The organism is Streptomyces sp. RPT161, from assembly GCF_027533845.1.
In the GTDB taxonomy this organism is placed as follows: domain Bacteria; phylum Actinomycetota; class Actinomycetes; order Streptomycetales; family Streptomycetaceae; genus Streptantibioticus_A; species Streptantibioticus_A silvisoli_A.
The window spans coordinates 1-57,671 of the sequence record NZ_JAPZVN010000030.1 but is presented as its reverse complement, the minus strand read 5'-3'; the positions used below and the strand labels follow the sequence as shown (position 1 = coordinate 57,671).

44 protein-coding genes are annotated in these 57,671 nt (G+C 70.8%); 20 read left to right on the top strand and 24 right to left on the bottom strand.

Features of this window, described 5'->3' with window-relative positions; translation table 11 throughout:
* Positions 1–38 precede the first annotated feature (38 nt).
* From glmS to O5O46_RS32745, 6 genes are all read right to left on the bottom strand, one after another.
* Positions 39–1,853, bottom strand: a complete 1,815-nt coding sequence (gene glmS, locus O5O46_RS32770; RefSeq protein WP_269859296.1) for a glutamine--fructose-6-phosphate transaminase (isomerizing) — start codon at positions 1,851–1,853, stop codon at positions 39–41.
* Positions 1,854–1,925: 72 nt separating this feature from the next.
* A complete protein-coding gene (locus O5O46_RS32765; RefSeq protein WP_269859295.1) occupies positions 1,926–2,201 on the bottom strand; it encodes a hypothetical protein in 276 nt (91 codons plus the stop codon).
* Between the two features lie 128 nt (positions 2,202–2,329).
* Positions 2,330–3,496 carry an acyl-CoA dehydrogenase family protein gene (locus tag O5O46_RS32760; RefSeq protein WP_269859294.1) on the bottom strand — a complete coding sequence of 389 codons (1,167 nt, stop codon included), beginning with the start codon at positions 3,494–3,496 and terminating at the stop codon, positions 2,330–2,332.
* 5 nt (positions 3,497–3,501) lie between these two features.
* Positions 3,502–4,467, bottom strand: coding sequence for a hydroxymethylglutaryl-CoA lyase (locus O5O46_RS32755; protein ID WP_443072685.1), 966 nt, complete (start codon positions 4,465–4,467; stop codon positions 3,502–3,504).
* Positions 4,464–6,482: an acetyl/propionyl/methylcrotonyl-CoA carboxylase subunit alpha gene (locus O5O46_RS32750; RefSeq protein WP_269859293.1), complete on the bottom strand. Its 2,019-nt coding sequence runs from the start codon at positions 6,480–6,482 to the stop codon at positions 4,464–4,466. Before O5O46_RS32750 ends, O5O46_RS32755 begins: the two co-directional genes overlap by 4 nt.
* A gap of 13 nt (positions 6,483–6,495) precedes the next feature.
* Positions 6,496–8,133 carry a carboxyl transferase domain-containing protein gene (locus O5O46_RS32745; RefSeq protein WP_269859292.1) on the bottom strand — a complete coding sequence of 546 codons (1,638 nt, stop codon included), beginning with the start codon at positions 8,131–8,133 and terminating at the stop codon, positions 6,496–6,498.
* A gap of 95 nt (positions 8,134–8,228) precedes the next feature.
* Here O5O46_RS32745 and O5O46_RS32740 point away from each other — a divergent pair, with 95 nt between their 5' ends.
* From O5O46_RS32740 to tesB, 3 genes are all read left to right on the top strand, one after another.
* Complete coding sequence (locus O5O46_RS32740) at positions 8,229–8,828, top strand: SACE_7040 family transcriptional regulator (protein WP_269859291.1); 600 nt, start codon at positions 8,229–8,231, stop codon at positions 8,826–8,828.
* A gap of 81 nt (positions 8,829–8,909) precedes the next feature.
* Entirely contained in the window at positions 8,910–10,067 is a 1,158-nt protein-coding gene (locus O5O46_RS32735; protein ID WP_269859290.1) for an acyl-CoA dehydrogenase family protein, read from the top strand.
* A 10-nt stretch (positions 10,068–10,077) separates the two neighbouring features.
* Positions 10,078–10,986, top strand: coding sequence for an acyl-CoA thioesterase II (tesB, locus tag O5O46_RS32730; protein ID WP_269859289.1), 909 nt, complete (start codon positions 10,078–10,080; stop codon positions 10,984–10,986).
* On the opposite strand, the gene O5O46_RS32725 is transcribed toward tesB, so the two are convergent.
* Positions 10,953–11,750: a phosphatase gene (locus tag O5O46_RS32725; protein WP_269859288.1), complete on the bottom strand. Its 798-nt coding sequence runs from the start codon at positions 11,748–11,750 to the stop codon at positions 10,953–10,955. The genes tesB and O5O46_RS32725 overlap by 34 nt on opposite strands.
* Before the next feature lie 101 nt (positions 11,751–11,851).
* Positions 11,852–13,408 (bottom strand): PucR family transcriptional regulator, encoded by a 1,557-nt coding sequence (locus O5O46_RS32720; protein WP_269859287.1) that lies wholly within the window; start codon positions 13,406–13,408, stop codon positions 11,852–11,854.
* A gap of 114 nt (positions 13,409–13,522) precedes the next feature.
* On the opposite strand from O5O46_RS32720, the gene O5O46_RS32715 reads away from it, so the two are divergent.
* From O5O46_RS32715 to O5O46_RS32700, 4 genes are all read left to right on the top strand, one after another.
* On the top strand, positions 13,523–14,971 hold the full coding sequence (locus O5O46_RS32715) for a sodium:solute symporter (protein WP_269859286.1): 1,449 nt from the start codon (positions 13,523–13,525) through the stop codon (positions 14,969–14,971).
* Between the two features lie 112 nt (positions 14,972–15,083).
* Complete coding sequence (speB, locus tag O5O46_RS32710; RefSeq protein WP_269859285.1) at positions 15,084–16,043, top strand: agmatinase; 960 nt, start codon at positions 15,084–15,086, stop codon at positions 16,041–16,043.
* Entirely contained in the window at positions 16,040–17,653 is a 1,614-nt protein-coding gene (locus O5O46_RS32705; RefSeq protein ID WP_269859284.1) for a thiamine pyrophosphate-binding protein, read from the top strand. Before speB ends, O5O46_RS32705 begins: the two co-directional genes overlap by 4 nt.
* Before the next feature lie 129 nt (positions 17,654–17,782).
* The gene (locus O5O46_RS32700) at positions 17,783–21,661 is read left to right on the top strand and encodes an ABC transporter ATP-binding protein (protein ID WP_269859283.1); all 3,879 of its coding nucleotides are present in this window, start codon (positions 17,783–17,785) and stop codon (positions 21,659–21,661) included.
* Positions 21,662–21,681: 20 nt separating this feature from the next.
* Here the strand turns inward: O5O46_RS32700 and O5O46_RS32695 are convergent, their stop codons facing one another.
* The 4 genes from O5O46_RS32695 to O5O46_RS32680 all read right to left on the bottom strand — a co-directional run bounded on the left by O5O46_RS32695 (position 21,682) and on the right by O5O46_RS32680 (position 25,455).
* Positions 21,682–22,311, bottom strand: coding sequence for a hypothetical protein (locus tag O5O46_RS32695; RefSeq protein WP_269859282.1), 630 nt, complete (start codon positions 22,309–22,311; stop codon positions 21,682–21,684).
* A gap of 183 nt (positions 22,312–22,494) precedes the next feature.
* A complete protein-coding gene (locus O5O46_RS32690) occupies positions 22,495–23,295 on the bottom strand; it encodes a sugar phosphate isomerase/epimerase family protein (protein ID WP_269859281.1) in 801 nt (266 codons plus the stop codon).
* A gap of 45 nt (positions 23,296–23,340) precedes the next feature.
* The gene (locus O5O46_RS32685; RefSeq protein ID WP_269859280.1) at positions 23,341–24,273 is read right to left on the bottom strand and encodes a bifunctional helix-turn-helix transcriptional regulator/GNAT family N-acetyltransferase; all 933 of its coding nucleotides are present in this window, start codon (positions 24,271–24,273) and stop codon (positions 23,341–23,343) included.
* A gap of 117 nt (positions 24,274–24,390) precedes the next feature.
* Positions 24,391–25,455, bottom strand: a complete 1,065-nt coding sequence (locus O5O46_RS32680; protein WP_269859279.1) for a LacI family DNA-binding transcriptional regulator — start codon at positions 25,453–25,455, stop codon at positions 24,391–24,393.
* A 175-nt stretch (positions 25,456–25,630) separates the two neighbouring features.
* On the opposite strand from O5O46_RS32680, the gene O5O46_RS32675 reads away from it, so the two are divergent.
* Genes O5O46_RS32675 through O5O46_RS32665 form a run of 3 tightly spaced genes read left to right on the top strand, consistent with a single transcriptional unit; the run spans position 25,631 to position 28,802 of the window.
* Positions 25,631–26,782, top strand: a complete 1,152-nt coding sequence (locus O5O46_RS32675) for a Gfo/Idh/MocA family protein (protein WP_269859278.1) — start codon at positions 25,631–25,633, stop codon at positions 26,780–26,782.
* The gene (locus O5O46_RS32670; protein WP_269859277.1) at positions 26,779–27,933 is read left to right on the top strand and encodes a dihydrodipicolinate synthase family protein; all 1,155 of its coding nucleotides are present in this window, start codon (positions 26,779–26,781) and stop codon (positions 27,931–27,933) included. The genes O5O46_RS32675 and O5O46_RS32670 overlap by 4 nt, the downstream gene beginning before the upstream one ends.
* Complete coding sequence (locus tag O5O46_RS32665; RefSeq protein ID WP_269859276.1) at positions 27,930–28,802, top strand: sugar phosphate isomerase/epimerase family protein; 873 nt, start codon at positions 27,930–27,932, stop codon at positions 28,800–28,802. The genes O5O46_RS32670 and O5O46_RS32665 overlap by 4 nt, the downstream gene beginning before the upstream one ends.
* Before the next feature lie 184 nt (positions 28,803–28,986).
* Here O5O46_RS32665 and O5O46_RS32660 read toward each other — a convergent pair whose 3' ends face one another.
* The 3 genes from O5O46_RS32660 to rbsK form a co-directional block, all read right to left on the bottom strand.
* Positions 28,987–29,592 carry a class F sortase gene (locus O5O46_RS32660; RefSeq protein ID WP_269859275.1) on the bottom strand — a complete coding sequence of 202 codons (606 nt, stop codon included), beginning with the start codon at positions 29,590–29,592 and terminating at the stop codon, positions 28,987–28,989.
* Between the two features lie 103 nt (positions 29,593–29,695).
* Positions 29,696–30,514 carry a hypothetical protein gene (locus O5O46_RS32655; RefSeq protein WP_269859274.1) on the bottom strand — a complete coding sequence of 273 codons (819 nt, stop codon included), beginning with the start codon at positions 30,512–30,514 and terminating at the stop codon, positions 29,696–29,698.
* A 198-nt stretch (positions 30,515–30,712) separates the two neighbouring features.
* Positions 30,713–31,627, bottom strand: coding sequence for a ribokinase (rbsK, locus tag O5O46_RS32650; protein ID WP_269859273.1), 915 nt, complete (start codon positions 31,625–31,627; stop codon positions 30,713–30,715).
* A 95-nt stretch (positions 31,628–31,722) separates the two neighbouring features.
* Between rbsK and recD2 the strand changes: the two genes are divergently transcribed.
* From recD2 to O5O46_RS32635, 3 genes are all read left to right on the top strand, one after another.
* A complete protein-coding gene (gene recD2, locus O5O46_RS32645) occupies positions 31,723–33,969 on the top strand; it encodes an SF1B family DNA helicase RecD2 (RefSeq protein ID WP_269859272.1) in 2,247 nt (748 codons plus the stop codon).
* A gap of 193 nt (positions 33,970–34,162) precedes the next feature.
* Entirely contained in the window at positions 34,163–35,452 is a 1,290-nt protein-coding gene (locus O5O46_RS32640) for a citrate synthase (protein WP_269859271.1), read from the top strand.
* 641 nt (positions 35,453–36,093) lie between these two features.
* Entirely contained in the window at positions 36,094–36,861 is a 768-nt protein-coding gene (locus O5O46_RS32635; protein ID WP_269859270.1) for an SDR family NAD(P)-dependent oxidoreductase, read from the top strand.
* Positions 36,862–36,939: 78 nt separating this feature from the next.
* Here the strand turns inward: O5O46_RS32635 and O5O46_RS32630 are convergent, their stop codons facing one another.
* On the bottom strand, positions 36,940–37,173 hold the full coding sequence (locus O5O46_RS32630; RefSeq protein ID WP_269859269.1) for a heavy-metal-associated domain-containing protein: 234 nt from the start codon (positions 37,171–37,173) through the stop codon (positions 36,940–36,942).
* Between the two features lie 368 nt (positions 37,174–37,541).
* Here O5O46_RS32630 and O5O46_RS32625 point away from each other — a divergent pair, with 368 nt between their 5' ends.
* On the top strand, positions 37,542–38,282 hold the full coding sequence (locus tag O5O46_RS32625) for a DedA family protein (protein ID WP_269859268.1): 741 nt from the start codon (positions 37,542–37,544) through the stop codon (positions 38,280–38,282).
* A gap of 26 nt (positions 38,283–38,308) precedes the next feature.
* Here the strand turns inward: O5O46_RS32625 and O5O46_RS32620 are convergent, their stop codons facing one another.
* The 5 genes from O5O46_RS32620 to O5O46_RS32600 form a co-directional block, all read right to left on the bottom strand.
* A complete protein-coding gene (locus tag O5O46_RS32620) occupies positions 38,309–38,908 on the bottom strand; it encodes a TetR/AcrR family transcriptional regulator (protein ID WP_269859267.1) in 600 nt (199 codons plus the stop codon).
* Between the two features lie 135 nt (positions 38,909–39,043).
* Positions 39,044–39,250 (bottom strand): MarR family transcriptional regulator, encoded by a 207-nt coding sequence (locus O5O46_RS32615; protein ID WP_269859266.1) that lies wholly within the window; start codon positions 39,248–39,250, stop codon positions 39,044–39,046.
* Between the two features lie 182 nt (positions 39,251–39,432).
* Entirely contained in the window at positions 39,433–40,020 is a 588-nt protein-coding gene (locus tag O5O46_RS32610; RefSeq protein ID WP_269859265.1) for a DUF4865 family protein, read from the bottom strand.
* Between the two features lie 25 nt (positions 40,021–40,045).
* A complete protein-coding gene (locus O5O46_RS32605; RefSeq protein ID WP_269859264.1) occupies positions 40,046–40,609 on the bottom strand; it encodes a TetR/AcrR family transcriptional regulator in 564 nt (187 codons plus the stop codon).
* Positions 40,610–40,698: 89 nt separating this feature from the next.
* The gene (locus O5O46_RS32600) at positions 40,699–41,169 is read right to left on the bottom strand and encodes a MarR family winged helix-turn-helix transcriptional regulator (RefSeq protein WP_269859263.1); all 471 of its coding nucleotides are present in this window, start codon (positions 41,167–41,169) and stop codon (positions 40,699–40,701) included.
* Between the two features lie 551 nt (positions 41,170–41,720).
* Here O5O46_RS32600 and O5O46_RS32595 point away from each other — a divergent pair.
* Both O5O46_RS32595 and O5O46_RS32590 read left to right on the top strand, forming a co-directional pair.
* On the top strand, positions 41,721–42,488 hold the full coding sequence (locus tag O5O46_RS32595; RefSeq protein ID WP_269859262.1) for a thioesterase II family protein: 768 nt from the start codon (positions 41,721–41,723) through the stop codon (positions 42,486–42,488).
* A 185-nt stretch (positions 42,489–42,673) separates the two neighbouring features.
* Positions 42,674–45,523 carry a helix-turn-helix transcriptional regulator gene (locus tag O5O46_RS32590; RefSeq protein ID WP_269859261.1) on the top strand — a complete coding sequence of 950 codons (2,850 nt, stop codon included), beginning with the start codon at positions 42,674–42,676 and terminating at the stop codon, positions 45,521–45,523.
* Positions 45,524–45,596: 73 nt separating this feature from the next.
* On the opposite strand, the gene O5O46_RS32585 is transcribed toward O5O46_RS32590, so the two are convergent.
* Positions 45,597–46,229: a response regulator gene (locus O5O46_RS32585; RefSeq protein WP_269859260.1), complete on the bottom strand. Its 633-nt coding sequence runs from the start codon at positions 46,227–46,229 to the stop codon at positions 45,597–45,599.
* Between the two features lie 4 nt (positions 46,230–46,233).
* Positions 46,234–47,487 (bottom strand): sensor histidine kinase, encoded by a 1,254-nt coding sequence (locus O5O46_RS32580; protein WP_269859259.1) that lies wholly within the window; start codon positions 47,485–47,487, stop codon positions 46,234–46,236.
* Between the two features lie 155 nt (positions 47,488–47,642).
* Here O5O46_RS32580 and O5O46_RS32575 point away from each other — a divergent pair, with 155 nt between their 5' ends.
* From O5O46_RS32575 to O5O46_RS32565, 3 genes are all read left to right on the top strand, one after another.
* Complete coding sequence (locus O5O46_RS32575; protein ID WP_269859258.1) at positions 47,643–48,191, top strand: hypothetical protein; 549 nt, start codon at positions 47,643–47,645, stop codon at positions 48,189–48,191.
* 129 nt (positions 48,192–48,320) lie between these two features.
* Positions 48,321–48,812, top strand: coding sequence for a PH domain-containing protein (locus O5O46_RS32570; RefSeq protein ID WP_269859257.1), 492 nt, complete (start codon positions 48,321–48,323; stop codon positions 48,810–48,812).
* A complete protein-coding gene (locus O5O46_RS32565; protein WP_269859256.1) occupies positions 48,809–50,371 on the top strand; it encodes a PH domain-containing protein in 1,563 nt (520 codons plus the stop codon). The genes O5O46_RS32570 and O5O46_RS32565 overlap by 4 nt, the downstream gene beginning before the upstream one ends.
* A 102-nt stretch (positions 50,372–50,473) precedes the next feature.
* Here O5O46_RS32565 and O5O46_RS32560 read toward each other — a convergent pair whose 3' ends face one another.
* Positions 50,474–51,595 carry a nucleotide disphospho-sugar-binding domain-containing protein gene (locus O5O46_RS32560; protein ID WP_269859255.1) on the bottom strand — a complete coding sequence of 374 codons (1,122 nt, stop codon included), beginning with the start codon at positions 51,593–51,595 and terminating at the stop codon, positions 50,474–50,476.
* A 223-nt stretch (positions 51,596–51,818) separates the two neighbouring features.
* Here O5O46_RS32560 and O5O46_RS32555 point away from each other — a divergent pair.
* On the top strand, positions 51,819–57,671 hold a 5,853-nt coding region (locus tag O5O46_RS32555), incomplete at its 3' end, for a type I polyketide synthase (protein ID WP_443072683.1).

The window sequence follows — 57,671 nt, the reverse complement described above, 5'->3', positions numbered from 1 at the left end:
AGGGTCCCGGGAGGCCTGCCCCCGGGACCGTCAGTGCGCTACTCGACCGTCACCGACTTCGCCAGGTTGCGCGGCTTGTCGATGTCGCGGCCCAAGGCCAACGCCGCGTGGTACGCGAGGAGTTGCAGCGGGATGCCCAGCAGGATCGGGTCCAACTCGGGCTCGTTGCGCGGTACCACGATCGTGTGGTCCGCGACCTCCTGCTCCTGGTGGCCCACCGCGAAGATGCGGCCGCTGCGGGCCTTGATCTCCTCCAGCGTGGCGCGGTTCTTCTCCAGCAGCTCGTCGTCCGGCACGATCGCCACCGAGGGCACCTCGGGCTCGATCAGCGCCAGCGGACCGTGCTTCAACTCCGAGGCGGGGTAGGCCTCGGCGTGCACGTAGGAGACCTCCTTGAGCTTCAGCGAGGCCTCACGGGCCACCGGGTAACCGCGCACCCGGCCGACGAACATCATGCTCTTGGCGCCCGCGTAACCGGCGGCAAGCTTCTTGATCTCCTCCTCGCCGCGCAGGATCTCCGCGATCTGCTCGGGCAGCCTGCGCAGCCCCGCGATGATCCGACGACCGTCGGCGACCGACAGGTCCCGCACCCGGCCCAGGTGCAGCGCCAGCAGCGCGAAGGCCACCGCGGTGTTGGTGAAGCACTTGGTGGACACCACGCACACCTCGGGCCCGGCGTGCACGTACACCCCGCCGTCCGTTTCCCTGGCGATGGCGCTGCCGACCACGTTGACCACGCCGAGCACCCGGGCGCCCTTGCGCTTCAGCTCCTGTACGGCGGCGAGCGTGTCATAGGTCTCGCCGGACTGGCTGACCGCGATGTACAGCGTGTCGGGGTCCACCACCGCGTTGCGGTACCGGAACTCGCTGGCCGGCTCGGCGTCCGCCGGGATCCTGGCCAGTTCCTCGATCATCTGGGCGCCGATCTGGCCCGCGTGGTACGCCGAACCGCAACCGAGGATCTTCACCCGGCGCACCCCGCGCGCCTCGCGGGCGTCGATGCCCAGGCCACCGAGGTGCACGGTGGCGAACCGGTCGTCGATCCGGCCGCGCAGCACCCGGTCCACGGCGTCCGCCTGCTCGCAGATCTCCTTGTGCATGTAGGTGTCGTGGCCGTCCATGTCATAGCTCTCGGCCTCCCACTCGATGGTGGTCGGCGAGGCGGCGGTACGGCTGCCCTCGGTGGTGTAGGTGCGGTACTCACCGGCCTTGATGGTGGCCATCTCGCCGTCGTCCAGGGTGATCACCTGGCGGGTGTGCCGCACCAGGGCGGCCACGTCGGAGGCGACGAACATCTCGTTCTCACCGATGCCCAGCACCACCGGCGAGCCGTTGCGGGCGACCACTATGCGGTCGGCGAAGTCGGCGTGCAGCACCGCGATGCCGTAGGTGCCCTCCACCCGCGACAGCGCTTCCTGGACCCTGGCCTCCAGCGTCTCGGCGGTGGAGCGGCCGATCAGATGGGACAGCACCTCGGAGTCGGTCTCGGAGGCGAACTCCACGCCGTCCGCGATGAGTTTGGCGCGCAGTTCGGCGGCGTTGTCGATGATGCCGTTGTGGACGACGGCGACCTTGCCCGCTGCGTCCAGGTGAGGATGTGCGTTGTCGTCGCTCGGCGCACCATGCGTGGCCCAACGGGTGTGGGCGATACCGGTAGTTCCGCTGAATCGCTTGGGTACCCGGGACTCCAGTTCGCGTACCCGGCCCTTGGCCTTGACGGTCTTCAGCGCCCCCGACTTGCCGCTGATCGCGACGCCCGCCGAGTCATAGCCGCGGTACTCCAGCCGCTGTAGTCCCTCCAGCAACAGCGGAGCAGCGTCACGTTTCCCGATATATCCAACGATCCCGCACATGGATGTGGGCCCTCCCTGGTGGTGCCTGGTGCTTGTGGTGCTTGAGTGGCTTGTGTGGCGCTGCCGGTGCCGTCAGCCGTAGACGATGCGGCGCAGCTGGCGAAGCGAGAACTCGGGCGGGGCCACCGCGCGGTGCGGCAGTTCCTCGGTGACCTGTTCGAAGATCTCGGCGTTTGACAGGCCCTTGGCCTGGAGTTCCCGGTGGCGCCGGCGTACGTAGTCCTCAGCCGACTCGTCGAAGTACGCCAGGACGTCGAGTACCACCCGGACGGCCTCGCCGCGCTGCAGCGTAGTGGTCCGTACCAGGTGGTCTACGAGTTCATCGTGAGAAGTCCGGCGTTCGAGCACCGGATGATCCTGCGGGAGAGAGGCCCCGCAGTGCAACATTCCTGCCCGATATCGGGCAGGGGTCACTCGATATCGGGGTCAGCTGCAAAGTATCCGGGAGGTTTGTCCCGGTTTGGGGGATTGGTTCGTCAGGCGATCAGCCCCAGTTCGCGAGCGATCAGCATGCGCTGCACCTCGCTGGTGCCCTCGCCGATCTCCAGGATCTTGGAGTCCCGCCAGAACCGCGCCACCGGGTACTCGTTCATGAAGCCGTATCCGCCGTGGATCTGGGTGGCCTCACGGGCGTTGGTCACCGCGATCTCCGAGGAGTACAGCTTGGCCAGCGCCGCCTCCTTCTTGAACGGCTCGCCGTGCAGCAGCCGGGACGCGGCGTCCCGCCAGGCCAGCCGGGCGGTGTGGGTGCGCATCTCCATGTCGGCCAGCTTGAACTGGATCGCCTGGTTCGCGCCGATCGGCTTGCCGAAGGCCTGCCGGGTCTTGGCGTAGGACACCGACTCGTCGACACAGCCCTGGGCGAGGCCGGTGGCCAGCGCCGAGATCGCGATCCGGCCCTCGTCCAGGATCCGCAGGAACTGGGCGTAGCCCCGGCCGATCTCGCCCAGCAGGTTGGCCGCCGGGACCCGGCAGTCGGCGAAGGACAACTCACGGGTGTCCGAGGCGTTCCAGCCGACCTTGGAGTACGGGGCCGCGACCGTGAAGCCCGCAGTGCCGGACGGCACGATGATCGAGGAGATCTCCGGCCGCCCGTCCTCCCGCCGGCCGGTGACCGCGGTGACCGTCACCAGTCCTGTGATGTCCGTACCGGAGTTGGTGATGAAGCACTTGGTGCCGTTGATCACCCACTCGTTGGTGGCCTCGTCCAGCCGCGCGGTGGTACGCGTACCGCCCGCGTCGGAGCCGCACTCCGGCTCCGTGAGCCCGAACGCGCCGAGCATCTCGCCGGAGCAGAGCCGGGGCAGCCACTCGCGCTTCTGCTCCTCGGTGCCGAACCGGAAGATGGGCATTGCCCCCAGCGACACCCCGGCCTCCAGGGTGATCGCGACGGAGGAGTCGACCCGGGCCAACTCCTCAAGCGCCAGGCACAGCGCGAAGTAGTCGCCGCCCATGCCGCCGTACTCCTCGGGGAACGGCAGCCCGAACAGCCCCATGCGCCCCATCTCGCGCACGATCTCGTACGGGAACTCATGGTGTTCGTAGAACTCCCCGATCTTCGGGGCGATGACGTCATGGGCGAACTCCTCGACGGTGCGCCGGAGTTCCTCGTATTCGGCGGGTAGCCGGTGGTCGATCGTCATGGAGTTCACTCCTTGTGGGAGAGGGCACGAACGGTACGGGACGGGCTTGGTCGGCCCAGGTGTGCCGCCATCCAGACGCTGGTAGCGGTGAGGCGGCCGAGGTCCACCCCGGTGTCGATGCCGAGACCCTTCAGCATCCAGACCAGGTCCTCGGTTGCGAGGTTTCCGGTGGCGCTCTTGGCGTAGGGGCAGCCGCCGAGTCCTCCGGCCGAGGCGTCCACGGTGGAGACGCCCGACTGGAGCGCGGCCAGGGTGTTGGCGAGCGCCTGGCCGTAGGTGTCGTGGAAGTGCACCGCGAGCCGGTCGGCGGTCAGCCCGGCCTCGCGCAGCGCGGCGAGCAGTGCGGTGACATGGCCGGGGGTGGCCACCCCGATGGTGTCGCCCAGGCTGAGTTCATGGCAGCCCAGGTCGAACAACCGCCGCGCCACCCCGACCACCTGGTGGACCGGGACCGGCCCCTCCCAGGGGTCGCCGAAGCACATCGACAGATAGCCGCGCACCCGCGCACCCGCGTCCCTGGCCCGGGACACCACCGGCTCGAACATGGCCAGTGACTCGTCGACGCTTCGGTTGAGGTTGGCCTTGGCGAACGACTCGGTGGCGCTGCCGAACACCGCGATCTCATCGACGCCCAGCGCCAACGCCCGCTCCAGACCACGCTCGTTGGGTACCAGCGCCGGAAGCCGGGCGTCCACGCCGGACAGCATCGGCATCAGCTGTTCCGCGTCGGCGAGTTGGGGAACCCACTTGGGGTGGACGAAGCTGGTCGCCTCGATGGTGCTCAGCCCCGCGTCCGCCAGGCGGCGGATGAACTCCGCCTTCACCTCGGTGGGCACGACGGCCTTCTCGTTCTGCAGCCCGTCGCGCGGCCCCACCTCATGGATCCGGACCTGGTCCGGCATGTCCTCGGCGGCGAAGGGCATGGGCAGCCCGGAGGGCTCGGATGCGGCGGGCAGTCCGCTGCTCGTCATGACTCCTCCTGCGGAACGGCGGTCGGGGTGACGACGGCCAGCACCTGGTCCATGGCGACCGTGCTGCCCGGGGTGACGTCGATCTCGGTGACGGTGCCGTCGTGCGGGGCGGTGATGACGTGCTCCATCTTCATCGCCTCGACCACCAACAGGCTCTGCCCGGCGGCGACCTTGTCCCCGGCGGTGACCTTGACCACGGTGACCGTGCCGGGCATGGGCGCGGTCAGGGTGTCGGTGCCCGACGCGCCGCCGGTGCCGCGCAGCGCCGCCTCGACCGGGTCGTGGTCGGTGACGTGCCAGGCGTCGCCGTCCCTGCCCAGCCAGCCGTCGGCGTGGCGGAAGACATGGGTCACGCCGTCCCAGTGCAGTAGCGCCCGGTCCCGGTCGAGGCGAAGGGCCGCGTCGACCGGCTCGCCGTCGCCGACCCGTACCCGGCCGGGGCGCACGCGCACCGCCACCGGCTCGTGCCCCGGAACCCGCAGGTGGTGCACGGTCCACGCGGGCTCGCCGCCCAGCCGCCAGCCGCTGGGCACCGAGAACGGGTCCGTCCACGCCGGGCCGTCCGGCGCGGTCAACGCCGCCTGCCGCAGCAGCGCCGCCGCCGCGTACACCTCGTCCGGGATCACCGACGCCACCAGTGAGGACGCGTCACGGTCGATCAGACCTGTGTCCAGCTCCCCCGAGATGACGGACGGATGCCCCAACAGCCGCCGTAGGAAGGCCGTGTTGGTGTCCACCCCGAGCACCACGGAGTCGGCGAGTGCGGCGCGCAGTCGGCGCAGCGCCGTCGGGCGGTCCGGGCCGTGTGCGATCACCTTGGCCACCATGGGGTCGTACGCGGTGCCCACCTCGGTGCCCAGGGCCAGCCCCGAGTCGACGCGGACGCCTTCGCCGCCCGGCTCGCGCAGCGCCAGCACCGACCCGGCCGAGGGCAGGAAGTCCACCCTCGCCTGGCCTGCGGGCCCCTCGGTGACCCGGGCGGTCTCGGCGCAGATCCGGGCCTCCACGGCATGTCCGGTCAGGGCGATGTCGGACTGCCCGAACGGCAGCGGGTCCCCGGCGGCGACGCGCAACTGCCACTCGACCAGGTCGAGTCCGGTCACCAACTCCGTTACCGGATGCTCCACCTGGAGCCGGGTGTTCATCTCCATGAAGCAGTAGGCGGCCGGATCGGCGCCGGGCACGATGAACTCCACCGTGCCCGCGCCCCGGTAGCCACAGGAGCGGGCCGCCTGTACGGCGGCCTCACCCATGGCCGCGCGGGTCGCCTCGTCCAGCAGTACGGACGGTGCCTCCTCGATGACCTTCTGGTGGCGGCGCTGGAGCGAGCACTCGCGCTCGCCGAGGTGCACCACCTGGCCATGGCCGTCGGCCAGTACCTGGATCTCGATGTGCCTCGGGCGGTCGATCCACCGCTCCACCAGCAGGGTGTCATCGCCGAAGGAGCCCAGCGCCTCCCGGCGGGCGGCGGCGATCTCCTCGGCCAGCAGCGCCTCGTCGCGGACCAGGCGCATGCCCTTGCCGCCTCCGCCCGCCGAGGGCTTGAGCAGCACCGGGACGCCGATCTTCTGTGCGGCCTCGATGAGTTGGGCGTCGGTGAGCCCGCTGCCGTCACTGCCGGGGACGACCGGCACGCCCGCCGCCCTTACCGTCTCCTTGGCGCGGATCTTGTCGCCCATCAACTCGATGGCGCCGGCGGGCGGGCCGATGAAGACCAGCCCGGCGACCTCGCAGGCCCGGGCGAAGGCGGCGTTCTCAGCGAGGAAGCCGTAGCCGGGATGGACCGCCTGCGCGCCGGTGCGCTCCGCCGCCTCCAGCAGCCGCTCGATGGACAGATAGCTCTGGCTGGCCGCGGGCGGCCCGATCCGCACCGCCTGGTCGGCCTCCCGCACATGGCGTGCCTCGGCGTCGGCGTCGCTGTGGACCGCGACGGAGCGGATGCCGAGCCGCCGCAGGGTTCGGATCACCCGGACGGCGATCTCGCCCCGGTTCGCCACAAGGACCGTCTCGAACATCTGGTGATCCCCCCTACATCCGGAAGACGCCGTAGCCGGGAGACGCCGGATCTCGTTGTGGAATGGGCGAGTTGGCGCAGGCCGTCAGGGCGAGGCCGAGGACCGTGCGGGTCTCCAGCGGGTCGATCACCCCGTCGTCCCAGAGCCGGGCGGTGGCGTAGTAGGCGTTGCCCTGGGTCTCGTACTGGGCGCGGATCGGGGCCTTGAACCGCTCCTCCTCCTCGACCGGCCACTGCTCGCCCGCCGCCTCCAACTGGTCCCGCTTGACGGTGGCGAGCACGGAGGCGGCCTGCTCGCCGCCCATCACGGAGATCTTCGCGTTGGGCCACATCCACAGGAAGCGGGGGGAGTAGGCCCGGCCGCACATCGAGTAGTTGCCCGCGCCGTACGAGCCGCCGATCACCACGGTCAGCTTCGGCACCCGGGTGCAGGCCACTGCGGTGACCATCTTGGCGCCGTGCTTGGCGATGCCGCCCGCCTCGTACTGCCTGCCGACCATGAAGCCGGAGATGTTCTGCAGGAACAGCAGCGGGATGCCGCGCTGGTCGCACAACTCGATGAAGTGCGCGCCCTTGAGCGCCGATTCGGCGAACAGGATGCCGTTGTTGGCGACGATGCCCACCGGGTGGCCGTGCAGCCTGGCGAAGCCGGTGACCAGGGTCGTGCCGTACTCCGCCTTGAACTCGGCGAACCGGCTGCCGTCCACCAGCCGGGCGATGACCTCGCGCACGTCATAGGGGGTGCGCGAGTCGACCGGCACCGCGCCGTACAGCCCGGCGGGGTCGACCGCCGGTTCCTCGACCGGCGTCACCGACCACGGCAGCGGTCCGCGCTGCGGCAGGGTGCCGACGATGTTCCGCACGATGCGCAGTGCGTGGGCGTCGTCCTCCGCCAGGTGGTCGGTCACTCCGGAGACCTTGGAGTGCACCTCTCCGCCGCCCAGTTCCTCGGCGGTGACCACCTCGCCGGTGGCCGCCTTCACCAGTGGCGGGCCGCCGAGGAAGATCGTGCCCTGGTTGCGGACGATCACCGCCTCGTCGCTCATCGCCGGTACGTAGGCGCCGCCCGCGGTGCACGAGCCCAGCACTGCCGCGATCTGCGGGATGCCGCGCGCCGACATCGTCGCCTGGTTGTAGAAGATCCGGCCGAAGTGCTCGCGGTCCGGGAAGACCTCGTCCTGCCGCGGTAGGAAGGCGCCGCCGGAGTCCACCAGGTAGACGCACGGCAGCCGGTTGTCCAGCGCCACTTCCTGGGCGCGCAGATGCTTCTTGACCGTGATCGGGTAGTACGTGCCGCCCTTGACCGTGGCGTCGTTGGCGACCACCACGACCTCGCGGCCCGCCACCCGGCCGATCCCGGCGATCACCCCGGCCGCGGGCGCCTGCCCGTCGTACATCCCGTCCGCCGCCAGCGGGGCCAGCTCAAGGAAGGGTGAGCCCGGGTCCAGCAGCCCGTCCACCCGGTCCCGCGGCAGCAGCTTGCCGCGCGCGGTGTGCCGGGCGCGGGACTTCTCGCCGCCGCCGAGCCGCGCTGCGGCCAGCTTCTCGCGCAGCCCTGCCGACAGTTCGGCGTGCGCGGCGGCGTTGGCCGCGAAGGCCTCGGATGCCGGGTCGACCGCGCTGCGCAGCGCGGGTGGTGCCGTGTCACGCATTGCCTTGAGCCCCCTTGCCCACGGCGCGGATGTTAGTGGTCGTTAACCTGACCTCAGGTTAACGCTCGCTAACGCGTCTGTCTACAATTAATTCCATGCAGTCGACGAGGGCCGGGGCGACCCGGCGTGAGCAGATCCTGAAAGAAGCCGCACAGCTCTTTGCCGAGCGCGGTTTCCACGGCGTCGGCGTCGACGAGATCGGTGCCGCGGTCGGGATCAGCGGCCCTGGCCTGTACCGGCACTTCGCGGGCAAGGACGCGATGCTGGCCGAGCTGCTGGTCGGCATCAGCGGCCGACTGCTCGCCGAGGGCAAGCGCCGGGTGGCCGAGGCGGCGGACCCCGCGCGGGCGCTGGACGCGCTGGTGCGCGGGCACGTCGAGTTCGCCCTGGACGACCGGCCGCTGATCGTGCTGCACGACCGCGAGCTGGACCGGCTGCGGGACTCCGACCGCAAGCTGGTGCGCCAACTGCAGCGGCAGTACGTCGAGTTGTGGGTCGAGGTGGCGCGCCAGCGGCATCCGGACGCCACCGAGGTCGAGGCGCGGGCCGCTGTGCACGCGGTCTTCGGCCTGCTCAACTCCACGCCCCACCTGGGGCTGAGCGGTGAACTGCCGGGCCGGCAGGCCACCGGGTCGCTGCTGCGCCGCCTCGCGCTGGGCGCCTTCGCCGCACTGGACGGCTCGGCCCGCGAATAGTCCGGCCTGGACAGATTCCAAACCGGGAAGTAACTTGCTGAGCGCTTGCTTAGGCTGAAACTCGCCCATGGGGAGGCGCAAGTGCGTCGCACGGTTTTCCACGAGGAGCACGAGGCGTTCCGTTCCACGATCCGTGACTTCATCGCCGCCGAGGTCGCGCCGGTCTACCACGAGTGGGAAGCGGCCGGGCACGCACCGCGCGACTTCTACTACAAGCTCGGTGAGCTGGGCGTCTTCGGTATAGAGGTGCCCGAGGAGTACGGCGGCGCGGGCGAGCGCAGCTTCAAGTTCAACGCCGTCATCAGCGAGGAACTGGCCCGCGCCGGAGTGAGCTTCGGCGGCAGCAGCGTGCACACCGCGCTGTGCCTGCCGTACCTGCTCAAGTACGCCAACGAGGAGCAGAAGAAGCGCTGGCTGCCGGGGTTCGTCAGCGGTGAGATCATGACCGCCATCGCCATGACCGAGCCCGGCACCGGCTCCGACCTGGCCGGGATGAAGACCACCGCCAAGCTGTCCGAGGACGGCACGCACTACGTGCTCAACGGTGCCAAGACCTTCATCACCGGCGGTGTGCTCGCCGACCGCGTCCTGGTCTGCTGCCGCACCTCGCCGCCGGACCCGCAGGACCGGCGCGGTGGGATCTCCATCCTCGTGGTGGACACCAGGAGCGAGGGGTACGCCGTCGGCCGCAAGCTGGACAAGCTGGGCCTGAAGACCTCGGACACCGCCGAACTCTCCTTCAGCGACGTCAAGGTGCCGGTGGAGGACCTGCTGGGCGAGGAGGGCAAGGCGTTCGGCTACCTCACCCACAACCTCCCGCAGGAGCGGCTCGGCATCGCCGTCAGCGCCTACGCGCAGGCCTCCGCCGCCGTACGGTTCGCGACCGAGTACGTCAGGGAGCGCACCGTCTTCGGCAGGACGGTCGCCGAGTTCCAGAACACCAAGTTCGTGCTCGCCGACTGCAAGGCAGAGGTGGACGCCGCGCAGGCGGTGGTCGACCGGGCGCTGGAGGCCCATGACGCGGGGGAGTTGACCCCCGCCGACGCCGCCTCCGCCAAGCTGTTCTGCACCGAGGTCGCCGCCCGCGTCATCGACAAGTGCCTCCAACTGCACGGCGGTTACGGCTACATGATGGAGTACCCGATCGCCCGGCTGTACGCCGACACCCGCGTCACCCGCATCTACGGCGGCACCAGCGAGGTCATGCGGTCCATCATCGCCAAGTCGCTCGGGCTGTGACCACGGCGCCATGAACGAACCACTGCGATCCCTGCTCGAACTGCTCGACCTGGAGCCGATCGAACGGGACATCTTCCGGGGGGCCAGCCGCCCCGCCCTCGTGCCCAGGGTCTTCGGCGGCCAGGTCGCCGCCCAGGCACTGGTCGCGGCGGGCCGCACCGTGCCCGCGGAACGGCACGCGCACTCGCTGCACGCCTACTTCCTGCGCCCCGGCGACCCGGGCGCGCCGATCGTCTACGACGTCGACCGGATCCGCGACGGGCGCTCCTTCACCACCCGGCGGGTGGTGGCGATACAGCACGGCCAGCCGATCTTCCACCTGTCGGCGTCATTCCAGACCTACGAGGAAGGGCTCGAACACCAGGAACCCATGCCGTCCGCGCCGGATCCCGAGTCGCTGCCGACCGCCGAGGAACTGCTGCCCGGGCACGCCGACCGGTTCCCCGACCCCACCGTGGTGGACCGGCTGCTGGAGGCCCGCGCCGCGGTCGACCTGCGGTACGCGGAGGATCCGCCGTTCCTCACCGCCGGGCAGCGCCGTGAGCCGCGCTCACAGGTTTGGTTCCGTACCCGCGGCAAACTGGACGACGATCCGCTGCTGCACGTCTGCCTGGCCACCTATGTGTCGGACATGACGCTGCTCGACTCCATCCTGCTGGCGCACGGCCGCGGCGGCTGGGCGGTCGGCGACGTGGTGGGCGCCAGCCTGGACCACGCCATGTGGTTCCACCGGCCGTTCCGCGCCGACGAATGGCTGCTGTACGACCAGCAGAGCCCGTCGGCGTCGGGAGGCCGCGGCCTGGGCACGGCACGGATCTACACCCAGGACGGGCGGCTGGCCGTCTCGGTGATCCAGGAGGGCCTGGTACGGGTGCCGCGCGCCGGCTACTCGGCGAGCCCCGCGGCGGACAGCAGATAGGCGGTCATCGGCTCGTAGTGCTGCGGTGCCACATGGTCGTCCAGCGGCACGGTGACCAGCAGCGACCCCTCCGCCTCGCCGAGGAACAGCGCCGGGTCGTTGCAGTCCGCGTAGCCGGTCGCGTCGATGCCGCGCTGGCCCGCGCACCCCGCCCAGCCGTGGTCGGCCACCACCAGCTGCGGCAGCGGACGTCCCTCGCGCTCCATGGCGTCCAGGATCGCCGACATGGGGTCGGGGGAGTGGGTGTGCACCAGCGCGGCGGTCCGCAGCACCATGGCGACGCCGCCCATCTGCAGCACCCTGCCGTCGTCCGCGCGCAGGTCCCCGGGAATCTCCACGATCTCGCACCCCACGGCCCGCAGCGCGGCGGCCGTCGCAAGGTGGACGCCCAGTAGCCCACCCGGGTGTCCGGTGGCGAGCAGCACCCGCTGCTTGCCGGCCGCGGCCTTGCGCAGCACGACTGCCATCCGGTCCAGCGCGTCGACGGTCAGCTCAGGGTCGATGGTGTCCTGCCCCGACCGGTGCGCCGGGTCGGCGACCACACCGCAGCGCTCGGTCATCACCTTCAGCACGGCGTCCTCGTCGGTCCAGCGGTCGCCGAGGTCCAGTCCCAGCCAGTAGTACCGGTTACCGGACGCCAACTCGCGGTAGTGCTCAAGGTTGTTCTCGCGACTGGTGGCGACGTTCCCGGCGATCCGGGTCCGTATGAGGTGGTCGATCAGGGCCTGGCGGGACGGGGTGCGAACTGTCGGCATACGACCCATTGTCTCGTGCCCGGGAACGGACGTACGACGAGCGGCCAATCGCAACGAAGGCGTGACCCTACCGAGTGGTTTATGGCAGTGGCCGCACAGAAGCGCGGCGCTCACACATAGCGCAGGGCGAACCACAGGTCGGCGCGCACCTCGGCGTCGTCCAGATCGGCGTCCAGCAGCGCCGCGGCCCGGGCGATGCGCTGCCGCACGGTGTTGCGGTGCACGCCGAGCGCCACGGCGGCGCGGTCCCAGCTGCCGTGCAGTGAGATCCAGGCGCGCAGGGTGTCGACCAGCGCCGGAGAGCCGACCAGCGGCGCCAGCCGCGCCACCGCGTAGGCGCGCGCCTCCCCTTCCGCCACCAGCGAGGCGAAACCGGACCGCGCCGACCGGTGCCGCTCCAGTGCCGTCCGGTGTGCGACGGCCCGCCGCAACGCCGCCGAGGCCTGTGCGTCCGCCGTGGGCAGTGAACCCGCCGGTACCGGCTCGCTCACCCCCAGCGTCCAGCCGGGCCGCGCGGTGACCCCGCGCCCCTCGGGCAGCAGTGCCCGCAGCGTGCCGCCGGCCGCGTCCACCAGCGCGGTACCCAGGGCCGCCGCCAGCTCTCCGACGGCCCGCTCATCGGTGTCGGCGCCCCGGCGCCGGGCGTGCACCACCGTCCAGCGTCCCGCACCGTCCGCCGCCTCGGTGAGCGGCGCGACGGCCTCGTCCGGGGAGGCGCCCAGCAGCAGCCGGACCAGGGCCGCGGTGCGCCGCTCGTCGCCCGCGCCCCGGTAGGACCCGGTCAGCAATGAGAGCAGCACCGCGGCCATCGCCGCGATGGTCTGCTCGCGGAACTCCCGCCGCTCGGCGGCCAGCGCCAGCACCGGGCTGCCCTCGCCGGGGCCGCCTCCGGCCAGCGCGTAGGCGGCCAGCCGGGTGCCGCCGACCGCGTCCGTGGCGGACGCGGGGGCGCCCGGCCGGTCCGGTCGCACCACGGCGGCCAGTGCGTTGAGCGCGGCCCGCGCCTCGGGGCTCACCGGCGGCCCGGCCGCGTACAACTCGGCGCCCCGAGGATCGAGCAGCACGGCCCGCGCGTCCAGGTGGTGGGCGAGCTGGCGCAGTACGGCCGGTACCGGGTCCGGGCGTGCGGCGGCGGAAGCCAGCCCCTGCTGCGCCTCCGTGATCCGGCGCAGCTCCCGGTGCCGGGCCTCGGCCATCGCCTGCCACACGGCGCGCGCGACGGCCGTGAACGGCGTGCGTGGCGGCACTTCGAGCAGCGGCAGCCCGTGCCGTTCGCAGGCGGCCACCAGGGCGGGCGGCGTGGTGTCGTGCACCGGCGCCAGACCGAAGCCGAGGGCGGCGGCGCCCGCCTCCACGGTCCGCGCCACGTAGCGCTCCAGATACTCCCCGCCGGAACCGCCGCCTGCGACCGCGCTCCCCGTGCCGGAACCGCCGCTTCCGTCGGCTTCCCCAGCACCGGCCGCGCCCCCCGCGAAGTGCACCCCCGCGGTCAACAGCAGCTCGCCGCCGAGCAGATACGGCACCGGATCGGCCATCTCGCTGGTGTGCACCCAGTACACCAGGACCTCGTCCGGGGGCGGCCCGGCCACCTGCCGCAGCCCGAGGTCGGCGCGGAGCAGCAGCGATGACAGGGGGACCGCCGTGGTGGGAGGCGTCAGCTCCGGCATGGATGTTCCATCCACTTCAGTGGTTTCTTATGGATGAAACGTACACTTCAAGGCCATTCGGCGGCCACCTAGGGTCAACGCACGAATCGCTACCCCCGAAGTGGAGGCGTGCGCATGGCCCTGGATTACGTGGTGATCGCCGTATATCTGCTGGCCATGCTCGGCATGGGCTGGTGGGGCATGCGCCGGGCCCGGTCCAAGAGCGACTTCCTGGTGGCGGGCCGACGGCTCGGCCCGGTGATGTACTCCGGCACCATGGCGGCGATCGTGCTGGGCGGCGCCTCCACCATCGGCGGAGTCGGCCTCGGCTACCAGTACGGCCTGTCCGGCGCGTGGATGGTGTTCACCATCGGGCTCGGCCTGCTGGTGCTGAGCGTCCTGTTCTCCGCGCGCATCGCCCGGCTGCGCGTCTACACGGTCTCCCAGATGCTGGACCTGCGGTACGGCGGCTCGGCAGGGGTCATCTCGGGTGTCGTGATGTGGGCGTACACCCTGATGCTCGCCGTCACCTCGACCATCGCCTACGCGACCATCTTCGACGTGCTGTTCGGCATCGACCGTACGCTGGCGATCGTGCTGGGCGGCGCGATCGTGGTCGCGTACTCCACACTCGGCGGCATGTGGTCGATCACCCTCACCGACATGGTGCAGTTCGTGGTCAAGACGATCGGGGTGCTGCTGCTCCTGCTGCCGATCGCGGTCGTCAAGGCGGGCGGCTTCGCGCGGATGCGGGCGGAGCTGCCGCACGAGTACTTCGCCCCGCTGGGCATCGGCGGGCAGACCGTCTTCACCTATGTGCTGATCTACACGTTCGGCATGCTGATCGGGCAGGACATCTGGCAGCGGGTGTTCACCGCGCGCAGCGACCGGGTGGCCAGGGCGGGCGGCACCGTCGCCGGTACATACTGTCTTCTGTACGCCCTCGCGGGGGCCGTCATCGGCACCGCGGCCAAGGTCCTGTACCCCAGGTTGACCAGCGCCGACGACGCCTTCGCGACGATCGTCAAGGACACCCTGCCGGTGGGCGTACGGGGACTGGTGCTGGCGGCGGCTCTGTCCGCCGTCATGTCCACGTCCTCCGGCGCGCTGATCGCCTGCGCCACGGTGGCCAACAACGACATCTGGGCACGGCTGCACGGCCGTTCGGCGCGCGCCGGAGGCGAGCACGACGAGGTGCGCGGCAACCGGCTGTTCATCCTCGTGATGGGGCTGGCCGTGATCGGGATCGCGACCGCGCTCAACGACGTGGTGGAGGCGCTGACCGTCGCCTACAACCTCCTCGTCGGCGGCCTGCTGGTGCCGATCCTCGGCGGCCTGCTGTGGCGGCGCGGCACCGGCGCGGGCGCGCTGGCCTCGGTCGCGGTGGGCGGCGTGACGGTGATCGGCCTGATGGCGTGGAAGGGCGTCCTCGCCAACGAGCCGGTCTACTGCGGGCTGTTGGCCTCGCTGGCCGCGTACGTGATCGTCAGCCTGGCCTCCAAGCCGACGGACGCGGACACGCTGGCCGTCTGGCGGGAACGGCTGACTGGGGCAAGCCCCCAGGAGGCGGTACAGCTTCATTAACCGGGGGCTTCATCCCCAAACCCCCACCGGGGCTTCGCCCCGGACCCCTCGGGCACCGCCCCACACCCCCTGGGCCGGCCCAAAACCGTTGAGGAAGAAGGAAGTTCACCCCATGACCACCACCGAGCCGCGCGGTCCCGTCGACTCCTCGCGCGTACCCCGTTACGCGGGCCCCGCCACCTTCGCCCGGCTGCCCCGGCTGGACGAGGTCGGCACCGCAGACGTGGCCGTCGTGGGCGTCCCGTTCGACGCCGGCGTCTCCTACCGGCCCGGCGCCCGCTTCGGCGGCAACGCGATCCGCGAGGCCTCCCGCCTGCTGCGCCCGTACAACCCGGCACAGGACGCCTCGCCTTTCGCCCTCGCCCAGGTCGCCGACGCCGGTGACATCGCGGCCAACCCGTTCAACATCAACGAGGCCGTGGACACCATCGAGGCCGCCGCCGACGACCTGCTGGGCACCGGCGCCCGGCTGATGACGCTGGGCGGCGACCACACCATCGCGCTGCCGCTGCTGCGCGCCGTGGCCCGCAAGCACGGGCCGGTCGCGCTGCTGCACTTCGACGCGCACCTGGACACCTGGGACACCTACTTCGGCGCCGAGTACACCCACGGCACCCCGTTCCGCCGGGCCGTCGAGGAGGGCATCCTCGACACCTCCGCCCTCTCGCACGTGGGCACCCGCGGCCCGCTTTACGGCAAGCAGGACCTGGACGACGACGAGAAGATGGGCTTCGGCATCGTCACCTCGGCCGACGTCATGCGGCGCGGCGTGGACGAGGTCGCCCAGCAGCTGCGCGAGCGCATCGGCGACCGCCCGCTGTACATCTCCATCGACATCGACGTCCTGGACCCGGCGCACGCCCCCGGCACCGGCACTCCCGAGGCGGGTGGGCTGACCTCGCGTGAGCTGCTGGAGATCCTGCGCGCACTGGCCGGCTGCCACCTGGTCTCCGCCGACGTGGTGGAGGTCGCCCCGGCCTACGACCACGCCGAGATCACCTCGGTGGCGGCCTCGCACACCGCGTACGAGCTGACCACGATCATGTCCCGGCAGATCGCGGCCGCTCGATGACCGTGCGCAACGGCGGCGACCTGGTCGTCGAGTCGCTCACCGCGCTCGGCGCCACGACCGTGTTCGGGCTGCCCGGACAGCACGCGCTGGGCGCCTTCGACGCCCTGCGCAGGTCCCAACTGGCGTACGTCGGGCTGCGGGTGGAGAACAACGCGGGCTTCGCCGCCGACGCCTTCGCCCGCGTCACCGGCACCGCCGCGCCGTTGCTGGTCTCCACCGGGCCCGGCGCCCTGATGACGCTGGCCGCGCTCCAGGAGTCGGCGGCCGCGTCGGCGCCCGTCGTGGCCATCGGCAGCCAGGTGCCGGTGGCCGGGCTCGGCGGCGGGCGCCATGGCTACCTGCACGAACTGGCCGACCAGAAGGCGTCGTTCCGCGACGTGGTGAAGTCCGTGCATCCGGTGCGCACCGCCTCGCAGATACCGTCGGCCATCGCCGCCGCCTGGGAGTCCGCGCTCACCGCGCCGTTCGGCCCGGTGTGGGTGGAGATCCCGCAGGACGTGCTGCTCGGCGCGGTGGACGTGCCGCCGGTCACGGCGCTGGAGGCGGCGCCTCGTCCGCTGCGCCCGCGACCTGAGCTGATCGCGGAGGCGGCGGCCCGGCTGTCGGCCGCCGAGCGGCCGGCGATCGTCGCGGGTGGCGGAGTCATCCGCTCCGGCGGTACGGCCGAACTCCTGGTGCTGGCCGAGAAGTTGGCCGCCCCGGTGGCCACCACCTTCGGCGGCAAGGGCGCGTTCCCCTGGGAACATCCGCTGTCCCTCCAGTCCTGGCTGGAGGACCGGCACACCACCGAGTTCCTGGCCGACGCCGACGTCCTGCTGGTGGTCGGCTCGGGCCTGGGCGAGCTGTCCTCGAACTACCACACGTTCCGGCCGCGCGGCCGGGTGATCCAGATCGAGGCGGACCTGGGCAAGCTGGAGTCCAACCATCCGGGACTGGGCATCCACTCCGACGCGGCGCTCGCACTGCGCGCGCTCGGCGAAGCCGTCGAGCGGCGCGACGATCCGGCCGCGCCGAAGGCCGCGGCCGAGCTGCTGGCGCGGGTCCGCGACCGGCTGGCCACCCAGGACCTGGACACCGAACAGGGCGTCGTGGCCGCGGTACGCCAGGCCCTGCCGCAGGACTCGCCCAGCTTCTGGGACATGACCATCCTCGCCTACTGGGCGTGGTCCGCCTGGCCGGGCCCGATGCACTCCGCCCAGGGCGCGGGCGGCCTCGGCTACGGCTTTCCGGCGGCCCTGGGCGCCGCCGCGGCGGACCGCGGCAGGCCCGTACTGGCCGTCTCCGGCGACGGCGGCGCCATGTACTCGATCGCCGAGCTGGCCACCGCCCGGCAGTACGACCTGCCGGTGACCTGGCTGATCGTGGACGACGGCGGTTATGGCATCCTGCGCGAGTACATGACCGACGCCTTCGGCGCGGCCACGGCCACCGAACTGTCCCGGCCCGACTTCGTCGCCCTCGCCGAGTCCTTCGGCGTCCCCGCGGTACGCACCACCACGGAACGCCTGGCGGCCGACCTCGGCGCGGCGCTGGCCACCCCCGGTCCGTCCGTGGTCGTCCTCCCGGCGGTACTGCGGATGTTCGCGCCGACGCATCTGGCACAGGACTGACCGCGGCGGACCAGGTCCGCCGTCCTACCCACGTCGGACCTTCGCCCGAGCATTTGTTGCCGCAGGATGAAATCCGCACGCCACGACGTTTGCAGTGACCGGTGGCGAAGCGGACTACGGAGGTTCCGGGTGGCGGCGAGGCGGCGCGGTGAGCGGGGTTGGTTGCGGCGGATATCCGCCGATTGCTGGCGGTACAGGCGCAACGTTCTGCTGGCGCTGGGGGCGTCGCTCGCCGGAATGGCCGTCATGGCGCTGGTTCCGCTGCTGCCCCGGCTGATCATCGACGACGTGATCGTCCGGCACACGCGCTCCATGGGGCCGTGGGCGGGCCTGATGGTGCTGTCCGCGGTCGCGGTCTACGTCTTCACCTTCATGCGCCGGTTCTACGGTGGACGGCTCGCCCTGGACGTCCAGCACGACCTGCGGACCGCCATGTTCCGGACGCTCTCCCGGCTGGACGGGGCCCGGCAGGACGAACTGGACACCGGGCAGGTCGTCGGACGGGCCACCAGCGACCTGCAGTTGATACAGGGGATGCTGTTCATGTTGCCGATGATGATCGGCAACGTGCTGTTGTTCGTGATGTCCCTGGTCGTGATGGCGGTGCTGTCCCCGCTGCTGACTGTCATCGCGCTCGCCGTCGCCCCGGCGCTGTGGTTCCTCGCCGACCGCAGCCGTACCCGGCTGTTCCCCGCCACCTGGTACGCGCAGGGGCAGGCCGCCGCGGTGGCGGGCGTCGTCGACGGGGCGGTCACCGGCGTCCGCGTGGTCAAGGGCTTCGGACAGGAGGAGCAGGAGGAGCGGAAGCTGCGCGGCGTCAGCCGCGCGCTGTTCGCCGCCCGGCTGCGCACCGTACGGCTCAACGCCCGCTACAACCCGGCGCTCCAGGCGGTGCCCGCGCTGGGGCAGGTCGCGATGCTCGCGCTGGGCGGCTGGATGGCGGTCAACCACCAGATCAGCCTGGGCACGTTCGTCGCCTTCTCCACCTACCTCGCCCAACTCACCGGCCCGGTACGGATGCTGACCGTCATGCTCACCGTCGGCCAGCAGGCCCGCGCGGGCGTGGAACGGGTTTACCAGCTGATCGACACAGAACCGCGCATCAAGGAGGCGCCGGGCGCGCACGCACTTCCCGCCGACGCGGACGCCAGTGTCGAGTTCGACAACGTGACCTTCGGCTACGATCCGGAGCGGCCGGTGCTGAAGGACTTCTCGCTGCGCATCGAGCCCGGTGAGACGGTCGCCGTGGTCGGCGCGTCCGGATCCGGCAAGTCCACCGTCTCGCTGCTGTTGCCGCGCTTCTACGACGTGACCGGCGGCGCGGTACGGGTGGGCGGCACCGATGTGCGGGAGCTGACCTTCGACTCGCTGCGCGCGGCCATCGGCCTGGTACCGGAGGACAGCTTCCTGTTCTCCGACTCGATCCGCGCCAACATCCTCTACGGCCACCCGGACGCCACCGAGGAGCAGTTGCTCGCCGCGACCCGTGCCGCCCAGGCGCACGAGTTCATCTCCGCACTGCCGGACGGCTACGACACCGTGGTCGGCGAGCAGGGGCTGACCCTCTCCGGCGGCCAGCGCCAGCGTGTCGCCCTGGCCCGCGCGGTGGTAACCGATCCGCGGCTGCTGCTGCTGGACGACGCCACGTCGGCCGTGGACGCCCGCGTGGAGGCGGAGATCCACGACGCCCTGCACGAGGTGATGCGCGGCCGCACCACGCTGCTGATCGCCCACCGGCGCTCCACCCTGGGGCTGGCCGACCGCATCGCGGTGCTGGACCACGGCCGGCTGGTCGACGTGGGCACGCATGAGGAGCTCCAGGAGCGCTGTGCGCTGTACCGCAGGCTGCTGACCGACCCCGACGAACTGGCGGCCGACGTCCGCACGCCCGACCCCGCGGGGGCGTCCGGGGCGCCGGAGGCGATGGACGGCCGGTCGGGTTTCACCGACGGTGAGGCGGCGGCCACCGGCCTGGCGCCCGCCCAGGCGGCCACCGGCCTGGCGCCCACCCAGGCGGCGCTCGCCGACGGCGCCCGCCGCGCCGTACGGCACGTGGTGGACGGCATCACCCCGGAGCTGTGGCGCAGGCCCAAGGACGACCAGAACCCGGCGGGAGGCACCCAGCCCACCGCGGTGGCCGCGGGACCCGGCATGGCGGGCGCGCTCGCCGGAATGCCCGCCACTCCCGAACTCCTGGAGCGGGTCGCGGCGTTGCCGCCCGCCAACGACACCCCCGACATCGACGAGCAGCGGGCCCGTCAGGCCGATCACGCCTTCGGGCTGCGCGCCCTGCTGCGTGGCTTCCGAATACCGCTGCTGGCCAGCCTGGCGCTGGTCGCCCTCGACGCGCTGGCCGGGCTGCTGCTGCCCATCCTGATCAGGCACGGCATCGACCAGGGTGTGGAGCGGCTCGCGCTGGGCGCCGTATGGGCCGCCTCCGGCCTCGCCCTCGTCATCGTCCTGGCGCAGTGGGCGGCGCAGATCGGCGAGACGCAGCTGACCGGCCGTACCGGCGAACGTGTCCTGTACTCGCTGCGGATCAAGATCTTCGCCCATCTGCAGCGGCTCGGACTCGACTACTACGAACGCGAGTTGACCGGTCGCGTGATGACCCGGATGACCACCGACGTCGACGCCCTCTCGACCTTCCTGCAGACCGGCCTGGTCACCGCGGTCGTCAGCCTGCTGACCTTCTTCGGCATACTCGTCGCCCTGCTCGCCCTCGACGTGCAACTGGCGCTCGTGGTCTTCGCCACGCTGCCCCCGCTGATCGCGGCGACGATCGTGTTCCGCCGCAAGTCGGTGAAGGCGTACGGCCTCGCCCGCGACAAGGTGGCCGTCGTCAACGCCGACCTACAAGAGCATGTGGCCGGGCTGCGGATCGTGCAGGCGTTCCGCGGCGAGCGGGCGGGCGCCCGGCGGTTCGCCGAACGCAGCGCGGAGTACCGGCAGGCGCGGGTGCGCGGTCAGTGGTACATCTCCGTCTACTTCCCGTTCGTGCAGCTGCTGTCCAGCGTGGCCGCCGCTCTGGTGCTGATCGTCGGCGCCTCCCGGGTCGACGACCACACGCTGACCGCCGGTGCGCTGGTCGCCTACCTGCTCTATATCGACCTGTTCTTCTCGCCCGTCCAGCAGCTGTCACAGGTCTTCGACGGCTACCAGCAGGCGTCGGTGTCGCTGGGGCGGATCCGCGAGCTGCTGCGGGAGCCGACCGCGACACCGCTCGCGGAGCGTCCGCGTCCGGTGCCCGAGGACGGGCTGCGCGGTGAAGTGGCCTTCGAGGAGGTGCACTTCGCCTATGGCGACGCGGAACCGGCCCTGTCCGGTGTGGAGTTGCGGATTCCGGCCGGTCAGACCGTGGCCTTCGTCGGCGAGACGGGCGCGGGAAAGTCGACACTGGTCAAACTCGTCGCCCGGTTCTACGACCCGACCAGCGGCACGGTACGGGTGGACGGTACCGATCTGCGCGAACTCGACCTGACCGGGTACCGGCGGCGGTTGGGCGTGGTTCCCCAGGAACCGTACCTGTTCGCCGGAACGGTACGGGACGCCATCGCCTATGGGCGGCCGGACGCGAGCGACGCCGAAGTGGAGGCGGCGGCACGGGCCGTCGGTGCGCACGACATGATCGCCGGGTTCACGGACGGCTATCTGCACCGGGTGGGCGAACGCGGTCGCAACCTCTCGGCCGGCCAGCGGCAACTACTGGCGCTGGCGCGGGCCGAACTCGTCGACCCCGACGTGCTGTTGCTCGACGAGGCGACCGCCGCCCTCGACCTGGCCACCGAGGCACTGGTCAACGCCGCCGCCGACCGACTGGCGGTACGGCGCACCACGCTGGTGGTGGCCCACCGGCTCACCACCGCCGCGCGTGCCGACCGGGTGGTGGTGCTGGACCACGGCCGGGTGGTCGAGGACGGCACCCATGCCGAACTGCTCGCCCAGGACGGCACGTACGCACAGCTGTGGCGCACCTTCGCGGGCACCGACGAACACGCGGTGGTGTAACGGGGGTCGCGCGCTGGGGCTCACAACTTCCGCGCGCAGCCCACCTTGTGGTGCTGTACGCCCACGTACAGCGAGGTGGCGGGCGGGCAGTCCGCGCGGGCGCTGACGATGGCGATCACCTTGTACCCGGGCGGATGCTTGCCCGTGCCGCTACAGGCGGTCTCCTCGGCCTCGTCGGGCCCCTCGGTGTACACGCAGTCGCCGACGATCGTGTTCGGGCCGCCGCCCATTCCGGGGTCGCCCGGGTGCGGCGGGCGCAGGTCGCGCAGACAGGCGTAGCCCTGTGCGTCGGGGGAGGCCGAGGCCTGGGCGGCGCTGGTGCCGCTGACGCTGAGGACGAAGTCGGTGGTGTCGGGACAGTCCGGGTTCGCCGCGGAGCCCGTGGCCCTGCGCACGGTCACCTTCGCCACCGCTGCCGGGTCGCCGCAGGAGACCTGGTGGAAGGAGCCCCCGGTGCCGACCCGGTCGTGCGCCGCACAGGTCCCGATGGCCAGGAAGGCCGTGGCGCTCGGTGAGCTGGAGGGGCTGCCGGACGGCGGGGTGTACGCATCGGCGCCGGTGAATCCCTGGCTGGGCGCACAACCGGCCAGCAGCAGTGCGAGCGGTAGCACCGGGCCGTAACGGCTGATCCGGTGCGGTGAATTCCGCATGGTTACCCCCACTCGCACGACTTCCCAGATATCGTCGCATCGACTCCTTTGCTGACGGGGTATCAGCAGGGTGGTCCACACCCGAACGTGTACGGGGTCACTGCCGTCGGGCTGACGCGAAGCAGCCTCTCTGCGCGGCACGAGCTCCCAAACCCGGAAGCGGCGACTTCGCCAACGCCCCGGTCAGGCCGACTCGTTCAGCAGCCGCCACAGATGGTGTCGAGCCCCGTCGAGCAGCCCCGGCAGCTCCGGCACCGCCGGGAACCAGCGCTTCTCATACTCCCAGCACAGCCAGCCGTCCCAGCCCTCCCGGCTGAGCACCTCCACGCACTCGGTCAACGGCAGCACACCCTGGCCGAGTGGCAGCGGTGTCCGATCCCCGGCCGAGGCGATGTCCTTTACCTGTACGTACCCCAGATGCGGCGCGAGCGCCGGATAGGAGGCGGAGGGCTGCTCGCCGCCCAGCCAGGTGTGCATCACGTCCCACAGCGCACCCACCGCACGGTGACCGACCAGCCCCAGGATCCGCCCCACATCGGCCGCGGTGCGGTGCGAGTCATGCGTCTCCACCAGGATCCGCACCTGCCGGTCCAGCGCGTACGGGGCTACGGCCGCCAGCCGCCGGGCCGCGACGGCGTCGGCGCCGGCCGGGGCGGACTCGCCCGCGCCGGGGAAGACCCGCACGTACGGTGCGCCGAGGTCGGCGGCGAGCGCCACATGGTCCCGCAGCTTGGTCAGCACCGGCTCGTCCTCGCCCGGCGCCGCCACCTTCACATAGGAGCCGATGCCCAGCACCTCCACCCCGGCGTCGATGAACTCCTGTCTGACTTCAGAGCGTTGGCTGGGGGCGAGCCCGGTGTGCACCGGCTCCTCGGTCGGGTGCGCGCGCAGTTCCACGCCGTGGAAGCGGTGGTCGGCGGCCAGCCGGGCCACCTGGGCCACCGGCATCCCTGGCACACCGAGGGTCGAGAATGCGATCTTCACCGGTCGGACCCTAGTGCGCGGTCACGGCCGTGTCACGGACGCGCGTCAGAGCACCAGCCGCCAGTCCTCGCCGACCAGGTCCTGGCCGAAGCTGCGGTGCGGCTTCTCGGCGACGAGTTCGAACCCCGCCCGCTGGTAGATCTTCCGCGCCGCGTGCAGTACGTCGTTGGTCCACAGCACCAGCTCCCGGTATCCGGCCTTCCGCGCGAACTCCACACACTCGCCCACCAGTCGGTCACCGATGCCGTGTCCGCGCGCGCTCGGCTCGACCAGCAGCAGCCGCAACCGGGCGGTCTGTGGCGCGCTGTCCTGGACGCAGAAGACGCACCCGACCGGCTCGCCCTCGAACTGGGCGATCCACGCGGCCTCCCGTGACGGATCGTGCTCCGCCGCGAAGTCCGCGACGATCCGGGCCACCAGCGCCTCGTACTCCCCGTTCCAGCCGAACTCCTCCGCGTAGACGGCCGCGTTGCGCTGGACCACCCAGCCCAGGTCCCCCGGCGCGGGGCGGCGCAGCGCGATGACGCCCAGCCGAGGATGCGTGAGGATGTCCGTCACGGCGCGCAACGCCTCGCCCAGCCGGTGCCGCTGGCTGTCGCCCAACCGGCCGACCAGGTCGGTCACCGCCTGCTGCGACCGCTCCTCCAGCAGCGCCGCCGCGGTGCGCCCGGTGTCGGTCAGCCGGGCCACCTGCACCCTGCGGTCCGCGGCGAGCGGCGCCCGCGTGACCAGTCCGGCCTTCTCCAACCGGGTGAGCACCCGGCTCAGATGCGCCGCCTCCGCCCGTACGGTGTGCCGCAGCCGGGGCACCGGCAGGTCGGCCGCGTGGTTCAGCTCGTACAGCACCCGCGCCTCGGTAAGCGAGTACGGCGTGCCCAGGCGGCCCTCGTAGTCGAGCGCGCCGATCAGACTGGTGTAGAAGCGGTTGAAGGCGCGTACCGCTTCTATCGTCGGGGCAAGTTGCGCGGTGTCGCTCATGCGGCTCCCCTCGGCGGGACTCAATGCTCGCGTAATCCTTGTCACCGACAAGGTTAGGTTCCGCTCCGCGGAACATCACCGGGTACGGGCACGTCGAGCCGCCGGTTCACCAGCCGTTCAGGACGCGGGCGGCGGGGCCGTGGACGCGCGGGTGACAAGTCGCGCGGTCACCACCGAGACACCGCCGGGCGGCGCGCTCTCCCGGCCCATCACCAGTCGCCCGGCCCGTGCCCCCGCCTCGTGCAGGGGGAGCCGCACGGTGGTCAGGGCGGGCGCCGCGTCAACGCTGAACGGCAGATCGTCGAAGCCCGCGACGGACACGTCCTGCGGGACGCGCAGACCCCGTTCGCGCAGTGCCGCGCAGACCCCGAGCGCCGCGGTGTCGTTGGCCGCGACGATGGCCGTCAACTCCGGTTCGGCGTCCAGGAGTTCGCGCGCCCCACGGTAACCGGCGGCACGGCCGAAGTCGCCGCCCACCGTGAGCCGCTCCGCGTCGGCGGCCAGGCCGTGGTCGGCCAGCGCGGCGCGGTGGCCCTCCAGCCGGTGCCGGGTGGTGCTGCGGTTCTCCGGGCCGGTGATGTAGCCGATGTGACGATGGCCGAGTTCGAGCAGATGCCCGGTGAGCCGCCGCGCGCCGCCCCGGTTGTCGAAGGCCAGGGTCGCGGCGTCACCGTCCAGCGGCAGCGGCGGCCGCCCGCACAGCACGACCCGGGTGCCGTCGGACGCCAGCCGGGCGAGCTTGGCGGTGACGGCCTGGGTGTGCTCGGTACCCTCCGCGGCGCCGCCGGTGACGATCACTCCGGCCGCCCGCTGCCGTTGCAGCAGCGTCAGATAGGTCAGTTCCGCCTCCGGGCAGCCCCCGGTGTTGCAGACGACGGCGAGCTTGCCGCCGCAGGTGCCCGTGCCGCCCCGCGACCCATGCGCTATCTCGGCCTGCGCGGCGCCCGCCATGATGCCGAAGAACGGGTCCGCGATGTCGTTGACCAGCACTCCGACCAGGTCGGAGGTGGCCGCGGCAAGCCCCCTGGCCTGTCCGTTGACCACGTACTCCAACTCCTCGACGGCACGCAGCACCCGGGCGCGGGTACTACCCGCCACGGGATAGTTGCCGTTGAGTACACGGGAGACGGTGGCTGAGGAGACCCCCGCCCGCGCCGCCACATCGGCCAAGGTCACGGTCATCGACGTTCCGCCTCCACCTGCGCCTCGGGAGGGCATGCCGCCCTTCGGCGCCATGGTCTCACCGCCCGCGACGGCGCACGGCCCGGCCCCTTGAAGGGGGTTGAGGCGGAACGGTAGGTTCGGCGCGCAGTAAGCGCTTGCTATGTGTGGGCTCCTGCTGGAGAGGACTTTCCCCGTGACGCGCAGGACAGTGCGGATCGCCATGAACGGTGTCACCGGACGCATGGGCTACCGCCAGCATCTCGTCCGCTCCATCCTGGCGATCCGTGAACAGGGCGGTCTGGAACTCGAAGGCGGCACCATACTGTGGCCGGAACCCGTCCTGGTCGGCCGCCGTGCGCACGCGCTGCGGGCCATCGCCGACCGGCACGGGCTGGAGCACTGGACCACGGACCTGGACACGGTGCTCGCCGACCCGTCGATCGAGATCTACTTCGACGCCCAGGTCACCGCCGCCCGCGCCACCGCTCTGCGCCGGGCCGTCGCCGCCGGCAAGCACCTGTACTGCGAGAAGCCGACCGCCGCCAGCCTCCAAGGCGCCCTGGACATCGCCCGCTTGGCACGAGACGCCGGGGTCAGGACCGGGGTCGTCCAGGACAAACTCTTCCTGCCCGGACTGCGCAAGCTCAAGCGGCTGGTCGACGGGGGCTTCTTCGGCCGGATCCTGTCGGTGCGCGGCGAGTTCGGCTACTGGGTGTTCGAGGGCGACTGGCAGCCCGCCCAGCGCCCGTCCTGGAACTACCGCGCCGAGGACGGCGGCGGAATCACCATGGACATGTTTCCGCACTGGGAGTACGTGCTGCATGAACTCTTCGGCCGTGTCACCACCGTTCAGGCACTGGCCGCGACCCACCTGCCGCAGCGCTGGGACGAGGACGGCAAGCCGTACGCCGCGACCGCCGACGACGCGGCGTACGGCGTCTTCCAACTGGCCGGCGGAGCGGTCGCGCAGATCAACTCCTCGTGGGCGGTGCGCGTCCACCGTGACGAACTCGTGGAGTTCCAGGTCGACGGTGAACACGGCTCCGCCGTAGCCGGCCTGCGCAACTGCCGGGTACAGCACCGCGCGGCCACCCCCAAGCCGGTGTGGAACCCCGACCTCCCCAGCACCGAGCCGTTCCGCCAGCAGTGGCACGAGGTCCCGGACAACGGCGAGTTCGACAACGCCTTCAAGGCGCAGTGGGAGCTGTTCCTGCGCCATGTGGTGCTTGACGAGCCATGGCGCTGGGACCTGCTCGCGGGCGCCCGTGGCGTCCAGCTCGCCGAACTCGGCCTGCGCTCCTCCGCCGAAGGCCGCCGCCTCGACGTGCCGGAGCTGTCCCTGTGATCAGGCTTCCGGACGAACACGGCCAGTTGCGCCCGCACGAACCCGGACGTGCTCCGTCCGCCGTGTATCCGCCCGGCCCCGCACCACGCGGCCGTACCGTCTTCGCCGCCGCACACGTCGTGGCCGACCCCTACCGCACCGCCGCGGACGCGCCCGCCGCCATCGACTGGGACGCCACCTTGGCCTTCCGCCGCCATCTGTGGCGCCACGGCCTGGCGGTGGCCGAGGCCATGGACACCGCACAGCGCGGCATGGGCCTGGACTGGCCGGCGGCGGCCGAGCTGATCCGCCGCTCCGCCGCCGAGGCACGCTCCATGGGCGGCCGGATCGCCGCGGGCGTCGGTACCGACCAACTCGCCACCCCCGTCACCTCGTTGGCGGCCGTGACAGCCGCCTATACCGAACAACTCGCAACCGCCGAGGAGTGCGGCGCGCAGCCGGTTGTGATGGCCTCCCGGGCGCTCGCCGCGCTGGCCCGCGGCCCCGAGGACTATCTGGAGACCTATGGGCGACTGCTGGGCCAGTGCGCGGAACCCGTGATCCTGCACTGGCTCGGCCCGATGTTCGACCCGCAGCTGACCGGATACTGGGGCGGCACCGACCTCGACGCGGCCACTGAGACCCTCCTGGCGCTGATCGCGGCACACCCCGGCAAGGTCGACGGCGTCAAGGTCTCCCTTCTCGACGCACACCGCGAGATCGAGCTGCGCCGCCGCCTACCGGACGGTGTGCGCTGCTACACCGGCGACGACTTCCACTACCCCGAACTGATCGAGGGCGACCAACTCGGCGTCAGCCACGCCCTGTTGGGTATCTTCGACCCGCTGGCACCGGTCGCGGCGGAGGCCGTACGTGCCCTCGACGAGAACGGCCCCCAACGGTTCCGGTCGCTGCTCGATCCGACCGTCGAGCTGTCCCGGCACCTGTTCGGCGCTCCCACCCGCTACTACAAGACGGGCGTGGTCTTCCTCGCCTGGCTCAGCGGCCACCAGTCGCACTTCACCATGGTCGGCGCACAGCAGTGCGCCCGCTCCCTGCCGCATCTGGCACGCGCCTACGAACTCGCCGACCGCCTCGGCCTGTTCCCCGATCCGGACCTCGCGGCCTTCCGTGTCACCTCCTTCCTCGCCGTACATGGAGTCTCCCAGTGACCACTGACAATCGGGTCGGTGCGCACCACCCGGCGGGTGCGGGGGACCTCGTCCGGCTGAGCATCAACCAGCAGACGGTCCGGCAGCTGTCCATCCCGCAACTGGTACGGGGCTGCCGCGCGTTGGGCATCCCCGGGGTCGGACTGTGGCGCTCCCCGGTCCAGGCGTTCGGCGTGGAACGTGCCGCCCAAGTAGTGCGGGACGCGGGCCTGACGGTCACCTCGCTGTGCCGGGGTGGCTTCTTCACGGCCTCGGATCCGGGGGAGTGGAATGCCGCGCTCGCCGACAACCGGGCGGCGGTCGACGAGGCGGCCACCTTGGGCAGCAGCACCCTGGTCCTGGTCAGCGGGGGCCTTCCGGCGGGCGCCAAGGACCTGGCCGCGGCCCGGGAACGGGTCGCCGAGGCCATCGACCGGCTCGCCCCGTACGCGGCGGAACGCGGGGTACGGCTGGCGATCGAGCCGCTGCACCCGATGTTCGCGTCCGACCGCTGTGTGGTCTCCACGCTCTCGCAGGCGCTGGACCTCGCGGAGCGCTTCCCCGCGGAGCAGGTGGGGGTGGTCGTGGACACGTACCACCTGTGGTGGGACGAGCGGGTGCCCGAACAACTCGTGCGGGCGGGACGCTCCGGACGCATCGCGGCCTTCCAACTCGCCGACTGGGTCACCCCGTTGCCCGAGGGGGCCCTGCTCGGCCGTGGCCAGCTAGGTGACGGCTGCGTCGATCTGCGCGGCTTCCGCGAGCGGGTGGACGCGGCGGGCTACGGCGGCCCGGTGGAGGTCGAGGTCTTCAACCCGCAGCTGTGGCAGCGCCCCGGCACGGAGGTGCTGGAGGAGGTCGCCGGACGTTATCGCGAGCATGTTCGGTAAGCGCGCGGGATTTCCCGGCGCCTCAAGGCCCCGCCGGAAAATGTTCGTCTCCGGGTGCAACCATCCGGCTACGTGCGGTGTCCTATACGTCGTCAGGTTCCCGAGGGGGGCTTCGGGGAGCCTGCGAGGGGGGAACACGAAGGGGTCCGGCCTCGGCCGGACCCCTTCGGTCATCAGCTGTGGGTCAGCCGGTGCGCAGCGCCGCGTAGACGATGAGGTTGTCCTCCGGGTGGCCGCTGGCGTCCAGCGCACCGTCACAGGTGACCAGTCGGAGCACCGGCTTCGGGTTGGGGCCGTAGACCTTGTCGGTGGGGAACGCGTTCTTGGCCACGCGTTCGGTGGCGGTCACCGTGAAGTGCCGGGTCTCGCCGTCGGCGGTACGGACCGCGATGTCCGCGCCCTTTTTGACCTTCTTCAGGTCGTGGAACACCGCCTTCCCGTACCGGGTGTCGTTGTGGCCGATGATCACCGCGGCGCCCTGCTCGCCGGGAACCGCGCTGCCGGTGTACCAACCGGCCGTCATGCCCTTGTCGGGCGGTGGGACCTCCACCGTCCGGTCCTTGTTCAGGCCCAGCCGCATCAGCGTGCTGTCCACCCCGATCGAGGGGACGGCCACCCGCGTCGGGGCGTTGGCGGGCGCGCTGCCCGCCGCGCTGGACGAAGGCACCGACGACACCGCGCCGGACCCGGATGAACAGGCGGCCAACGCCGCGAACAACAGGGCGGTGAGCAGCGCCAGCACGGCCGGTACGGGCAGCGAGCCGCAGCGCCCGGGTGCGGTACGGGACATGGTGAACTCCACTCGGGAAAGGGCGAGTTGACCGGTGTGCGGCCGGGGCGCCGCCAGTGGTCGGCGGCGGCCCGGTCCCGCGGTCCCCGGTCCGGCGCCGGGCTCAGCCCTCGTTGCTCTGCCGACGACGGACGACGACGTATCCGGCACCGCCGAGCGCGGCGGCAGCGGCCACCGAACCGGCGACCATGGCCGGGCTGGCGGCCGTGTCCGCCTTCATCTCCTCACCCGCGGCCACGCCGCCCTTCGGCAACTGCTTGGCGCCGCCCTGCTGCGCCGACTTGCCGTTGCTGGCGCCGTGGCCGGTGTTCTTCTCGGCCGCGTCGTTCTTCTTGGCGTCGCCGCCCTCCAGCCAGGAGGTCACGGTGCCGTCCTTGTGCAAGGTGACGTGCAGACCGTTGTGGTTGCCGTTCGGGCGGGCGGTGGTGAGGGTGCCGACGGTCTGGCCGTTGGCGGTGATCACAGCGGTGTAGCCGCCCTTGCCGTCCTTGGTCACCTTGGCCTTGCTGCCGTCCTTCAGGGTGTAGTAGCGCACCCAGGAGGCGTCCTTGCCCTGGTCCTCCTCCTCGACGGAGGTGACCGTGCCGTCCGCGTTCAAGGTGACCTTCATGCCGTTGTAGGTGCCGGTCGGCTTGGCGGTGGTCAGCGTGGCGGTGCCCTTGCCGCCCGCAAAGGTGATCTTCGCGACGTAGGCGCCCTTGGCGCCGGTGACGGTCACCGTGCTGCCGTCGATGAGGGTGTACTTGCGCAGTTCGGGGCTGGTGTCCTGCTTGCCGCCCGCCTCCTGGGCGGAGGCGTCGTTGGGCTTCTGTGACGCGGAGTCCGCGGCGAAGGCACCGGCGGCCGGTACGAGGACCGCGCCGGCCACCGCCGCGGTGGCGACGACGGCCCGCAGGGAGGTGCGAGAGGTGCGAAGGGACATGGGTATCTCCGTATGCGGATCAACTGCACGGTTCTGTATTTCGGGCGACGTGCGCCGACACCGCTCACGCTACGAAGAATCCGCAGGTCAGAACCTCGGGAGAATGGCCAGAGCCCAGTCGGTCAAAAGGACGAGGAAACCCGCCGCCCCCGTCATCCCGTGGAGTTACCCGCCCCTACCGTCGGCCGGGGTTCCAGCTCACAGGGCCGCCACCTCCGCCGCCGTGGGGTAGGACTCCTGCGCACCGGGCCGCGTGACGGCCGCGGCGCCGACACGCACCGCGAACCGCACCGCCTCCGTCAACTCGTCCCCGGCTCCCAACCGCCATGCCAGCGCGCTGGTGAAGGCGTCACCCGCGCCCGTGGTGTCCACCGCCCGCACCCGCTGGCTCGGGATGCGCACGGCGCTGCCGTCACCGGGCGCGGCCAGGGCGCCCGCCGCGCCCAGTGTCACCACCACCGAGCGCGGTCCACGGCCCAGCAGCGCCTTGGCCCAGGCCTCCGGGGTGCCCTCGGCCGCCGCCGGGTCGTCACGCAGCAGGAACCTGGCCTCGTGCTCGTTGACGACCAGCAGGTCGCAGGCGGCCAGCACATCGGCGGGCAGCGGGGCGGGCGGAGACGGGTTGAGCACCACCTTGGTGCCGGCCCGCTTGGCCGTCAGGACCGCCTCGGCCACGGTCTCCAGCGGGATTTCCAGCTGGAGCGACACCACCCGCGCGGCGGCCAGCATGTCTCCGGCCGCGCGCACGTCATCGGGCGTGAGCCGGGCGTTGGCGCCGGGGGAGACCACGATGCTGTTGTCGCCGGATGGGTCCACGATGATCAGCGCGACACCGGTGGGCGCCCCGCCGACCAGCACACCGCGGGTGTCCACCCCGCAGGCGCGTTGGGTGTCCAGCAGCAGACGGCCGTGCGCGTCGTCACCGACCCGCGCGAGCAGGCCGGTGGCGGCGCCCAGCCGGGCCGCGGCGACGGCCTGGTTGGCGCCCTTACCGCCCGGGTGGGTGGCCAGGTCGGAGCCGAGTACAGTCTCCCCGGCCGTCGGCCGCCGCTCCACGGCGACCACCAGATCGGCGTTGGCCGACCCGACGACCAGCAGATCGAAGCCGTGCATTCTCGTGCTCCTCACGTTGTCCACAGGTCGGCCGGGGTGTCAGCGGCCGACGGTAACGTCGTATCAGTTCGTAGCCGCGGAGGGAGGGCGGGGCGATGGGGGCTGGACAGAATGCCGCCGCAGGAGGGTTCCGGCTGAGCGTTCTCGAGGGCGTGCTGGAGCGGATCACGTACGCGAACGAGGACAACGGCTACACCGTCGCCCGGGTCGACACCGGCCGTGGCGCGGGGGACCTGCTGACCGTCGTCGGCGCGCTGCTGGGCGCGCAGCCGGGCGAGGCACTGCGGATGGAGGGCCGCTGGGACTCCCACCCGCAGTACGGCAAGCAGTTCACGGTGGAGAACTACACCACCGTGCTGCCCGCCACGGTCCAGGGCATCCGCCGCTACCTCGGCTCGGGCCTGATCAAGGGCGTCGGCCCGCGGATCGCCGACCGCATCGTCGAGCACTTCGGTACCGACACCCTGGATGTGATCGAGCAGGAGCCGAAGCGCCTGATCGAGGTTCCGGGGCTGGGGCCGAAGCGCACCAGGATGATCGCCGCGGCTTGGGAGGAGCAGAAGGCGATCAAGGAGGTGATGGTCTTCCTCCAGGGCGTCGGCGTCTCCACCTCGATCGCGGTGCGCATCTACAAGCAGTACGGCGACGCCTCGATCTCCGTGGTCAAGAACCAGCCCTACCGGCTGGCCGCCGACGTGTGGGGCATCGGCTTCCTGACCGCCGACAAGATCGCGCAGGCCGTGGGTATCCCGCACGACAGCCCGGACCGGGCCAAGGCCGGGTTGCAGTACGCACTGTCGCAGGCCACCGACAACGGCAACTGCTTCCTGCCCGAGGAACGGCTGATCGCCGACGCGGTGAAGCTGCTCCAGGTGGACACCGGGCTGGTCATCGACTGCCTGGGGGAGCTGGTGGCGGAGGAGGGCGTGGTGCGCGAGCGGGTGCCCGACCCGGAGGGCGGGGACCCGGTCTCCGCGGTCTATCTGGTGCCGTTCCACCGTGCCGAGATCTCCCTCGCCGGTCAGCTGCTCCGGCTGCTGCGCGGCCCGGAGGACCGGATGCCCGCCTTCCGCGACGTGGCCTGGGACAAGGCCCTGGCCTGGCTCAAGGACCGCACGGGCGCCGATCTGGCCCCCGAGCAGGAGCAGGCGGTACGGCTGGCGCTCACCGAGAAGGTGGCGGTGCTGACCGGCGGCCCCGGCTGCGGCAAGTCGTTCACGGTGAAGTCGGTGGTGACCCTGGCCCGCGCCAAGCAGGCCAAGGTGGTGCTCGCCGCGCCCACCGGCCGTGCCGCCAAGCGGCTTGCCGAGCTGACCGGCGCCGAGGCGTCCACGGTGCACCGCCTGCTGGAGCTGAAACCCGGCGGCGACGCGGCCTATGACCGGGACCGGCCGCTGGACGCCGACCTGGTGGTGGTCGACGAGGCCTCCATGCTGGATCTGATCCTGGCGAACAAGCTGGTCAAGGCGGTGCCGCCGGGCGCCCATCTGCTGTTCGTGGGCGATGTGGACCAGTTGCCGAGCGTCGGCGCGGGCGAGGTGCTGCGGGACCTGCTGGCGCACGGCAGCCCGATCCCCGCGGTCCGGCTGACCCGGATCTTCCGGCAGGCCCAGCAGTCCGGCGTGGTCTCCAACGCGCACCGGATCAATTCCGGTGCGCCGCCGATCACCCAGGGGCTCACGGACTTCTTCCTCTTCGCCGAGGACGACACCGAGGAGGCCGGGCGGCTCACCGTGGACGTGGCGGCCCGCCGCATTCCGGCGAAGTTCGGTCTCGACCCGCGCCGGGACGTCCAGGTGCTCGCGCCCATGCACCGCGGACCGGCGGGCGCAGGGGTGCTCAACGGCCTGCTGCAGCAGGCGATCACCCCCGCCCGCCCCGATCTGCCGGAGCGCCGGTTCGGCGGCCGGGTCTTCCGCGTGGGCGACAAGGTCACCCAGATCAGAAACAACTACGAGAAAGGGGCGAACGGCGTCTTCAACGGCACGGTCGGCGTGGTGACCGCGCTCAACGCCGAGGAGCAGCGGCTGACGGTGCGCACCGATGAGGACGAGGAGATCGACTACGACTTCGATGAGTTGGACGAGTTGGCGCACGCCTATGCCGTGACCATCCACCGCTCCCAGGGCAGCGAGTACCCGGCCGTGGTGATCCCTGTCACCACTGGTGCGTGGATGATGCTGCAGCGCAATCTGCTCTACACGGCTGTTACCAGGGCAAAACGCCTCGTGGTGCTGGTCGGATCGCGCAGGGCGATAGCACAGGCGGTGCGCGCCGTTTCCGCAGGCCGTCGTTGCACGGCTCTTGATCACCGGTTGATGGGCGCTCTCCACGGGGCCTGAACGGGCAGCAGGACACCCTGGCGCCGCGGGGTGATCCTGGGTGTTGAAGGGGTTCCAAGAGGAGGAAGATAGGCACTGCGTGCCACCTTTTGGCGTCTGACTGACCCCGGGTGCACGTATGTATGGCAAATGGGGGAAGGTAGTAGCAGTCAGGGCACCTCGAAGAAGAGGCACAACGTCGGTGAGGGATGACGTGAGCGACAACTCTGTAGTACTGCGGTACGGGGACGGCGAGTACAGCTACCCGGTGGTCGAGAGCACCGTTGGCGACAAGGGCTTCGACATCGGCAAGCTGCGGGCCCAGACCGGGCTGGTCACCCTGGACAGCGGTTACGGGAACACCGCGGCTTACAAGTCCGCGATTACGTTCCTCGACGGTGAGCAGGGGATCCTGCGCTACCGCGGCTACCCCATCGAGCAGATTGCCGAGCGTGGCACGTTCCTGGAGACCGCGTACCTGCTGATCAACGGTGAGCTGCCGACCGTTGACGAGCTCAGCTCCTTCAAGAGCGAGATCACCCAGCACACCCTGCTGCACGAGGACGTCAAACGGTTCTACGACGGCTTCCCGCGGGACGCGCACCCGATGGCGATGCTCTCCTCCGTGGTGAGCGCGCTGTCGACGTTCTACCAGGACAGCCACAACCCGTTCGATGAGAAGCAGCGCAATCTGTCCACGATCCGGCTGCTCGCCAAGCTGCCGACGATCGCGGCCTACGCCTACAAGAAGTCGGTCGGCCAGCCTTTCGTCTACCCGCGTAACGACCTTGGCTACGTAGAGAACTTCCTGCGGATGACCTTCGCCGTTCCGGCGCAGGAGTACGACCTGGACCCGGTCGTCGTCAACGCGCTGGACAAGCTGCTGATCCTGCACGCGGACCACGAGCAGAACTGCTCGACCTCCACGGTCCGGCTGGTCGGCTCCTCGCAGGCGAACATGTTCGCCTCGATCTCCGCGGGCATCAACGCTCTGTGGGGTCCGCTGCACGGCGGTGCCAACCAGGCGGTGCTGGAGATGCTGGAGAGCATCCAGGCGACCGGCGGCGACGTCGACGGCTTCATCCGCAAGGTGAAGAACAAGGAAGACGGCGTCAAGCTGATGGGCTTCGGCCACCGGGTCTACAAGAACTTCGACCCGCGGGCCAGGATCATCAAGGCGGCGGCGCACGACGTCCTGTCCGCCCTCGGCAAGTCCGACGAGCTGCTGGACATCGCCCTCAAGCTTGAGGAACACGCGCTGAGCGACGACTACTTCGTCAGCCGCAAGCTGTACCCGAACGTGGACTTCTACACCGGTCTGATCTACCGGGCGATGGGCTTCCCGACCGAGATGTTCACCGTCCTCTTCGCGCTCGGCCGCCTTCCCGGCTGGGTCGCCCAGTGGCACGAGATGATCAAGGAGCCGGGCTCCCGCATCGGCCGCCCCCGCCAGATCTACACCGGCGTCGAGATCCGCGACTACGTCCCGGTCGAGGCCCGCTAGTCCGCTTCCCGCGGGGGGAGCTACCCCCTCCGCGTACCGCCCCTTCCAATGAGGACGCCCCGCCACACCTCTGTGCGCGGGGCATGCCGCCTGTGACGGCACGCATCGGCCATCCCGTCTGTGCGAGGTGAGCGAGCCGCGGCGACATGAGCGGCTGGCGGCGAGAACGAAACACGGTCAGAGCAGCGCCCCGCGCCGGATCCCCCCACGGGTCCGGCGCGGGGCGCCCTGGATCCCGGATTCGGATCCCCCCACGGGTCCGTACCGGGCGTTCGGATGAGCGCCACGCTCCGTGCGCCATGCCGGGACGAAACAGTCCGAGAGGGCCGCTCAAGCTCTCCGGGCTTCGCCCCGGCGCACGCGGGCCTTCCGTCCCCCAAGACGGCTGACCCCACTATCGTCACCGAGTCCGCCGGGAGCCCGGTGATCGACCGGTTAGACCAACGACCCCCCTCCATGGTTACGTTGCCATGAGTGTGATCTAGGTCTCCCTTGATCGCTGCCGTAGTCGCGGGCAAATAGGCACGGGCTACGTCAGATGCACGAGACTCGTCGACACCGCCCCCTGCGCCGAACCGTGATTGACCATCGCGTAGCGTTAAACGCCCAGTCAGCAGCGGGTGTTGGGGCGGGCGAGCGAAATGGTGCGGAACGAGACGGACGGTGCGGCGGACATGGCGCCGAGGACCGTTGTGATCACCGGTGGTGGCACGGGCATCGGGCGTGCGGTTGCCGCCCGGTTCGCCGCGGCCGGTGATGACGTGGTGATCGTCGGACGGCGCCGTGAGGTGCTGCGCTCCGCCGCGGACGAACTCTCCGCCGAACACGGCCACAAGGTCACCCCGATCGTCTGCGACCTGGCCGACCCGGACGATGTGGAGGCGGCGCTCAGCCGGCTCCCGGACCGCATCGACGTGCTGGTCAACAACGCGGGCAGCCGTGAGGCCGCGGCGGGTGCCGGGCCGCACGCGGTACTGGCCCGCTGGCGCGGCGACTTCGAGCGCAACGTGCTGACCGCCGTGCTGCTCACCGAGTCGGTGCGCGACCGGCTCACCCCGGAACACGGCCGGGTGATCACGGTGACCTCGCTTGCCGCGCTGCGCGGCGGCGGCTCCTACGGCGCGTCGAAGGCCGCGCTGCACGCCTGGAACCACTCGCTGGCCGCCCAGCTCGGCCCGCAGGGCGTGACGTGCAACATCGTGGCGCCGGGTACGGTCGCGGGCACCGAGTTCTTCGGTGCGCGACTCAATGACGCGGAGCTGACCCGCCGGGCGGGGCGCACCCTGGTCGGCCGGGTCGGTCGGCCCGGCGATGTGGCCGCCGCGGTGGTGTTCCTCGCCTCACCGGACGCCGGATTCATCACCGGCGAGATCCTCCAGTGCAACGGCGGGGAGCTGCTGGGACGTTGACGCCGCCGGTCAGCGGCGCGACAGGGGCCGGGTGGGGGCCGTACACCGGCTCCCGACCAGGCCCCTGCGCGTACCCGGTCAGGCGCGGCCGGTGAGTTCGTATCCCGCCTCGTCCACCGCGGCGCGTACGGTGTCGTCGTCCAGCGGCGCGGTGGCGGTCACCGAGACCTGTCCCGCCTTGGCATCTGCCTCGACGGCGGTGACGCCGGGCAGTGCGGAGAGTTCTTCCGTGATCGCCTTCTCGCAGTGGCCGCAGCTCATGCCGGAAACGGCGTAGACAACGGTGGCGGTGTCGGAGTTGATGGCGGCCATGGGTCCTCCGGGGGGATGCGTGTGCGGTGTCGCCGGGGAGGCGGACGCCGCCTCCCGCACCATGGAACCATATACCCCCGGAGGGTATTCCGGCGGCGGGTGGAGGTCGGGCCGGTGTGTCCCCGGTGCTGGGCGCGCCAACACGCAGGGGTCCCCCTGCGGGTGGACGTTGCGGCACCTGCTCCTACACCGTACAGAGCACGTGCCGTCGTTCTGGCGGATGGATTCCCCTGTGGACCTGCCGGATTAGCCGGAACGCGATTGCCTGGCCGGTACGCCACCTGGCACCGTCGTCATGGATCTGGGCTACATCCCGGGGCGGGACTCTTCAAGGAACCGGGCCGCAACCCGGAATGAGGGACGGCGGGATGAGCGTTTCATCGATCGTGTCGGCACTGGACTCGCTGGACTTCACGTCCGCGCTGTCACAGCACATGGCGGGCAACATGCTGTGGGCTTATGTCCTGTTGGCACTGACCACCATCCCACCGTTGGTGCCCAACTCCGCCCTGCTGGTGACCGGCGGCATCCTCGCGGCCAGCGGGCGGCTGAACATATCCCTCGTCCTGCTGGTGGTCGCCGGTTCCGCACTCGCCGGTGACCTGGCCATCCACCGCACCGGCCGGGCGGTCAGCGGCCGGGTCCGGGCGCGACTGTACCGGCGCCGCCACCGCGGGCAGCTGCTGGAGTGGGCGGTCGGCCGGATACAGCGGTACGGGATCCCGTTCGTCATCGGCTGCCGCTTCCTGCCGAGCGGCCGGGTGATCGGCGGACTGGCGGCCGGAATCGTGCGGTACCCCGCGCGCCGCTTCCTGATCGGCGCGTCGATCGCGGAGGCGCTGTGGGCCACGTACTCGGTGGGCATCGGCTATCTCGGCGGCGAGGCCACAGGGAACTCGCTCTACGCGATGGGGCTCGGCCTGGGTGTCTCGCTGGTCGTCGCGACGCTGGGCGGCCTGGTGCAGCTAGCCGCCCGGCGCCGCCACGCCGAGGCGGTGCACGCCGAGGCGGTGCCGCCTGCCGACCCGATCGCCACCGACCGGGTCGGCCAGGCGCCCGCGCGCACCCCGGCCCTGGAGGGAGCGGCGCCGGACGTCGTCAGCGGATGACCGACCCGCTGACCGGACGAGGCCGTTCAGCCCGCGGGCGCTTGCTCGCCGCCCATCCGGGACGAGATCGTCCGTAGTGCTTCGGCCAGGTCGTAGGCGGAGGGCGCGCTCTCGGGATCGATCATCCACTGCACCATCACGCCGTTCAGCAGCGCGTAGTAGAACGAGCCGACGGTATGCGACTCCTTCTCGCCGAGCGCGCTCTCGTCAACTCCCAGGAACAGCGCCGCCATACCGGAACGAGCCTGCCGCAGCCCCTCAGTGAGGAACGCCCGCACCTCGGGCAGTCGGTCGATCTGGGTGAAACTCTCGAAACTCGCGGCCCAGACCGGCCGTTGCTCGCCAAGCGAGTCGATCATCCGGGTCCAGATCGCGACGAAACGCTCGACCGGGGTCGTGTCGGGTGCGATCTCGGCCGCCAGCGCGGTGCGCAGTTCCTCGCCCCACTCCTCGACCGTCTGCATCAGCGCCGCGTTCAGCAGCGCCTCCTTGGAGCCGTAGTGGTAGCCGATGGAGGCCAGGTTGGTGCCCGATGCCGCCACGATGTCACGCGCCGTGGTGCGTGCGTAGCCCTTCTCCCGGAGGCAGCGCTTGGCGCCCTCCAGCAGATCCTCGCGATGTCCCATGGCCGAATCGTAGCCCTGATTCTGACAACTGTCCTATACGAACGTGTAGGACGGTCGTATAGTAGTTGCCGGGACACAACACGGCGGCGGCGCCAGGGTCCTGGCGCCGCCGTGCCATGTGGTCCTACAACGCGATCACCAGTCCCGTTTCGCACGTGACCGGTTGCCCGGTCGTCTGGAGGTCCACAGGCGAATGGTGTCCGCATACCAGAAGGGCTTACCGCCCTCCACGACATCCGGTGGCGGCAGCAGGCCGTGCTTGCGATACGAACGCACGGTGTCGGTACGCACCCGGATATGCGCGGCGATGTCCGCGTACGACCACAGGGTTCGGTCCGGCATCTCTCGCACCTCCCACAGGGGCAGAGCCACAACGGATAGTGGCTGCTGTGCAGTCACTCTGTGCCGGACAACGACACCGGCCGTAGTCCGGCAGGCCCTGTGGAACATCTGTGACGGAGAACCGGCGTAATAGTGACAATCGTGTCGAGAGCGAGAAATGCCGTCAGGGCCGCTCGCCGGCGCTACCAGTGACGGCCGGTGGGCAGCTCGGCCAAGTGCGGTGAGCTGAGGTGCAGTACCTCGTAACCCGTCTCGCCCTCCGGCCGCTCGGCCAGGCGCTCCCAGAGCGTGAAGCGCACCAACTCCCAGTGCCGGGGGTCGATGGCGAGCGCCGAGGAGTGCACCGCGGGGGCGGAACCGTGCTCCCGCAACATGTCGAGTTCACGACTGACGAAGGAGGTGGGGTCGATGCCCGACGGTACGGGCTGGGTACGGCGAGTCGCGGCGCGCGGGGTGCTGGCGAACGCGGGGCCGCGCTCGTAGCCGACGCCGGTCCAGTGCTCCACCGGTGGGCGCCCGAAGTCGTCGACGATGCCGTGGAACCCGCCGCCACCCCACAGGAACCGGTTCATGCCGTCGATGGAGTGCCACAGGTAGAAGGGCGCGTACTGGTTGACTGGCGAGCCTTTCTCCCGCTCGCGGATCAGATACGCCTTCAACCCCAGGCCGGGAAAGGCGTCAAGGGCCGAGCCCCGGGTTCTGACGCGGCGCCTGATGATCTCCATGTCGTAGTCGGCGGGCAGGGTGATCTGGTACTGCATGGCGTACATGGCGGAGTGAACTCCCTTGGGCTGCCTAGTGGTCGGCTGACGCGAGGAGCGCCAGTACGCCGGTGACGGCGTGCTCGAACGGTTCGGTCGAGTCTGCGGCGCGGGCGAGTACGTAACCGCCTTGCAGCGTCGCCGCGATGGCGGCTGCGGTGGCCACCGGGTCCAGCTCCGCGCCGAGTTCACCGCGGGACTGGCCTTCGGCGATCACCTCGGCGAGGCGCTGCCGAAGCCAGCCGAACAACTCGTCCAGTGGCGCGCGTAGTTCAGGGCTGGCGATGATGTCCGGGTCCATCGTCAGACGCCCGATCGGGCAGCCGCGCAACACATCGCGCTCGCGGCGCAGATACGCGGTGATCCGCTCCAGGGCGGTACCGGGAGCGGACAGCAGGGCGTCCGCCGCCGTCCGCATCTGCTCCACGGATCGCCGCACGGCGGCCAGCGCGAGGTCGGCCTTGCCGCTGAAGTGGTGGTACATGCTGCCCTGGCCCGCCCCGGCGCGCTGGAGGATCGCCTTCGGGCTGGTCCCCACGTAGCCGCGTTCCCAGAGCAGTTCGCGGGTGCCTTCGATCAAACGGTCAGCCGTGTCCATGCGGTCAGTGTACGTACTAGTAGTTACAATTTCCAGGTACTCAGGCCCCCTCGGGCACCGCGAGGGCGAGAGCCCTGAAGGCCGGGAGGCTAAGGAACGGCGGCGCCGGCGACGGGATCGACGGTCTCCACGGCGCGTACCAGTGGGGCCAGTTCGGGCTCCTGGGCCGCCTCGTCGAGCGCCTCGCGCAGGGCGGCGTCGTTGGTCGGTCGGGCGGCGTCGAGCAGCGCCCGTCCTGCCTCGGTGACCTCGGTGTAGATGCCGCGCCGATCGTCGGCGCACAGATAGCGGGTGAGCAGGCCCTGGTCCTCCAGCTTGTTCACCACACGGGTGGTGGCGCTCTGACTGAGCACCACGGCGTTGGCCAACTGCTGCATCCGCATGTGGTAGCCCTGCTGGCGGCTGAGTACCCGGAGCACGGAGTACTCCGTCACACCGAGGCCGTGCGCGGACTGCAGGGCACGCTCGACGCGGCTCGCGATACGGGAATGCAGGGCAGCCAGCGCGCACCAGCCCTGAGCCAGAGCCTCTGTCGACTCCGACTGGTCCGTCCGGGACAATCGCGCCCTCCTCGCAGCGTACGTCCCGCCCAGTGTAGAGCTGTCGGCCGGAGGCCGGCGGCTCCTGCAAAGCGCCCCTCGGACCTGCCAGGCCCCCGAGGGGAGGCCGGCCGCGCCTGCCCGCCGGTTCGCGACCGCGCCCCCGCGGTGCGGCCATCCGCTCATCCCGCGCTCCTGTACGCCCCTCTGCGCGCCCCCCGCGCTCCCAACGCGCCCCGACTCGGCGCCAAGAACCCGTCACGAGTTCGTATGGGACCGCAGAGGCAACTGGTTTCCCGCATCCCCCTACCGGCCCGTCGAACACCCCCAACCACCAGGCAGAACGGGGGACTTTCGATCTGTCGCCTCAGGCACCATCCGGGTGGTAGGTCCAAAGGTAGGGGTACCCCCTAGATCACCCGTTCTGCTAGACATGGAACCGGGCCGAGGAGTTCATGTCGAAGTGCCGGACAGGCAACGGCGCCCTCGCAGCAGCATGTCGCGCAGGCACTCCGCAGGGACCATCGCGTTCGGCCACAGGTCGGGGAACCACAGGAAAGAGTTTCGGTGCAGTGGGTGAACTCCAGGACGCCAGCCGTTGGATACGCCGTTTCCACCCTGCCGAGGAAAGCGGAGTGCGTCTCGTATGCCTGCCGCATGCCGGCGGGTCAGCGCCCTTCTACTTCCCGATGTCGCGTGCGCTCTCTCCCGCGGTAGACGTCCTTTCATTGCAGTACCCAGGTCGCCAGGACCGCCGCGCGGACCGCGCCATCGAGAACATCGGTGAGTACGCCGACGCCATCGCCGCTGAACTGAAACCGTGGTTGGACCGTCCGACGGCCCTCTTCGGCCACAGCATGGGTGCCGTTCTCGCCTTCGAGGTGACCCGGCGTCTTGAGCGCGATCTGGATTTCGTTCCGCTGGTCGTTTTCGCCTCTGGCCGACGGGCCCCCTCCCGGTACCGTGACGAGAGCGTGCACCTGCGGGACGACGACGGTATCGTCAAGGAAATGCGGGTGCTGAGCGGCACCAACCCGGAGATCCTCGGGAACGAGGAGATCCTGCGGATGGTGTTGCCCGCGATCCGCAGCGACTACACGGCCATCGAGAAGTACCGGGCCGAGCCCGGTGCCGCGGTGCGGGCTCCCATCACCGTACTGACCGGTGACAACGACCCGCGGACCAGCCTGGAGGAGGCGCAGGCCTGGCGCGAGCACACCAGCGGTGCGTTCGACATCCACGTTTTCCCGGGCGGCCACTTCTTCTTGGCCAACCATCAGCAGCAGATCGTCAAGATCGTGTCCGCGGCGCTCAACAACCGCAGTACCGCGGTCTCTTAGTACAACCCCTGAGGGAGAGCCGAGGAGACCCGCCTGACCACGGGGCTCCCCAACCATTCGAATCGGCGGTGCGCCCACCACCCCAGGGCGCACCAGGATTCGTTGCCAAACCAAAGATCTGACGACCTGTTCCCGGCCTTCCACGGCCTGCGAACCCTTAATGGTTCCGATTTACGCGCATTGCCGTGACGTTAACTCCGTGCGGTCCGGCGCAATGCGAATCGGGGGAAATTGTGTCACTATCCGCCAAGTTGGTAGAGCGCGAGAGCCACATGGCCGCGCTGCATGAACTGCTGCAGAGCGCGACGAAGGGCCGAGGCCGTGTGGCCCTGATCAGCGGTGCCGTAGCGAGTGGGAAAACGGAACTGCTGGAAAGCTTTACCGAGCAGGCGATCGAGGAAGCCGCGCTACTCCTTGACGCCACCGGATCGCGAGCCGAGCGCTCACTGCCGTTCGGGATCCTGAGAAAGATTTTCGACCACCCCTCGATATCGCCGCAGGTGCGTTCCGACGCGATACGGCTGTTGGACGAGGCATCTGTTGAGGCGGCGCCGCACGCCCGGATGCGGGCGATGCCCTTCGCCTCCTGGGCGCTGCTGCAACTCGCCAGGGAGCAAACGGTCGTCATCGCCATCGACGATGTGCACTGCGCCGACGACCACTCCCTGCAATTCCTGCTCTACCTGGCCCGACGGGTGCGCCAGGCGCGGATCCTGATCGTGCTGACCGAGTCCACCAGGCTGCGGCAGGAGCAACTGGCCTTCCACGCCGAACTGCTGCGCCAGCCGCACTGCACCCGGGTGCAGGTGGGCATGCTGTCCCCCAAGGGCACCGCGAGCGTGCTGGCCGGTCACTTCGCACCGTCCATGGCGTCCCGGCTCGCCGCCGAGTGCCACGACATCACCGGCGGCAACCCGCTGCTGCTGCGCGCACTGCTGGAAGACTGCCAGGGCGCCGAGCGCGGCGAGCCGTTCCAGCGTGTCGCACCGGCCGAGACGTTCTCGCAGGCGGTGCGCGACTGCCTGCACCGAGGCGAGCCCGAGATGCTGACCGTGGCCCGCGGCGTGGCCGTACTGGGCGACGCAAGCTCAACCGCGCTGCTCAGCCGGGTGCTTGAGATCCACGCCGAGTCGGCGGAACACGGCATCCAGGACCTCAGCCGCTGCGCCGTGCTGGACGGCGGTACCTTCCGCGACACCTCGGCGCGCGACGCCGTACTGGCCGCCACCCCGGCCGACACCCTGTCGAGCCTGCACCTGCGCGCCGCGCACCTGCTGCACAAGGACGGCGCCAGCGCCCTCGACGTGGCCCGGCACCTGCTCGCCGCGCGTCAGGACGTGGCGCCGGAGATGGTGCCGGTGCTCCAGGAGGCGGCCGAGTACGCCCTGGTCGACGACGACACCGAGTTCGCGCTGCGCTGCCTCGAACTCGCCCACAGCGCCTGCCAGGTCGGCGCCACCCGGGCCGAGATCAAGGCCAAGCTGGTCAGCGTGGTCTGGCGCAGCTGCCCGGCGGCGGCCGAGAAGCACCTTCCGCAACTGACCGCGGAACTGGAGCCGGGAAGGCTGCCGCGCCGCTATCTGGCGATGTCGATGTCGTACCTGGCGTGGTCCGGACGGCTGGACGACGCGGTCGAGTCGGTCCGCGAACTCCAGTCCCGTACCGAGCGGTCGCGCACCGAGCAGGAGCCGGGCCACGACGAGGCGGCCCTGGAGGCCGCCCGCCGCTGGCTGGCCATGATCAGCCCGCCGTTGCAGTCGGTCTTCCCGGACTCAGGGATCAGCCGGGCGACGACACAGGGCGGGGCCTGCGGCACCGTGGGCGACGCCCACACCCAGGCGGCCTCCGCCATCTCCGCCTCGCTCGCGGACGGACGCGGTGACACCGCCGTGGCCGAGGCCCAGCGGGTACTCCAGCGGTACCGGCTCAGCGACAGCACCCTGCAGCCGCTGGTCTTCGCGCTGCTGGCGCTGCTCTACGCGGACCGCGCCGACCTGGCCCTGGCCTGGTGCGAGCGGCTGCTGAGCGAGTGCTCGGCCCGCCGCGCGCCGGCCTGGCACGCGCTGCTGTCCGCGGTACGGGCGGAGATCGCGCTGCGCCAGGGCGATCTGCCGGGTGCCGCGCACCACGCCCGTTCCGCGATGTCGCTGATCTCCCTGCAGAGTTGGGGAGCGCTCATCGCCCTGCCGCTGAGCACCCTGATCCAGGCCGAGACCGCGATGGGGCGGCACGACGAGGCGATGGCACTGCTCGAACAGCCGGTGCCCGCCGCCCTGTTCCGCACCCTGCCGGGGCTGCACTACCTACGCGCCCGTGGCCGCAGCCACCTGGCGACCGGCCGCTACCACGCCGCCCTGGAGGACTTCCTGGCCTGCGGACGGCTGATGGAGGAGTGGGGGGTCGACTCCGCCGAGTTGGTGCCGTGGCGGATCGACGCCGCCGAGGCCTGGCTCGCCCTGGACGAGGCAGGCCAGGCCAGGTCGCTGGCCGAGCGGCAGCCGCTGCGCGGAGGTTCGGGCACCAGCCGCACCCGCGGTGCGCAACTGCTGGTGCTGGCCCGCACCGCTGACCTCAAGCGTCGACTGCACCTGCTCAAGGAAGCGGTCGAGATCCTGGAGAACGGTGACGACCGGCTGCAACTCGCGGCCGCATTGGGCGAGTTGGGCAACGGCTACCGTGCGCTGGGCGAGTTCAACCGGGCGCGGCTGCTGGTGCGCAAGGCGTGGCACGTGGCCAAGGCGTGCGGTGCCGAGCCGTTGTGCCAGCAGTTGATGCCAGGTGACGCGGACGGCGAGGTCGCCGTCGCCGGTCAGGCGGACGTGTCACGTGAGGCGGAGGCGCTCACCGAGGCCGAGTCCCGGGTCGCGGTACTGGCCGCGCACGGACACACCAACCGGGAGATCGCCACCAAGCTGTATGTGACGGTGAGCACCGTGGAGCAGCATCTGACCCGGATATACCGCAAGTTGAAGGTCAAGCGCCGCCGCGACCTGCCGTCGAAGCTCGCCGAAAGCAGCCTGGCGGGCATCGCCTAGTGGTTCGGGGGGTGGGGGCTCGCCCCCACCCCAGGCCCCTTTCCGACGCGATGGCGAGCACGCACCACGGCGGTCAGGACAGCAGGCCCCGCTCCAGTGCGGTGATGACGGCGGCCGTGCGGTCCGAGACGTCCAACTTGCGGTACGCGCGCAGCAGATGCGTCTTCACCGTCGCCTCGCCGATGAACAGCTTCCTGCCGATCTCCGCGTTGGTCAGGCCCTGGCTGACCAACCGCAGCACCTCGATCTCACGGTCGGACAGCGGCGGGGTGTCCACCGCCCGCGCCCGGAACAGCTTGGTCGCCAGCGACGGCGTCAGCACCGTCTCACCGCGCGCCGCCGCCTGTACCGCGTTGATCAGCTCCATCCGGGAGCTGCCCTTGAGCAGATATCCGGCCGCGCCCGCCTCCACGGCCCGCAGGATGTCGGCGTCGCTCTCGTACGTGGTGACGATGACGACCTTGCTGCGCGGTGAGGCGCGCAGGATGTGCCCGGTGGCGTCCACCCCGTCCATCCCGCCCATGCGTAGGTCGAGCAGCACGATGTCGGGCGTCAGACGGCCCGCGAGGGTCACCGCCTCCTCACCGGATCCGGCCTGCCCGACGACGGTGACGCCTTCGGCGGACTCCAGCATGGCGCACAGGCCCTCCCGTACCACCGGGTGGTCGTCGGCCAGCAGCACCCTGATCGCGTTGTGGTCCGTCACGTCCTCATCCCTCGCTGGTTGGCTCAGCGGGCACCGAGACCTCGATGGTGGTGCCCTGTCCCGGGCGGCTGCTGACGGTCGCCACCCCGTTGATCTCGCGCGCCCTGGCCTGCATGCCGCGCAGCCCGAACCCGCCGCCGTCGCGGGCCACCGGCTGGTCCTGGAAGCCCGCGCCGTCGTCCCGCACCAGCAGGCGGACACTGGCCTCCTCGAACACCAGGAGAACGTCCACGTTCCGTGCCTGCCTGGCGTGCTTGCGCACGTTCGCGAAGGCCTCCTGGACCGACCGCAGCAGGACCACGCTCACCGCCATCGGCAGCGGCCGGTCCGTGCCCCGCACGGAGCAGCGCACCGCGAGGCCGGTCTCCGCCTCCAACCCCTCCGCCTGCCGCCGTACCGCCTGCACCAGAGAGCTCTCCCGCAGCGCTGGAGGGGTGAGCGCGGCGACGAAGTCACGCGCCTCGGCCAGGCTGTCCTTGGCCACCCTCCCGGCCAGGCCCAGGTGCTGGAGGGCCAGCTGCGGGGCGTAGGTCACCTCCGACTCGGCGGCCTGCACCAGGCTGATGATGCTGGTCAGGCCCTGTGCCAGGGTGTCGTGGATCTCCCGGGCCAACCGCTCGCGCTCGGCGGAGATCCCGGCCTCGTGGGACAGCCGGGCCAACTGCTCACGGCTGCGCCGCAGCTCGTCGATCAGCTCGGCGCGCTCCCTGCTCTGCCGCACCACCCGGGTGATCCACAGCCCCAGCAGTACGGACAGCGCTATGCCGAGCAGCGAGATGGGCAGCACGGTGCCCATGTCCCCGCCGGTCAGCCAGACGACCGTCACCGGCATGAGGCTGGCCAGCAGCACCACCGCGATCGCCGACGAGGTGGGCAGCGCCATCATCAGCATCGGCACGATGGCGAACAGGGCGAAGGACCCCGAGATGTCGAACGCGGTGGCCACCGCGAACAGCACGAACAGGCCCAGCCCGAACACGATGTTGCGTCGGGTGACGGTCCGGTGGACGGTGTTGTGCAGCATCAGACCGCGGCCCAGCGCCGCGTACCACGGGACCGCCAGTGTCAACGCGCCGATGGCGATGGCGCGGCGCGTCTGTTCGCCGTGGGTGGTGAACAGCAGCACGGTGGTGACGGCGTAGCTGATGGCGAAGTACCCGTCCCACAGGCCGAACCAGCGGTTCCCCGCCTCGGGGGCCTGGTCCGTGGTCTGCTCCACCGCGTTCACCTGGGAGTTCACCGGGGTGTGAGTGCGCACAGCACAAGTCCTACCACCCTTGGGTGTCCGCTTGTCCACCGGTCGGTGGACAGCGGGTCCAACCGTTCAGTCGTCCCGCTGGGACGGGGTGCGCCCATAGCGTGGAGTGCAGTGGCGCAGGGAATGGCGCCAGACCAGGGAAGGCCAGTAGTCACATGAGCCCGTTTCTGACCGCGCTCATCGCCAGCGCGACGATCCTCACCATCATCCTGGCGACCGACCTCGGCCGTCGGCGCGTCACCAACATGCGGATGGCGCGGTCACTGCTCGCGGTCGCCATCGTCATCGCACTGTTCGTGCACTCGCTGCCGACCGGCGGCAACGACATCTCGCTGCAACTCGTCGGCATCGGCGTGGGTGCCATCTGCGGACTGATCGCGGGAGCCCTGCTGCCCGCCGAACGGGATTCGGCCAGCGGCCAGATCTACACCAGGGGTGGCATCGGATACGCTCTGCTGTGGATCGTGCTGTCCAGCACGCGCGTCCTGTTCGCCTACGGGACCGAGCACTGGTTCAGCCAGGGAATCGTCAAGTTCAGCATCGACTACAAGCTCAGCGGGCAGGACGTCTACGCGAACGCCTTCGTCTTCATGTCGCTGGCGATGGTGCTGGCCCGTACCGCGGTGCTGCTGACCCGGCGCCGCAAGCTACTGGCCCAGGGCAACGCCGCCGTCTCGCAGGCCGAAGCCGTTCGCATCCCCTAACTGCCCAGCGCTGCACGTCGGTTACCGCATCCCCGGGGCCACCCCGGGGCCCCAGCCGGACCAGGGGGCGGACCAGGCCGACATCGCAAGGGAACTTAGTAGGAGCTCAAGTGGAAGCAGTGGAACGCAATGGATGATGTGAGGCTCCGTCCGCCTCGGAACCGCGTCGAGCGCCGCGCCGTCGCCTGGTGGACCACGCAGTCGTCGATCTTCGCGCTGCCGCTGCCGATCGTGTTCGCGGTGCTCTACCTGTTCATCCCGCCCGCCAGGACCTGGTTCGGCTGGTGCCTGGCGATCACCTTGGTCCCCGGGCTCGCCTACATGCTGGTGATGCCCGCCTGGCGCTACCGCGTCCACCGCTGGGAGACCACCAACGACGCGGTGTACGCCGCGTCCGGGTGGCTGTGGCAGCGGTGGCGCGTGGTGCCGCTGTCCCGGATCCAGACGGTGGACACGCTGCGCGGCCCGCTCCAGCAGATGTTCCGGCTCTCCGGGATCACCGTGACCACCGCCTCGGCCTCTGGCGCCGTCAAGATCAAGGGACTTGACCACCGGGTCGCCGCCGATGTGGTGGAGCACCTCACCAAGTACACCCAGGCCACTCCCGGAGACGCGACATGAGCGCCGGCGCCCCCGCCCGGCCCCGCACGGACGCCGCGACCCCCGGGTGGGAACGGCTCAACGCCCGGCTGATCCTGGTGCACGCCAGCCTGCTGTGCGCGCCGCTCGCCTCCTGGGCGGGCACCCTGGTGGCCACCGGCGGCAATCTCAACCTCCAGGCCCTGATCACCCTGGGCTCGCTGCTCATCACCTTCCTGGTGGTGACCGGCATCGGCATGATGCGGTACTTGACCACCCGGTACCGCATCACCGAGGACCGCGTGGAACTGCGCTCCGGACTGCTGTTCCGCAGCCACCGGGCGATACGGCTGGACCGCATCCGCAGTGTCGACCTGACCGCCAACCCGGTCCACCGCGTCTTCGGGCTCACCTCGCTGCGGATCGGCACCGGTGAACAGACCTACTCCGCGGGCCGCAAGCTCACCCTGGACGGCGTCAGCAAGGCCCAGGCCGCCGAACTGCGGCAACGGCTGCTCAGCCGCAGGGACGCCGCGCAGGTCGCGGCGTCCGAGGACGACGGCCCGATCGCCGACCTGGACTGGTCCTGGATCCGCTACGCGCCGCTGACCATCTGGGGCGTCGGCGGCGTGCTGGCCGCGGTCGGCACCGCGTACCGCACGCTCCACGAGATGAAGATCGACCCGCTGCAACTCGGGTTCGTCAAGTCCATCGAGGCCCACTACGGATCCGTACCCCTGTGGTTCGGCATCCTGGTCACGCTGCTGATCGTCGTGGTGCTCGGTGCCATCTTCTCCACCGCCACCTTCACCGAGGGCTGGTACGGCTACCGGCTTGAGCGGGAGGACGGCGGCACCTTCCGGGTACTGCGCGGACTGCTCGTCACCCGCTCCGTCACCATCGAGGAACGGCGGCTGCGCGGTGTGGAGTTGGGCGAGACGATGTTCCTGCGCTGGGCCGGTGGCGCCCGCCTCAACGCGGTGGCCAGCGGCCTGGGCGACCGGGACGAGAACCGCAAGCGCCGGATGCTCACGCCGCCGGTGCCACGTGCCGAGGCGCTGCGCGTCGCCGCCGACGTACTGTCCGAGTCCGAGTCGCTGACCTCACTGACCGACCTCAGGCCGCACCCGCGCATCGCCCTGCGCCGCCGCATCAACCGTGCGCTGACGGTCACCGCGCTGATCACCATCCCGCTGGCGGCCCTCGGCCTGTGGCTGTCCACCACACTGCTCTACGCGGCCGTGGCCACCGCCGTGGTGCTGGTGCCGGTCACGGTGGCGCTGGCGTACGACGCGTACCGCACCCTCGGGCACGGCATGCGCGGCCAGTACATGGTGACCCGCTCGGGCACCTTCGCGCACCGCACGGTGGCCCTGCAGCGGGAGGGCATCATCGGCTGGAACATCTCCCGCTCGTTCTTCCAACGCCGTTCGGGGCTGCTCACCTTGGGCGCCACCACATCGGCCGGTGAGCACTGCTACAAGGTCCGCGACGTGAGCGTGGCCGAGGGGCTGTCATTCGCCGAGGAGGCGGTGCCGAACCTGCTCGCCCCGTTCCTGGAGCGGGTGCCCACCCACCGGCGGGACCGCAGGCACCGCTGAGCCCCACACAGACCAACTGTCCCAACCCCCGGGAAGTGGGGGGCGACTTGACCGTCGCCCCCCACTTCTAAGCGTTGCCGGTGTTCTGTTGTCTCCCGCGGCTCACCCCGCGGCCAGCTCGACCAGGCGCTCCACCAGCACCGCCGGAGAAGGCATGGTGGCGATCTCCTCCCGTACCTCGGCCGCCGCGGTGCGCAGCTTCTCGTCGGACACCAGCCGCCGCAGCAGCTCCACGTCGAGGTCCTCGGCGGTGGCGCTGATCCCGGCGCCCCGGTCATGCACCGCCTGGGCGTTGACGAACCGGTCCGCACCGTCCGGCAGGATGATCTGCGGGACACCGGCGTTCAGCCCGGCCAGCGTGGTACCCGCACCGCCATGGTGCACGGCGCCGACACAGGTCTGCATCAGCACGGTCAGCGGCACCCACCCCACGGCCCGTACGTTGGACGGCAGTTCACCCAGCGCGCTGGTGTCCACCTCGCCGAGCGCCAGCACGAACTCCGCGTCCACCGAGGGTGCCGCGGCCAGCAGCCGCTGCACCGGCCCAAGGCCGGTGACGTGCACCGATGCCGTCCCCAGCGTCACGGCGATACGCGGCCGCCCCGGCTTGTCCAGCACCCAGTCCGGCAGCACCGCACCGCTGTTGTACGGCACGGGCCGCATCGACCAGCCGAGCGGCTCGGGCTCGGCCATGCTCGGCGGCGCGATGTCGATGGTGCGCACCTGCTCCGGCACGCTGTCCACGCCGTGTCGCCGCATGGTCTCGGTGAGTTGGGCGACGGTCAGCGCGCGGATGTCACCTCCGCGCGCGAAGCCGAAGTTGTGCTGGACGGCGGGAACTCCGAGCTTCTGGGCGGCGATCAGACCGGACACGAAGATCTGCTCGTAGACGATCAGGTCCGGGCGGAACGCCTCGGCGGTGCGGACGATGCCGTCCGTCAGATGGTCGTTGAGGTGCGCGAACAGCTGGATACCTGCCATCGGGTCCGGGCCCTCCGGCCTGCGCACCCGCTCCAGCAGCTCCGGAACGGTCCCCTGGAAGAAGCTTTCCAGTTCCAGACCCGGCGCCACATCGGCCACATGCAGCCCGGCGTTGGCGACTTCCAGCCCGTAGCTTCCGGTGGCCACCAGCACCTCATGACCGGCGGCCCGCAGCGCCCACTGCAGCGGAACCGTGGGGAAAACATGGCCGATGGCCGGATACGAGACGAACAACACGCGCATCGCTACGCGCTCCTTTCGGACTGCGCGAAATGCAGTCGGTATTCTTGACTTTTCCTGCTTGCCCAGCGCATTCTCATCGGGTCCCCCAAAGCCCGTCAAGGCGCGTGCCCAGGTCCAACGGATAGGGGTGAATAGGGGGTTTGGAGGGGTTACTTAAGGGCTGTGCTCCATGACAGGCTGCGAAATGGTCGTTGGATTCTGTCTGTCACGGTAATGGAGCGCGTTGATGAGTGGATCCGAGGATTTCACGCCCGAAAGCAGCGACGTGAAGGGCTTGGGTCCTGACGTAGCGGGTCCCGACACGGCGGCGGACGCCGCCGCCGATGTCTCGTCCTGGCGGCAGCGGCTCGCCGAACTGCCCGCGGACGAGCAGGAACAGGCTCTGCTCGACTGGCTGGGCACCCTGGTCCGCGCCGCGCTGCGTGACTCGGCACCGGAACACCTCGACCCCCACCGCCCGTTCCTTGAGCTGGGATTCGACTCGCTCGCCGCGGTCGACCTGCACAGCCGACTCACCGCGGGCACCGGACTGAGGCTGCCGGTGACCCTCGCCTTCGACTACCCGACCCCCGTCGCGCTGGCCCGCCAACTTCGCGCCGAGATCCTCGGCCTGACCGCGGACGACACGCTTCCTGTGGTGGCCACCGCCTTCGCCGACGACGAGCCCATCGCCATCGTCGGCATGGGCTGCCGCTACCCCGGCGACGTACGGTCCCCCGAAGACCTGTGGAACATCGCGCTGGGCGGCGTCGACGCCATCACCGAATTCCCGTCCGGCCGCGGCTGGGACCTCGCCGGACTCTATGACCCGGACCCGGACCGGCCGGGCACCAGTTATGCCCGCGAGGGCGGATTCCTACATGACGCCGACCAGTTCGACCCGGCGTTCTTCGGAATTTCACCGCGCGAGGCACTCGCCATGGATCCGCAGCAGCGGCTGCTGCTGGAAACCTCCTGGGAAGCGTTCGAACGCGCCGGAATCGACCCCGCGCATTTCCGCGGCGGCCAGATCGGCGTTTTCGTGGGCCAGGAGACCCAGGACTACGGCCCGCGCCTGCACGAGGCGGAAGAGGGTTTCGAGGGCTATCTGGTCACCGGCAACGCGGCCAGCGTCGCCTCCGGCCGCATCGCCTACACCTTCGGCTTCGAGGGCCCCACCGTCACCGTCGACACCGCCTGCTCCTCCTCACTGGCCGCGCTGCACCTGGCCGTACAGGCGCTGCGCAGCGGGGAGTGCTCCATGGCGCTCGCCGGTGGAGTGGCGGTCATGGCCAACCCCGGCTCGTTCATCGCCTTCAGCCGCCAGCGCGGCCTGGCCCCCGACGGCCGCTGCAAGCCGTTCGCCGCCGCCGCCGACGGCACCGCCTGGGGCGAGGGCGCCGGAATGCTGCTGGTCGAGCGGCTGTCCGACGCACGGCGCAACGGCCACCCGGTGCTGGCCATCGTCCGCGGCACCGCCATCAACCAGGACGGCGCCAGCAACGGCCTTACCGCTCCCAGCGGTCCCTCCCAACAGCGTGTCATCCGCCAGGCGTTGGCCAACGCCGGTCTGGCCGCCGCCGATGTGGACGTGGTCGAGGCCCACGGCACCGGCACCCGCCTCGGCGACCCCATCGAGGCGCAGGCGCTGATCGCCACCTACGGCCAGCACCGCCCCGACGACCAGCCGCTGTGGCTGGGCTCGCTGAAGTCCAACATCGGCCACACCCAGGCCGCCGCCGGCGTCGCCGGAGTCATCAAGATGGTGATGGCGATGCGGGACGGTGTACTGCCCCGCTCGCTGCACATCGACGAGCCGACCCCGCACGTCGACTGGACCGCGGGCGCCGTCGAACTGCTCACCGAGAGCCGCGACTGGCCGGACACCGGCCGGGCGCGCAGGGCCGGTGTGTCCTCGTTCGGCATGAGCGGCACCAACGCCCACGCCATCATCGAGCAGGCCCCCACCGACGACACGGAGACCCCGGAGCAGACCGCACCGGCCGCGCCACCCGCCGTACTGCCCTGGGTGCTGTCGGCGAAGACCCCGGCCGCCCTGCGCGCCCAGGCCGAGCTGCTGCACGCCCGACTCGCCGCCGAGCCGGGGCACCGCACCGTCGACATCGGCTTCTCGCTGGCCACCACCCGGGCCACCTTCGAGCAGCGCGCGGTGCTCGTCGCGGACGAACGCCCCGCCTTCCTCGACGCCCTGCGCGCCCTCGCCGACGGCACGCCGACGCCGTCCGTCGTGACCGGCGCGCCCGTAGCGGGCCGCACCGCGTTCCTGTTCACCGGCCAGGGCAGCCAACGCCTCGGCATGGGACGGGAGTTGTACGACAACTACCCGGTGTTCGCCGACGCTCTGGACGACGCCTGCTGGTACCTGGACGAGCACCTCGAACTGCCCCTGCTCGACGTGCTGTTCGGCGACAACCCCGAACCGCTCGACCAGACCGCCTACACCCAGCCCGCGCTGTTCGCCGTCGAAGTTGCGCTGTTCCGGCTGCTGGAGTCCTGGGGAGTGCGGCCGGACGTACTGACCGGCCACTCGATCGGCGAGCTGGCCGCCGCCCACGTGGCGGGCGTGCTCTCGCTGGAGGACGCCTGCGCACTGGTCGCCGCCCGCGGCCGGTTGATGCAGGAACTGCCGGGCGGCGGCGCCATGGTGGCCATCGAGGCATCCGAGGACGAGGTCGGCCCACTGCTGACCGACCGGGTCAACATCGCCGCCATCAACGGTCCCACGTCGACCGTGATCGCGGGCGACGAGGACGCGGCGCTGGACATCGCCGCGCACTTCGAGGCACAGGGCCGCAGGACCAAGCGCCTCACGGTCAGTCACGCCTTCCACTCGCCGCACATGGACGGCATGCTCGCCGAGTTCCGCCGTGTGGCACAGGTGCTGGAGTACCAGCCGCCGCGCATCCCCATCGTCTCCACCCTCACCGGAACCACCGCCACCGCCGAGCAGCTGTGCTCGCCCGAGTACTGGGTGCGGCACGTCCGGGAAGCCGTCCGATTCCTCGACGGCGTACGGACGTTGGATGACCAGGGCGTCACCACGTTCATCGAACTCGGTCCGGACGGCGTGCTGTCCGCCATGGCCCAGGAGTGCGTCACCGCCACCGGCGCCGCGTTCCTGCCCGTACTGCGCCGGGACCGCTTCGAGCCGGAGACCCTGACCATCACCGTCGCCCAGGCACACGTCCGGGGCAGGGCCGTGGACTGGGCCGAGGTCTTCGCCGGTACCGGGGCGCAGCGGATCGAACTGCCCACCTACGCCTTCCAACGCGAACGATTCTGGCTGGACAGCACCACAACCCGCTCAGCCGCGAACGGTGTTGAGCCCGGAGACGCCCGCTTCTGGGAGGCCGTGGAGCGCCAGGACCTCGACTCGCTCTCCGCCGAACTCGCGGTCAGCGTTGACCAGCCACTGACCGAGGTGCTGCCCGCACTGTCGGCCTGGCGCCAGCAGCAGCGCGACCGCTCGATGATCGACGGCTGGCGCTACAAGGCCACCTGGAAGCCGCTCGCCGAATCCAGCGCCCGAACCCCGCACGGCACCTGGCTCGTGCTGGCCCCCGCCACCGGTCACACCGACGTGATCGACGCCGTGCTGGCCGCCCTGACCGTCCAGCCCGACACCACCGTCCACCGCCTCGACATCAACTCCACCGAGGCGACCCGCCCCCAACTGGCCGAGCAACTCGCCGAACACCGCACCGCCGACGGCGTCCTGTCCCTGCTCGCCCTCGACGAGGCCAACGGCCTGACCGCATCCGCCACCCTGCTCCAGGCACTCGGCGACGCGGGCCTCGACGCACCCCTGTGGTGCGCGACCCGCGGCGCGGTTTCCGTGGTCCGCTCCGACCGTGTGCACGCCGTACCGCAGGCCGCCATATGGGGCCTGGGCCGGGTGGCCGCCATGGAACTGCCCGAACGCTGGGGCGGCCTGGTCGACCTCCCCGAAACCCTGGACGAACGGGCCGCCGCACGCCTGACCGCCGTACTGGCCGGCCTCGACGGCGAGGACCAGGTCGCGGTACGCGCCTCCGGTGTCTTCGGTCGCCGCCTCACCCGCGCCGAAGGCGGCAACGCCCGGCCCTGGGCCCCGCATGGCACGGTGCTGGTCACCGGCGGTACGGGTGCGCTGGGCGCTGAGGTCGCCCGATGGCTGGTGGGAAGCGGCGCGGAGCACGTGCTGCTGACCAGCCGCCGGGGCAAGGCCGCCCCCGGGACGGCCGAGCTGGAAGCCGAGTTGGCGGCCACCGGCGCCAAGGTGACCATCGCGGCGTGCGACGCGGCGGACCGCGACGCGCTCGCGCAGCTGCTGGCCACCGTTCCGGCCGAGCACCCGCTGACCGGCGTGGTGCATGCGGCGGGCGTGCTGGACGACGGCGTACTGGACGCACTCACCGCCGAGCGGTTCCAAACCGTGCTGCGCGCGAAGGCGGTCTCCGCGCTGAACCTGCACGAACTCACCCGTGAACACGAACTCTCGGCGTTCGTCCTCTTTTCCTCCGTCAGCGGCACCCTCGGCGCGGCAGGTCAGGCCAACTACGCCGCCGCCAACGCCGTGTTGGACGCCCTCGCGGAGCAGCGGCGCGCCGACGGCCTGCCCGCCACCTCGGTTGCCTGGGGACCCTGGGCCGACAGCGGCATGGCGGCCGACGACTCCCTGGAGCGCCGGATGCGGCGCGAAGGCATGCCGCCGATGGCACCGGCCCTGGCCATCCGTGCCCTGCGGCAGGCCATCGAACACGGTGACGCGACGGTCACCGTCGCCGACATCGACTGGGACCGCTACGCTCGCGAGACGGCCGCCGTGCGGCCCAATCCGCTCATCGCGGACCTGCCCGAGGTACAGAACGCCCTCGCCACCACCGGCCGGGTCATCACCGACGCCAACGCCGCCACTACTCTCACCGAAAGGCTCACCGGCCTCACCTCGGCGGAACAGGACCGCGAACTCCTCGACCTGGTCCGCACCCAGGTCGCGACGGTACTCGGCCACAGCAGCCGCGACGCGGTGGAAGCGGACCGCGCGTTCCGGGAACTCGGCTTCGACTCGCTGACCGCTGTCGAACTGCGCAACCGACTGGGCGCCACGACCGAACTCCGCCTACCGGCAACACTGATCTACGACTACCCGACCGCCTCGGCCCTCGCGGCCTACCTGCGCGACGAGTTGCTGGGAGCGGACACCGCCGCGAGCAGCGCGCTCCCGGGCGCTTCGGTCGCGGCCGTCGATGACGACCCCATCGCGATCGTGGCGATGAGCTGCCGCTTCCCGGGCGGCGTACGGTCGCCCGAGGAGTTGTGGCGACTGCTCGTCTCCGGCGAGGACGCCATCGCCGAATTCCCCACCGACCGTGGCTGGAACCTCGACCGCCTCTACAACCCCGACCCCGACCAGCAGGGCACCTCCTACGTCCGCCATGGCGGCTTCCTTTACGACGCCGACCAGTTCGACGCCGAGTTCTTCGGCATCAGTCCGCGCGAGGCGCTGGCGATGGATCCGCAGCAGCGGCTGCTGCTGGAGACATCGTGGGAGGCCTTCGAACGTGCGGGCATCGACCCGTCCGCGCTGCGCGGCAGCCGCACCGGTGTCTTCGCGGGCACCAACGGCCAGGACTACGCCTCGCTGATCACATCCCCGCCGAAGGGCCTTGAGGGCCACCTCGGCACGGGTAACGCCGCGAGCGTGGTCTCCGGCCGTATCGCCTATGTCTTCGGCCTCGAAGGCCCGGCGGTCACCGTCGACACCGCCTGCTCGTCCTCGCTGGTCGCACTGCACCTGGCCGTACAGGCACTGCGCAACGGCGAGTGCGAACTGGCGCTGGCCGGTGGCATCACCGTCATGTCCACCCCCGAAGCCTTCGTCGACTTCAGCCGTCAGCGTGGCCTTGCGGGCGACGGTCGGGTCAAGGCGTTCGCGGCGGGTGCGGATGGCACCGGGTGGGGTGAGGGTGTCGGCATGCTGCTGGTCGAGCGGTTGTCGGACGCCGAGCGCAATGGTCATCCCGTGCTGGCTGTGGTTCGTGGTAGTGCGATCAACCAGGATGGTGCGAGTAACGGTCTTACGGCGCCGAACGGG

Bases quoted from the DNA above. Each gene is read 5' to 3' on its own strand.
- glmS (WP_269859296.1), bottom strand. From the start codon at position 1,853: ATGTGCGGGATCGTTGGATATATCGGGAAACGTGACGCTGCTCCGCTG.
- O5O46_RS32760 (WP_269859294.1), bottom strand. From the start codon at position 3,496: ATGACGATCGACCACCGGCTACCCGCCGAATACGAGGAACTCCGGCGC.
- O5O46_RS32755 (WP_443072685.1), bottom strand. From the start codon at position 4,467: ATGACGAGCAGCGGACTGCCCGCCGCATCCGAGCCCTCCGGGCTGCCC.
- O5O46_RS32750 (WP_269859293.1), bottom strand. From the start codon at position 6,482: ATGTTCGAGACGGTCCTTGTGGCGAACCGGGGCGAGATCGCCGTCCGG.
- O5O46_RS32745 (WP_269859292.1), bottom strand. From the start codon at position 8,133: ATGCGTGACACGGCACCACCCGCGCTGCGCAGCGCGGTCGACCCGGCA.
- O5O46_RS32740 (WP_269859291.1), top strand. From the start codon at position 8,229: ATGCAGTCGACGAGGGCCGGGGCGACCCGGCGTGAGCAGATCCTGAAA.
- tesB (WP_269859289.1), top strand. From the start codon at position 10,078: ATGAACGAACCACTGCGATCCCTGCTCGAACTGCTCGACCTGGAGCCG.
- O5O46_RS32725 (WP_269859288.1), bottom strand. From the start codon at position 11,750: ATGGGTCGTATGCCGACAGTTCGCACCCCGTCCCGCCAGGCCCTGATC.
- O5O46_RS32720 (WP_269859287.1), bottom strand. From the start codon at position 13,408: ATGCCGGAGCTGACGCCTCCCACCACGGCGGTCCCCCTGTCATCGCTG.
- O5O46_RS32715 (WP_269859286.1), top strand. From the start codon at position 13,523: ATGGCCCTGGATTACGTGGTGATCGCCGTATATCTGCTGGCCATGCTC.
- speB (WP_269859285.1), top strand. From the start codon at position 15,084: ATGACCACCACCGAGCCGCGCGGTCCCGTCGACTCCTCGCGCGTACCC.
- O5O46_RS32705 (WP_269859284.1), top strand. From the start codon at position 16,040: ATGACCGTGCGCAACGGCGGCGACCTGGTCGTCGAGTCGCTCACCGCG.
- O5O46_RS32695 (WP_269859282.1), bottom strand. From the start codon at position 22,311: ATGCGGAATTCACCGCACCGGATCAGCCGTTACGGCCCGGTGCTACCG.
- O5O46_RS32685 (WP_269859280.1), bottom strand. From the start codon at position 24,273: ATGAGCGACACCGCGCAACTTGCCCCGACGATAGAAGCGGTACGCGCC.
- O5O46_RS32680 (WP_269859279.1), bottom strand. From the start codon at position 25,455: ATGACCGTGACCTTGGCCGATGTGGCGGCGCGGGCGGGGGTCTCCTCA.
- O5O46_RS32660 (WP_269859275.1), bottom strand. From the start codon at position 29,592: ATGTCCCGTACCGCACCCGGGCGCTGCGGCTCGCTGCCCGTACCGGCC.
- O5O46_RS32655 (WP_269859274.1), bottom strand. From the start codon at position 30,514: ATGTCCCTTCGCACCTCTCGCACCTCCCTGCGGGCCGTCGTCGCCACC.
- rbsK (WP_269859273.1), bottom strand. From the start codon at position 31,627: ATGCACGGCTTCGATCTGCTGGTCGTCGGGTCGGCCAACGCCGATCTG.
- recD2 (WP_269859272.1), top strand. From the start codon at position 31,723: ATGGGGGCTGGACAGAATGCCGCCGCAGGAGGGTTCCGGCTGAGCGTT.
- O5O46_RS32635 (WP_269859270.1), top strand. From the start codon at position 36,094: ATGGTGCGGAACGAGACGGACGGTGCGGCGGACATGGCGCCGAGGACC.
- O5O46_RS32630 (WP_269859269.1), bottom strand. From the start codon at position 37,173: ATGGCCGCCATCAACTCCGACACCGCCACCGTTGTCTACGCCGTTTCC.
- O5O46_RS32625 (WP_269859268.1), top strand. From the start codon at position 37,542: ATGAGCGTTTCATCGATCGTGTCGGCACTGGACTCGCTGGACTTCACG.
- O5O46_RS32620 (WP_269859267.1), bottom strand. From the start codon at position 38,908: ATGGGACATCGCGAGGATCTGCTGGAGGGCGCCAAGCGCTGCCTCCGG.
- O5O46_RS32615 (WP_269859266.1), bottom strand. From the start codon at position 39,250: ATGCCGGACCGAACCCTGTGGTCGTACGCGGACATCGCCGCGCATATC.
- O5O46_RS32610 (WP_269859265.1), bottom strand. From the start codon at position 40,020: ATGTACGCCATGCAGTACCAGATCACCCTGCCCGCCGACTACGACATG.
- O5O46_RS32605 (WP_269859264.1), bottom strand. From the start codon at position 40,609: ATGGACACGGCTGACCGTTTGATCGAAGGCACCCGCGAACTGCTCTGG.
- O5O46_RS32575 (WP_269859258.1), top strand. From the start codon at position 47,643: ATGAGCCCGTTTCTGACCGCGCTCATCGCCAGCGCGACGATCCTCACC.
- O5O46_RS32570 (WP_269859257.1), top strand. From the start codon at position 48,321: ATGGATGATGTGAGGCTCCGTCCGCCTCGGAACCGCGTCGAGCGCCGC.
- O5O46_RS32565 (WP_269859256.1), top strand. From the start codon at position 48,809: ATGAGCGCCGGCGCCCCCGCCCGGCCCCGCACGGACGCCGCGACCCCC.
- O5O46_RS32560 (WP_269859255.1), bottom strand. From the start codon at position 51,595: ATGCGCGTGTTGTTCGTCTCGTATCCGGCCATCGGCCATGTTTTCCCC.